We start from the raw sequence: 56,783 nt of genomic DNA, 5'->3' as shown, positions 1-56,783 counted from the left end.
ACCGCATGACGATCCGTGTCCTGCTCGCCGACGACCAGGCTCTGCTGCGCAGCGCGTTCCGGGTGCTGGTCGACTCCGAGCCCGACATGGAGGTGGTGGGGGAGGCCTCCGACGGAGCGGAGGCGGTCCGGCTGGCCCAGGAGCGGGCCGCCGACGTGGTCCTCATGGACATCCGGATGCCCGGGACGGACGGGCTCGCCGCGACCCGGATGATCAGCGAGGAGCCGTCCCTCGCCCAGGTCCGCGTGGTCATCCTGACCACCTTCGAGGTGGACGACTACGTCGTCCAGGCGCTGCGCGCGGGCGCCTCCGGCTTTCTCGGCAAGGGCAGCGAGCCGGAGGAACTGCTGAACGCCATCCGTATCGCGGCGGGTGGCGAGGCCCTGCTGTCGCCGGCCGCCACCAAGGGACTGATCGCCCGTTTCCTCGCCCAGGGCGACGGCGACGACGGCCGCGACCCGGCGCGGTCCGAGCGGCTCGGCGCGCTCACCGGGCGGGAGCGCGAGGTGCTGGTCCAGGTCGCCGGCGGCCACTCCAACGACGAGATCGCCGAGCGGCTCGCGGTCAGCCCGCTGACGGTGAAGACGCACGTCAACCGGGCCATGGCGAAGCTGGGCGCGCGTGACCGGGCACAGCTCGTGGTGATCGCGTACGAGTCGGGGCTGGTACGTCCGAGGACGGAGTGATCTCCACCCGGGCGTACCGCGGGTCTCCACCCCGGCGTACTGCGGGCGGAGTAGGGCCGGGATAAGGAAATGGACCCAGGGCTTACGGATCGGCCGTCCGGGATGGCTCAGGGTGGGAGGGTCTGCCGCTCACAGATTGAGAGACCCTGACCCATGTCCTGGCTGTCGAGATTCAGCCTCCGGCAACGGGCCCTGATCGGCCTGATGTCACTCGTCGCGCTCGTCTTCGGGCTGATTGCGATACCCCAGATCAAGCAGCAGCTGCTGCCCACCATCAACCTGCCCATGGTCTCGGTGATCGCGCCGTACCAGGGTGCCTCGCCCGACGTGGTCGAGAAGCAGGTCGTCGAGCCGATCGAGAACAACCTCCAGGGTGTGAACGGCGTCAAGGGCGTCACCTCCACCGCCAGTGAGGGCAACGCCGTGATCATGGCGTCCTTCGACTACGGCAACGACACCAAGCAGATCGTCTCCGACGTCCAGCAGGCCGTGAACCGGGCCCGCAACCAGCTCCCGGACGACGTGGACCCGCAGGTCGTCTCCGGCTCCACCGACGACATGCCGACCGTGGTCCTCGCGGCCACCTCCGGCCAGGACCAGCAGGCGCTCGCGGACCAGCTGGACAAGACGGTCGTACCGACGCTGAAGGACATCGACGGCGTCGGCCGCGTCCAGGTCACCGGTGTCCGCGACCTCCAGGTCACGGTCACCCCGGACGACGCGAAGCTCGCGCGGGCCGGCCTCACCTCCGCCGCGCTCGGCCAGGCCCTGCAGGCGGGCGGCGCGACCGTCCCGGCCGGCTCCTTCGACGAGAACGGCGCGAACCGCACCGTCCAGGTCGGCGGCGGCTTCACCTCGCGGGGGCAGATCCAGGACCTGATGGTCACCGGCGCGGGCGGCGGCAAGCCCGTACGCCTCGGCGACGTGGCCACCGTCAAGGAGCAGCCGGCCCCGGCCGACTCCCTCACCCGCACCGACGGCCGGCCCAGCCTCGCCGTCAACGTGACGATGGACCACGACGGCAGCGCGGTCACCATCTCGAACGCGGTCAAGGACAAGCTGCCCGACCTGCGCGAGCAGCTCGGCTCCGGCGCGAAGCTCACCGTCGTCAGCGACCAGGGCCCGGCCGTCTCGAAGTCCATCAAGGGCCTGACCACGGAGGGCGCGCTCGGCCTGCTCTTCGCGGTCCTGGTCATCCTGGTCTTCCTCGCGTCGATCCGCTCGACGCTGGTCACGGCCGTCTCCATCCCGCTGTCGGTGGTCCTCGCCCTCATCGTGCTGTGGACGCGCGGCCTGTCCCTGAACATGCTCACGCTCGGCGCGCTGACCATCGCCATCGGCCGGGTCGTCGACGACTCGATCGTGGTGCTGGAGAACATCAAGCGGCACCTCGGCTACGGCGAGGAGCGCAGGGACGCGATCCTGAACGCCGTGCGCGAGGTGGCCGGCGCGGTCACCTCCTCCACCCTCACCACGGTCGCCGTGTTCCTGCCGATCGGCCTGGTCGGCGGCATGGTGGGCGCACTGTTCGGCTCGTTCAGCATCACGGTCACGGCGGCCCTGCTGGCCTCCCTGCTGGTGTCCCTGACGGTCGTCCCGGTCCTGTCGTACTGGTTCCTGCGCGCCCCGAAGGGCACCCCCGAGGACGCGGCGGAGGCCCGCCGCCGGGCCGAGGAGAAGGAGGCGAGCAGCCGCCTCCAGCGCGCCTACGTCCCCGTCCTGCGCTTCGCCACGCGCCGCCGCCTGACCAGCGTGCTCATCGCGATCGTGGTCCTCGTCGTCACGTTCGGCATGGGTGGCCTGCTCAAGACGAACTTCTTCGACCAGGGCGAGCAGGAGGTCCTCACGGTCAAGCAGGAGCTGAAGCCGGGTACGAGCCTCGCCGCCACGGACGCGCAGGCCAAGCGGGTCGAGAAGCTGCTCGCCTCCACCGAGGGCGTCAAGGACTACCAGGTCACCGTCGGCTCCTCCGGCTTCATGGCGGCCTTCGGCGGCGGCACGGACACCAACCAGGCGTCGTACCAGGTGATGCTGAAGGACTCGAAGTCGTACGACGAGGTGCAGCGGCACCTGGAGGACGGCCTGAAGAAGCTCAGGGGCATCGGTACGACCACCGTGTCGGCCGGTGACGGCTTCGGCAACCAGAACCTGAGCGTGGTGGTCAAGGCCTCCGACCCGCAGGCGCTGCGTACGGCGGCGGAGCAGGTCCGCTCCACGGTCGCGGGCCTCGACGGCGTCACGGACGTCACCAGTGACCTGTCCACCAGCGTGCCCCGGATCTCGGTCAGGGCCAATGCCAAGGCGGCCGCGGCCGGTTTCGACGACCAGAAGCTCGGCGCGGCGGTCGCCCAGGCGGTGCGCGGCACGACGGCGGCGAAGGCGGTCCTCGACGACACCGAGCGCGATGTCGTGGTGAGGTCGGCGAAGCCCGCGACCACCCTGGCCCAGCTGAAGAACCTGCGCCTCGGCCCGGTGAAGCTCGGTGACGTCGCCACGGTGAAGCTGGTGGACGGCCCGGTCTCCCTGACCCGGATCGACGGCCGGCGCGCCGCCACCGTCACGGCCAGGCCGACCGGTGACAACACCGGCGCGATCAGCACCAAGCTCCAGTCGAAGATCAAGGCGCTGAAGTTGCCGGCGGGCGCGAAGGCGGAGATCGGGGGTGTGACCTCGGACCAGAACGACGCGTTCAAGAACCTGGGCCTGGCCATGCTGGCGGCGATCGCGATCGTCTTCATGCTGCTGGTGGCGACCTTCCGCTCGCTGGCCCAGCCGCTGATCCTGCTGGTCTCCATCCCGTTCGCCGCGACCGGTGCGATCGGCCTGCTGGTCGCCACCGGCACCCCCATGGGCGTCCCGGCGATGATCGGCATGCTGATGCTGATCGGCATCGTGGTGACCAACGCGATCGTCCTGATCGACCTGATCAACCAGTACCGGAGGCAGGGCTACGGCGTCGTGGAGGCGGTGATCGAGGGCGGCCGGCACCGGCTGCGCCCGATCCTGATGACGGCCCTGGCGACGATCTTCGCCCTGCTCCCGATGGCCCTGGGCGTCACCGGCGAGGGCGGCTTCATCGCCCAGCCGCTGGCCGTGGTCGTGATCGGCGGTCTGATCTCGTCCACGCTGCTCACCCTGCTCCTCGTCCCGACGCTCTACGCCATGCTCGAACTCCGCAAGGAGCGGCGGGCGAAGAAGCGGGCGGCGAAGCGTCAGGCCCCGCAGACGGAGGTGCTGGAACCGGCCGGCGTATAGCCGCCGAACAGGTCCGGCCCGCACGAGCGTGCGGGCCGGACCTGTTCGAGGACGTCAGAGGAGATCTGTGGTCTCCAACTCGAAACCGAAGGGTTCTGGGAGGGCGAGCCGTTTGCCGAACTGGACACTGAGGACCCGACGGTAGTCCTCGTCCCTGGGCTCGCCGAGCAGCGTGACCGAAGAGGCGTCCCGGTCCACGAGCAGGTACAGGGGGATGCCTGCGCGGGCGTAACAGCGGCGTTTGACTTCACGGTCCCTGCGGGGCTTTGTGGAGGTCACTTCCAGGACCATGGAGACGCCCTCGGAGGGCATCCACGGGTCTGCGTCGCGGTAGAGGTCCAGGTGGGCGGGCGCGAAGGTGCCGTCCGGGATCACGTGGTCCCGCGGGCAGCCACCTCCCTTGCCCAGTTTGAGGCCCTTGTTGCCCGAGAAATCCATGTCGATCTGGGACCGCCGGACGACTTGTTTCATCAGCCGGGCGATGTAGTGCTCGTGATCCCCGTCCGGCGGCGGTGTCACAACGATCTCCCCCTCGATCAGCTCGGCCCGGAAACCCTCCGGAGTCTCCAGGGCGAGGAAGCCCTCCAGCAGGACCTCTTCCTGCGTGAGCGGCTCATGGGCCATGGCAGTCATGTCACGCCCCTCCTTCGGTCGCTCGCCAGACTGGGACATCCGAAGATCACCTGTCCAAGAGATCGGGAACCGTTCCCCCGATCGTGGCACGAAAGGGGCGCCCCCCGACAGCGGGAAGCGCCCCTGACCCACGTACAGCCGAAGACCCCTACGGCAGCGCCAGCATCCGCTCCAGCGCCAGCTTCGCGAACGCCTCCGTCTCCTTGTCGACCTCGATCCGGTTGACCAGGTTGCCCTCGGCCAGGGACTCCAGGGCCCAGACCAGGTGGGGCAGGTCGATGCGGTTCATGGTCGAGCAGAAGCAGACCGTCTTGTCCAGGAAGACGATCTCCTTGCCCTCGGGCGCGAAGCGGTTCGCCAGGCGGCGGACCAGGTTCAGCTCGGTGCCGATGGCCCACTTGGAGCCGGCGGGGGCGGCCTCCAGGGCCTTGATGATGTACTCCGTCGAGCCGACGTAGTCCGCCGCGGCCACGACCTCGTGCTTGCACTCGGGGTGCACCAGGACGTTCACGCCCGGGATGCGCTCGCGCACGTCGTTCACCGAGTCGAGGCTGAAGCGGCCGTGGACCGAGCAGTGGCCGCGCCACAGGATCATCTTGGCGGCGCGCAGCTCGTCCGCCGTCAGACCGCCGTTCGGCTTGTGCGGGTTGTAGACCACGCAGTCGTCCAGGGACATGCCCATGTCGCGGACGGCGGTGTTGCGGCCGAGGTGCTGGTCGGGCAGGAACAGCACCTTCTCGCCCTGCTCGAAGGCCCAGTCGAGCGCGCGCTTGGCGTTCGACGAGGTGCAGATCGTGCCGCCGTGCTTGCCGGTGAACGCCTTGATGTCGGCCGAGGAGTTCATGTACGAGACGGGGACGACCTGCTCGGCGATCCCGGCCTCGGTCAGCACGTCCCAGCACTCGGCCACCTGCTCGGCTGTCGCCATGTCGGCCATCGAGCAGCCGGCGGCGAGGTCGGGCAGGACGACCTTCTGGTCGTCGGAGGTGAGGATGTCCGCGGACTCGGCCATGAAGTGCACGCCGCAGAAGACGATGTACTCGGCCTCCGGGCGCGCGGCCGCGTCCCGGGCCAGCTTGAAGGAGTCACCCGTGACGTCGGCGAACTGGATGACCTCGTCGCGCTGGTAGTGGTGACCGAGCACGAAGACCTTGTCGCCGAGCTTCTCCTTGGCCGCGCGGGCGCGCTCGACCAGGTCGGGGTCGGACGGCGAGGGCAGGTCACCGGGGCACTCGACGCCCCGCTCGCTCTTCGGGTCGGCCTCACGGCCGAGCAGCAGCAGGGCGAGCGGAGTCGGCTGCACGTCGAGCTCCGGGGTCTGGGCGGTGGTCACGACACGCACCCTTTCTACTTTTCGTCTAACTGACGCTATCTATCATAACCGGTTCACGTCAGTTTGACGATGGCCATAGCGTCGATGTGACGTGAATCCCGCTCGGGTCCCTCCACAGGCCGCTGTCGACGCCGGGGCGCATGTGCGAGCATGAAGACGGAAGCAAAAAGGCGACAACGTGACTGCCCGGCCCGGAATGAATCCGCCGAAGCGCCGGTTGCACTCGTCGGCAAGCAGTCTCCGTACAACCCGGGAGAGATGTAGATGTCCGTATCGGACGAGACCACCACCGTCACCGACGGCATCATCCTGACCGACGCCGCCGCGGCCAAGGTCAAGGCCCTGCTCGACCAGGAAGGGCGCGACGACCTCGCGCTGCGTGTCGCCGTCCAGCCCGGCGGCTGCTCCGGCCTGCGCTACCAGCTCTTCTTCGACGAGCGCTCGCTCGACGGCGACGTGGTGAAGGACTTCGGCGGGGTCAAGGTCGTCACGGACCGCATGAGCGCTCCGTACCTGGGCGGCGCCACCGTCGACTTCGTGGACACGATCGAGAAGCAGGGCTTCACGATCGACAACCCGAACGCCACCGGCTCCTGCGCCTGCGGCGACTCCTTCAGCTGAGCCGACGGATCCCGTCCGACGGTATGAGAAAGGCGGCGGCCCCCACGGGGGTCGCCGCCTTCGTCGTACGCCGGGAGGCTATCGGGCCTGGGCCCGCGGTGACGCGTCCGGCCGCAGCGCGCCCGGCTTGCCCCGCGGCACACGGTCGCCGTCGGCACCGACCACCGTCCGCCCGTCCAGCGGCGCGGCCAGCCGTACGGTCTTCACGTACTCCTTGGCGATCAGCACGCACACCTTGCCCGGCCAGGCGTGCTCGGTGACGCTCACGGTCACCCGCTCGCCGCTCTCCTTCGCCGCCACTGTGTAGTCAGCGCACACCCCGCCGTAGAAGCTCACGGTCAGGTCGCGGCCCTCGGCCGTGTAACCGGTGACCTTCACGGTGTGCGGAGCCGGCGTGGTGCTCGGCCCGCCGGAAGGAGTCCTCGCCGACGCCACGTACCGGGGATCGACCGCCGGGTACGCCACCGTCGAGGCGCCTTGGCCCACCGGTCCCCGTACCTCGAACAGCCAGGACGGCACCAGTGTCTGCCGCCCGGCGACGGAGCGCGCGGCCAGCCCGAACACCGCCTTCTGCACGGTCACCGTGTCCCGCCCCGCGTCCGCCCCCTGCTCCGGCGTCCCCGTGGACGCGCCGCACGGCTGCTCCAGCCGGTCCTTCAGCGGCACCGGACCGGCACAGCCGCCGATACCCATCCGGTGGTCGCCCTTCGGTGCCGTGTTCATCAGCTTCAGCGTCCTCGCGGCGCTGAGCATGGGGTACGAGTCGCCCTTCGCGGTCGTCCCGAGCAACCCGTGCCCGCCGACCACCTCACCCTGCCGGTCCACGGTCAGGCCGGTGGTCCAGCCGTACGTCGGCAGCCCGCCGACCACCGGGTCGGCGTCGACCACCCGCTCGGCGCCCATGACCTGGCTCGCGTCGATCCTCGCCCCGCCCAGCCCGGCCGCCTTCAGCACCGGTGCGGCGGCCTCGGTCGCCTTCCGCACGCTCACCGGGGCGCCGGTGGGGCCCATCGGGTCGTGCGCGCACAGGACGCCCTTCCGGCAGTCGTCGGTGCCCGGTGCGTACCGGCTGTAGGTCCAGCTGCCCGGCGCGTCCCGGTTCACCGTCAGGCTCGGCCCGGAGCCGTCCTTGCCGCCGACCCGCCAGATCCGCCCCTGCGTCACCGGCGTGCCGTCGACGCCCAGCGCCTTGGCCAGCCGGGCCACCGCATCCCGGCCGACCTCGCCCTTCGGTGCGTACACCGGCGCCGAACCCGGGCCGGCCGGCAGCTCGCCCCGGGCGGCGTACGTGGCGCCGTACGGATCGGGCTCGCCCGGAGCGATGCCGCCCGTGCCGCTCCAGCTGTCCAGGGCGAGCGGCGGGGGAGTGGCTCCGGAACCGGCCGTACCGGGCGCGCCCGTACGACCGCCCGCGTCACCGCTCGCCGCGAGATAGGCGCCACCGCCGCCGACCAGCAGCACCGCGGCGGCGACGGAGACCACGGCGAGACGCGACCGCCGCCGGCCGGCCGGCCCACCCTCCACAACCCCCTGGCTCCCGGCGCTCCCGGCGGTGTCGCTGTGCTCGGAGCCCTCGGGGTGCTCGCGGTCCTCGGGTCGCTCGGTGTTCACCGCATCGCTCCTCGCTGGTCGTATCGCGCATCCCCCGCGTGGGGGACGGCGATGGGACGCGGGAGGGGAGCGTGCGGTTCCCTGCGAATGCGCCCGCGCGTCAGTCGCCGTAGTCCGACATCGCCTCCAGCAGCCGCGCGTACCGCGGCGGCACCGTCACGCCGTGGATCAGCGACAACGGCACCGGCCGGGACTCGGCGTGCTCGGGCGCCGACCAGCGCGGAGCCATCAGGGCGCAGTCGTCCCGCAGCGTGGCGAGGTCGCTGTCCACGTCGTCCGGACCCATGGAACGGAACTCGGGGTTCGTCATAGTCGCACCGTAGGCCTGCTCGGGCCCGCGGAGAAAGAGCTACTATCGGGTAGTTTCGCCAGCTACAGCGCCGACGACCGAACCGGTAGCGTGAACTGTCAACCCCGCCTTCCGCAGGAGATTCCCCGTCGTGCGCATCGCAGTCACCGGCTCCATCGCCACCGACCACCTCATGACCTTCCCCGGCCGTTTCGCCGACCAGTTCGTCGCGGACCAGCTGCACACGGTTTCGCTCTCCTTCCTGGTCGACAACCTGGACGTCCGGCGCGGCGGCGTCGGCGCCAACATCGCCTTCGGCATGGGCCAGCTCGGCACGCATCCGATCCTGGTCGGCGCGGCCGGCTTCGACTTCGACGAGTACCGGTCCTGGCTCGACCGGCACGGCGTGGACACCGAGTCGGTCCGGATCTCCGAGACCCTGCACACCGCACGCTTCGTGTGCACCACCGACGCCGACCACAACCAGATCGGCTCGTTCTACACCGGCGCGATGAGCGAGGCCCGCCTCATCGAGCTGAAGACCGTCTCCGACCGCGTCGGCGGCCTCGACCTGGTCCTCATCGGCGCCGACGACCCCGAGGCGATGCTCCGCCACACGGAGGAGTGCCGCACCCGCGCGATCCCGTTCGCGGCCGACTTCTCCCAGCAGATCGCCCGGATGGACGGCGACGAGATCCGGGTGCTGCTGGACGGGGCGACGTACCTGTTCTCCAACGAGTACGAGAAGGGCCTCATCGAGTCCAAGACCGGCTGGAGCGACGCCGAGATCCTCGCCAAGGTCGGCCACCGCGTCACCACGCTCGGCTCGCGCGGGGTGCGCATCGAGCGGGTCGGCGAGGACCCGATCGAGGTCGGCTGCCCCGAGGAGGAGCGCAAGGCCGACCCCACGGGTGTCGGCGACGCCTTCCGCGCGGGCTTCCTGTCGGGACTGGCGTGGGGCGTCTCGCTGGAGCGGGCGGCCCAGGTGGGCTGCATGCTCGCCACGCTGGTCATCGAGACGGTCGGCACGCAGGAGTACCGCCTGCGCCGGGCGCACTTCATGGAGCGGTTCGTGAAGGCGTACGGGGACGACGCCGGGGAGGAAGTGCGGGGCCACCTCCGCTGAGACCGGCGCCCGGCCACCCGTCCGCCCGGGCAGCGCCCCTCACGGGGTGCTGCCCCGCGGCCCGCTCTCAGGAGACCCTGCGGACCACGTACGCCGTGCCCCGCTCCGCCGGCTCCTCCCCCACGTACTCCTGCCCGCGCATCTCGCACCACGCCGGGATGTCCAGCCGGGCCGCCTCGTCGTCGGACAGGACCCGTACGGTCCCTCCGACCGGCACCTGACCGAACACCTTGGCCAGTTCGATGACCGGGACCGGGCAGCGCTTGCCGAGCGAGTCGACGACCAGTTCCTCGGCCCGTACGGCCGTCTCGGGCGCAGGGGCGCCCAGTTTCTCCCGGACCCCCGCCACCGACTCCGGCAGCACCGCCAGGAACCGTTCGACGTCCTCCTCGGCCGCCCCCATCGGCAGGGACACCCGTACGTTCCCCTCGCTCAGCACGCCCATCGCCTTCAGCACATGGCTGGGCGTCAGCGTGCTGCTCGTGCAGGACGAACCGGAGGAGACCGAGAAGTCCTCCCGGTCCAGCTCGTGCAACAGGGCCTCGCCGTCGACGTAGAGGCAGGAGAAGGTGACGATCCCGGGCAGCCGCCGCTCGGCGTCCCCGACGACCTCCACATCCGGCACCAGGTCCGGTACCCGCGTCCGGATCCGCTCCGTCAGCTCCCGCAGCCGTACCGCCTCCTGGGCCGCCTCGGCCCGCACCGCGCGCAGCGAGGCCACCGCCGCCACGATCGCCGGGATGTTCTCGAACCCGGGCGCCCGCCCCGACTCCCGCTCGTCCACGGGCCCTTGGGCGGCGAACCGCACCCCCTTGCGCACGACGAGCAGCCCGACCCCGGACGGCCCGCCCCACTTGTGCGCGCTGCCCGTCAGCAGCGACCACGGGCCCTCCACCGGCCCCCACCCCAGTGACTGTGCCGCGTCCACCAGCAGCGGCACCCCGGCGGCCCGGCACACCTCGGCGACCTCGGCGACCGGCTGCACGGTCCCCACCTCGTGGTTGGCCGACTGCAGGACGGCGAGCGCGGTGTCCTCGCGCAGCGCTGCCGCGTACCCCGACGGATCCACGGCACCGGCCCGGTCCACCGGCACACGGGTCACCGTCCCTCCGTCCGCCTCGAACACCTCCGCCGAATGGAGTACGGAGGAGTGTTCGACCGCGGACACGATCAGGTGGCGTCCCACCCGCCGCCTTCCGGCCAACGCCCCCCCGACACCCGTGTGTACGGCCCGCGTACCGGACGACGTGAACACCACCTCGTCCGCCCGGCAGCCGACGGCCTCAGCAGCCGCCTCCCGCGCCGCGTCCAGCAGCATCCGGGCCTTGCGTCCCTCCCGGTACAGCCGTGCCGGATCGGCCCATCCCTCATTCAAAGAGGCCAACCACGCCTGACGGGCCACGGGATGGAGGGGAGCGGCGGAAGCAGCATCGAAGTAGGCCATACGGCAACGCTAAACCGCCGGTCCGGGCAGCGTCCCGAAGGGGCGCGGGGCGTCGGTATCAGCGGCTCCGCCGCGGGGTGCGACCAGCCACAACGGACCCGCAGCCGCCAATTCAGCGAACCACTCGAGTCAGTAGGCACCCCTCCCCGCGAACCCCCGGAGAGCGTCGGCTAGGGTTTGGTCCGCATAAACATCCAAACCCCTGCCCGACGCAGGGCGGCGACCGACCAGCGAGAAGGCCGCAGCCGACCGCGCGGGCGAGACTCTCGGGAAGGCGCTACGTGAGTCCCAACGGCTCCGACCGCTCGCCGCGGCGCCCGATGCGGCGGAAGCTGCTGCAGGCACTGACCGCGGGCCTGGTCCTGGCGACCGCAACCGGTTGCACATACAAGGACTTCCCCCGCCTTGGCATGCCCACCCCGACCACGGAAGAGGCTCCGCGGATCCTCTCCCTGTGGCAGGGCTCCTGGGCTGCCGCGCTCGCCGTCGGCGTGCTGGTGTGGGGCCTGATCCTGTGGAGCGCCATGTTCCACCGGCGCAGCCGCACCAAGGTCGAGGTACCTCCGCAGACCCGGTACAACATGCCGATCGAGGCCCTGTACACGGTGGTCCCGATCATCATCATCTCGGTGCTCTTCTACTTCACGGCCCGGGACGAGTCGAAGCTGCTCAGCCTCACCGACAAGAAGCCGGACGTCACGGTCAACGTGGTCGGCTTCCAGTGGAGCTGGGGCTTCAACTACGTCGAGAACGTCCCCGGTGTCTCCGGCGACGCCAAGACCGACAAGAACCTGGACGCCATCCCGGACCGGTTCAAGAAGGACTTCCCGGCGAACGCCGGCGGTGTCTACGACGTCGGTACCCCCGGCACGCGGAACCCGCAGACGAACAACCCCGGTCCGACCCTCTGGCTCCCCAAGGGCGAGACGGTCCGCTTCGTCCTGACCTCCCGTGACGTCATCCACTCCTTCTGGGTGGTGCCGTTCCTGATGAAGATGGACGTCATCCCGGGCCACACCAATGCCTTCCAGGTGACCCCCAACAGGGAGGGCACCTTCCTCGGCAAGTGCGCCGAGCTCTGCGGTGTCGACCACTCACGGATGCTGTTCAACGTGAAGGTCGTGTCCCCGGCGGCGTACCAGAAGCACCTCCAGGACCTCGCCAAGAAGGGGCAGACCGGTTACGTTCCCGCCGGCATCGCGCAGACGAGCCACGAGAAGAACCGGGAGACGAACAACCTGTGAGCATCCTCAACGAACCCCAGGGTGCCGCGGCAGCTGAAGGCTCGTACGCGGACGAGATCCCGGTCAGGCGGAAGCAACCCGGCAATGTCGTGGTGAAGTGGCTGACGACCACCGACCACAAGACAATCGGAACGATGTACCTCGCTACGTCGTTCGCGTTCTTCCTGATCGGCGGCGTGATGGCGCTGCTCATGCGCGCCGAGCTGGCCCGGCCGGGCCTGCAGATCATGTCGAACGAGCAGTTCAACCAGGCGTTCACGATGCACGGCACCGTGATGCTGCTGATGTTCGCGACGCCGCTGTTCGCCGGTTTCGCGAACTGGATCATGCCGCTGCAGATCGGCGCGCCCGACGTGGCGTTCCCGCGGCTGAACATGTTCGCCTACTGGCTGTACCTGTTCGGCTCGCTCATCGCGGTGGGCGGCTTCCTCACTCCGCAGGGTGCGGCCGACTTCGGCTGGTTCGCCTACTCCCCGCTGTCGGACGCGGTCCGCAGCCCGGGCGTCGGCGCCGACATGTGGATCATGGGTCTGGCCTTCTCCGGCTTCGGCACCATCCTCGGCTCGGTCAACTTCATCACCACGATCATCTGCATGCGCGCACCGGGCATGACCATGTTCCGCATGCCGATCTTCGTGTGGAACGTGCTGCTGACCGGTGTCCTGGTCCTGCTGGCCTTCCCCGTCCTCGCGGCCGCGCTGTTCGCCCTGGAGGTGGACCGCAAGTTCGGCGCCCACGTCTTCGACGCCGCGAACGGCGGCGCACTACTGTGGCAACACCTCTTCTGGTTCTTCGGCCATCCAGAGGTGTACATCATCGCGCTACCGTTCTTCGGGATCATCTCCGAAGTGATCCCGGTGTTCTCCCGCAAGCCGATGTTCGGCTACATGGGCCTGATCGCCGCGACCATCGGTATCGCCGGTCTGTCCGTGACCGTGTGGGCCCACCACATGTACGTCACCGGTGGTGTGCTGCTGCCGTTCTTCTCCTTCATGACGTTCCTGATCGCCGTACCGACCGGTGTGAAGTTCTTCAACTGGATCGGCACGATGTGGAAGGGCAGTCTCTCCTTCGAGACACCGATGCTCTGGGCGACCGGCTTCCTGATCACCTTCACGTTCGGTGGTCTGACCGGTGTCATCCTGGCCTCGCCGCCGATGGACTTCCACGTCTCCGACTCGTACTTCGTGGTGGCCCACTTCCACTACGTGGTCTTCGGCACGGTCGTGTTCGCGATGTTCTCCGGGTTCCACTTCTGGTGGCCGAAGTGGACCGGCAAGATGCTCGACGAGCGCCTCGGCAAGATCACCTTCTGGACGCTGTTCATCGGCTTCCACGGCACCTTCCTGGTCCAGCACTGGCTGGGCGCGGAGGGCATGCCGCGGCGGTACGCCGACTACCTGGCGGCCGACGGCTTCACCACCCTGAACACGATCTCCACCATCAGCTCCTTCCTGCTCGGCCTGTCGATCCTGCCGTTCCTCTACAACGTGTGGAAGACGGCCAAGTACGGCAAGCCGGTCGGCGTGGACGACCCGTGGGGCTACGGCCGCTCCCTGGAGTGGGCGACGTCCTGCCCGCCCCCGCGCCACAACTTCGTCACCCTGCCGCGGATCCGCAGCGAATCCCCGGCGTTCGACCTGCACCACCCTGAGATCGCCGCGCTCGAGCAGCTCGAGCACGCCGGTCACGGCACCGCCGTCGCGGGCAGCAAGGAGGCCGGCAAGTGAAGATCCAGGGTCGGATGTTCATCTGGCTGAGCGTCTTCATCCTGATCATGGCCATCGTGTATGGCGTGTGGTCGAAGGAGCCGGCCGGTACCACCGCACTGTTCCTGGCCTTCGGCCTGAGCGTCATGATCGGCTTCTACCTGGGCTTCACCGCCCGGCGGGTCGACGCGGGCGCCCAGGACGACAAGGAGGCCGACGTCGCGGACGACGCGGGTGAGCTGGGCTTCTTCAGCCCGCACAGCTGGCAGCCGCTCATGCTGGGCTTCGGCGGTGCGATCGCCTTCCTCAGCATCGCGGTCGGCTGGTGGCTGATCTACTTCTCCGCCCCGTTCATCGTGATCGGCCTGTTCGGCTGGGTGTTCGAGTACTACCACGGTGAGAACCGCACCCAGTAGCACGGGAACACGACCCGGGAGCCCGGATCCTCCACCAGGAGGGCCCGGGCTCCCGGCTTTTCCCCGGCGTGTCGTTCATACGCCGTAGTGTCGTTCGCTCGTACGGGCTACCTGGCGCGCCAATGGGCTCAGCGCCTCATAGCGTGATCGTATGAACCACACTCCGCGGACCCGCACCGTCGTCAGCTGCATCGTGCTGGTGACCGCCCTCGGAGCGGGCGTCACCGCCTGCGGTTCGGACGGCAATCCCCTGGCGGACAGGCCGTACGACGCGGCGGACGTGATCACCTTCAACGGCGACATCGGTGAGGGAAAGCCGGTGGACCCGGACAAGCCCCTGGAGATCACGGCCGATGGCGACGACCGCATCACCGACGTCACCGCCCAGGACTCCGCAGGGCGCTATGTGCCGGGCGAACTCGCCGCCGACGGCAGTCGGTGGCACAGCACCGCTCCACTGGCCGCCAACGCCCACTACACGGTCACGGTGAGCACCGAGGACGACAACGGCGCGCCCGGCCGCAAGGTCCTCGCGTTCGACACCAGCAAACCCGCCAGCAGGAAGCGGCTGACCGTCACCTTCGGGCCGCACACCGGCACGTACGGCGTCGGACAGCCCATCACCGCCCAACTCGACCAGGAAGTCAAGGACAAGGCGCAGCGTGCCATCGTGGAGCGCGCCCTGCGGGTGGACTCCACGCCGGCCGTGCAGGGCTCCTGGTACTGGGTGAGCAGCAAGGAACTCCACTACCGGCCCCAGGAGTACTGGCCCGCCCACACCACCATCACGGTGCACAGCAACCTGGAGGGCATCAGGATCAGCGACCGCCTGTGGGGCGGCCCGTCCAAACCGGTGAAGATCACCACCGGTGACCGGATCGAGGCCGTCACGGACGCGGCGGCACACCAGCTGACGTACTACCAGGACGGCAAGGCGGTCAAGCGGATCCCCGTCACCACGGGCAGGCCCGGCTACGACACCCGCAACGGCGTCAAAGTCGTCCTGGAGAAGGCCTACGTCGTACGCATGCGCGGCAGCACGATCGGCATCGCCGCGGGCAGCTCCGACTCCTACGACCTGTCGGTCTACTACGCCGCCCGGGTGACCTGGTCCGGCGAGTACGTCCACGCCGCGCCCTGGTCCGTGGGCTCACAGGGCTACGCGAACGTCAGCCACGGCTGCACCGGCATGAGTACGGCGAACGCCCAGTGGTTCTTCAACAACATCCACCCGGGCGACATCGTCAAGGTCGTCAACTCCAGGGGCCACGCGATGGAGGACTTCGGCAACGGCTTCGGCGACTGGAACGTCGACTGGAACAAGTGGGGCCAGGGCAGCGCCCTGACCAAGGCCAGGACGGACGGCCCGTCGCAGGCGGACACGGTACGCCTGCAGCCGGCGGCGCTGTAACGGCCCGAAGGGGCGCGTGGCTGTGTCCGGCACGCCGCTACCGACGCGTGGGCGCCAGGTGGGACCACCGGTCCGCACCCGCGCACGCTCCAGGCGCCCCTGCCCGCTACGCGCTCAGCAACTTCTTCCGGCGGAGCAGGGAGGCCAGCGCCGAGGCGAACTCCACGGGATCCACCGGCAGGGTGACCGCGGCGTCGGCCCGGCTCCACGTGGCCAGCCACGCGTCCTGCGGCCGCCCCATCAGCAGCAGCACCGGCGGGCAGTTGAAGACCTCGTCCTTGATCTGGCGGCACACCCCCATGCCCCCCATCGGCACGGCCTCGCCGTCCAGCACGCACACATCGATACCGCCCTTGTCCAGCTCGCGCAGCACCGCGCCGGGAGTCGCACACTCCACGAACTCGACATAGGGGACGTCGGGAGCGGGCCTGCGGCCGGAGGCCAGCCGTACCTGCTCGCGGGTGTTGGAGTCGTCGCTGTAGACCAGCACCGTGGCGGTCGGCTGCATTGTTCCTCCGGGACGTCAGCGTCGTACGGACGGGACGGACAGGGCCGTTCGGGGCGGAGCTTACTCCCGTGGCAGTCCCCATGAACACCACGTCAACACCGGTTCGGCGGGGGGCAACACTCCGAACGGCACCCCCCGGAGTGAGGGCGGGATAAGCGACCGACATAATGTCGGTCGTGGCGACAGCAACGACAGTAGAAACCGGGCACGCGCACCCGTCGGTCAATCGGCCGAACCTCACCAGCGTCGGAACCATCATCTGGCTGAGTTCCGAGCTGATGTTCTTCGCGGCCCTCTTCGCGATGTACTTCACCCTGCGATCGGTGACGGGTCCGGCGCACTGGAAGCACATGGCCGACGCGCTCAATGTGCCCTTCTCCGCGACGAACACCACGATCCTGGTGCTCTCCTCGCTCACCTGCCAGCTCGGCGTCTTCGCGGCCGAGCGCGGCGACGTGAAGAAGCTCAGAGGGTGGTTCATCCTCACCTTCATCATGGGCGCGATCTTCATCGGCGGTCAGATCTACGAGTACACGAGCCTGGTGAAGGAGGACGGCATCTCGCTGTCCTCCGACCCGTACGGCTCGGTGTTCTACCTGACCACCGGCTTCCACGGCCTGCACGTGACGGGCGGTCTCATCGCCTTCCTGCTGGTCCTCGGCCGCACCTACATGGCCAAGAGGTTCACCCATGAGCAGGCGACCGCCGCCATCGTCGTGTCCTACTACTGGCACTTCGTCGATGTGGTCTGGATCGGCCTCTTCGCCACGATCTACCTGATCAAGTAGCGGGACCGGCTCCCGCACATCCAGAAGCACCGACGCAGAAGATCCTGACACCGGGGTAATCCGTGAAAAAGCTCTCCGCACGACGACGCCATCCGCTGGCGGCGGTCGTCGTCCTACTCCTCGCGCTGGCGGCCACTGGGGGGCTGTACGCCGCGTTCGCACCCGCGGGCAAGGCGCAGGCCGATGATTCCGCCCAGTCCCTGACCATCAAGGAGGGCAAGAAGCTCTACGAGGTCGGCTGCGCCAGCTGCCACGGCACCGGTGGCCAGGGCTCCTCCGACGGGCCGAGCCTGGTCGGCGTGGGCGCCGCGGCCGTCGACTTCCAGGTCGGCACCGGCCGCATGCCGGCCGCCACCTCGCAGGGCGCCCAGGTCCCGAGCAAGAAGGTCGTCTACACGCAGGCGCAGATCGACCAGCTCGCCGCGTACATCGCCTCGCTGGGCGCCGGCCCGAACGTGCCCACCAAGGACCAGTACGGTCCGGACGGCGCGGACATCGCCAAGGGCGGCGAGCTGTTCCGCACCAACTGCGCCCAGTGCCACAACTTCACCGGCAAGGGTGGTGCCCTGACCAAGGGCAAGTACGCGCCCACGCTGGAGGGTGTCGCCCCGAGGCACATCTACGAGGCCATGCAGACCGGCCCGCAGAACATGCCGTCCTTCCCCGACACCACGCTGTCCTCGAAGAACAAGAAGGACATCATCGCGTACCTGCACGCGGTCGACAGCAGCGAGACGACGAACCCCGGCGGTCTGGAACTGGGCGGCCTCGGGCCGGTCAGTGAGGGTCTGTTCGCCTGGATCTTCGGTCTCGGCGCGCTGATCGCCGTCGCCGTCTGGGTCGCCGCTCGGACCGCAAAGGCCAAGAAGTCATGAGTAGCCAAGACATTCCAGAAGAGAACCTGCCCGCAGAGCAGGACCACGCCCCCGGCGCGGTAACGGTCGCGGACGAGGAGAACCCGTTCGCGGACCCGGGGCTGCCGCCTCACGAGCATCGGATCCAGGACATCGACGAGCGGGCCGCCAGGCGGTCCGAGCGCGCGGTCGCCCTGCTGTTCACGGTGTCGATGCTGGCCACCCTCGGCTTCATCGCCTCGTACGTGACGATCCCGCGCGACAAGAACATCTTCGTCTTCCCGATCGGTCACCTCAGCGCGCTGAACTTCGCGCTGGGCCTGACCCTCGGTACGGCGCTGTTCTGCATCGGCGCGGGCGCGGTCCACTGGGCCCGCACCCTGATGTCCGACGTGGAGGTCGCCGACGACCGGCACGCCATCGCGGCCCCGGAGGACGTCCGTGCGAAGGTCCACGCGGACTTCCGCCAGGGCGCCAAGGAGTCCGCGCTCGGCCGCCGCAAGCTGCTGCGCAACACGATGTTCGGCGCGCTGGCCCTGTTCCCGCTCTCCGGCGTCATGCTGCTGCGCGACCTCGGCCCGCTGCCCGGCACCTCGCTGCGTCACACGCTGTGGGCCAAGGGCAAGCGCCTGGTCAACATGAACACCAACCAGCCGCTGCGTCCCGAGGACGTCGCCGTCGGCTCCCTCACCTTCGCCAAGCCCGACGGCCTGGAGGAGACCGACGAGGAGTTCCAGGACGAGATGGCCAAGGCGGCCCTGATGATCGTCCGGCTGCAGCCGGACAACATCAGGGACAAGCGCGAGCTCGACTGGTCGCACGAGGGCATCGTCGCGTTCTCCAAGATCTGCACCCACGTCGGCTGCCCGATCTCGCTGTACGAGCAGCAGACGCACCACGTGCTGTGCCCGTGCCACCAGTCCACCTTCGACCTCTCCGACGGTGCCCGAGTGATCTTCGGCCCCGCCGGCCACGCCCTGCCGCAGCTGCGCATCGGTGTGGACAGTGAGGGTTACCTCCAGGCGCTCGGCGACTTCGAGGAGCCCGTCGGTCCTGCATTCTGGGAGCGCGGATGAGTACTGCAGCGAACGAGACGCCCCGCTCTCGCGGGAAGGCACCGGCCGGCGAGCGCGTCGCCGACTGGGCCGACGGACGGCTCGGGATCTACTCCCTGGCCAAGTCCAACATGCGCAAGATCTTCCCCGACCACTGGTCGTTCATGTTGGGCGAAGTGTGCATGTACAGCTTCATCATCATCATCCTGACGGGTGTCTATCTGACGCTGTTCTTCCACCCGTCGATGAACGAGGTGCAGTACCACGGCAGCTACGTCCCGCTGCAGGGACAGCTGATGTCCGAGGCGTTCAACTCGACCCTGCACATCTCCTTCGACGTGCGCGGTGGTCTGCTCGTCCGGCAGATCCACCACTGGGCCGCGCTGATCTTCCTCGCCGGCATGTTCGTGCACATGATGCGCGTGTTCTTCACCGGCGCGTTCCGCAAGCCGCGTGAGATCAACTGGCTGTTCGGCTTCCTGCTGTTCGTCCTCGGCATGTTCACCGGCTTCACCGGTTACTCGCTCCCGGACGACCTGCTCTCCGGCACCGGTGTCCGCTTCACCGAGGGCGCGATCCTGTCGACGCCGATCGTCGGCACGTACATCTCGATGTTCCTCTTCGGCGGGCAGTTCCCCGGCCACGACTTCGTCGCCCGGTTCTACTCGATCCACATCCTGCTGCTGCCGGGCATCATGCTCGGCCTGATGGTGGCGCACCTGATCCTGGTCTTCTACCACAAGCACACGCAGTTCGCGGGTCCCGGAAAGACCGAGAAGAACGTCGTCGGCATGCCGCTGCTGCCGGTGTACATGGCCAAGGCCGGAGGCTTCTTCTTCCTGGTCTTCGGTGTCATCGCGGCCATCGCGGCGGTCGCCCAGATCAACCCGATCTGGGCCATGGGCCCCTACCGTCCGGACCAGGTGTCCACCGGCGCCCAGCCCGACTGGTACATGGGCTTCGCCGAGGGTCTGATCCGCTTCATGCCGGGCTGGGAGATCAACTTCTGGGGTCACACGCTGGTCCTCGGCGTGTTCATCCCGCTGGTGCTCTTCGGTGTGGTCCTGGCGGCGATGGCGCTCTACCCGTTCATCGAGTCCTGGATCACCGGCGACAAGCGCGAGCACCACATCCTGGACCGCCCGCGCAACGCCCCGACGCGTACCGGTCTGGGTGTCGCCTGGGTCACGATGTACATGATCACGCTGGTCGGCGGTGGCAACGACCTGTGGGCCACCCACTTCCACCTGTCGATCAACGCCGTGACCTGGTTCGTCCGGATCGGGTTCTTCGTCGGCCCGGTCGTCGCGTTCCTCGTCACCAAGCGGATCTGCCTGGGTCTGCAGCGCCGCGACCGCGAGAAGGTGCTGCACGGTCGCGAGACCGGCATCATCAAGCGGCTGCCGCACGGTGAGTTCATCGAGGTGCACGAGCCGCTCAGCCAGGAGCAGCTGCACACCCTCACGGCCCACCACCAGTACGCGCCGGCCGAGATCGGCCCGACGGTCGACGAGAACGGTGTCGAGCGCAAGGTGGGAGCCGGCGAGAAGCTCCGGGCGAAGCTGTCCAACGCCTACTACGGCGAGGACAACCAGATCCCGAAGCCGACCGTCGAGGAGTACAAGGAGATCACGAGCGGCCACGGCCACCACTGATCCCAGCGTCGCCACGCCACGCTGAAGGGCCCCGTCCGGGTTACGGACGGGGCCCTTCGCCGTGCCCGGGGCTCGATAGGGTGGGATCAACCACTGATTTCGTGTGTACGACACCCAGGAGCGGCATATGAGCGCTGTGACCCCCGCTGGAGGCGACACCGCGGCGGGCCGCTCCTGGCCCGCCCTGCTGAACGGCCTGCTTGAGGGCCAGGACCTGTCCGCCGACGACACCGCGTGGGCGATGGACCTGATCATGCGCGGCGAGGCCACCGACGCCCAGATCGCCGGGTTCATGGTGGCGCTGCGGGCCAAGGGCGAGACCGTCGAGGAGATCACCGGGCTCGTCCGCACGATGTACGAGCACGCCAACGTGATCGAGGTGCCCGGTCCCGCCGTCGACATCGTCGGCACCGGCGGCGACGGCGCCAAGACGGTGAACATCTCCACGATGGCGTCGATCGTCGTCGCGGGCACCGGCGCCAAGGTCGTCAAGCACGGCAACCGCGCCGCGTCCTCCGCCTCCGGCTCCTCCGACGTCCTGGAGAAGCTCGGGATCAATCTCAACCTGACCCCGCAGCGGGTCGCCGAGGTCGCCGAAGAGGCCGGCATCACCATCTGCTTCGCGGTGAAGTTCCACCCGTCCCTGCGCCATGTCGCCCCGGCCCGTGGCCAGTTGGGCATCCGGACCACGTTCAACGTGCTGGGCCCGCTGACCAACCCGGCCCGTGTGCGTGCCCAGGCCGTCGGCGTGGCCGACCCCCGGATGGCGCCGATCGTGGCCGGCGTCCTCGCCGAGCGGGGCAACTCCGCGCTGGTCTTCCGCGGCGACGACGGCCTGGACGAGCTGACGACGACGGCCACCTCCCGGGTGTGGGTGGTCCGTGACGGCAAGGTCAGGGAGGAGAGCTTCGACCCGCGGGACGTCGGCATCGACCTCGTCCCGGTGGAGGCCCTGCGCGGCGCCGACGCCGCGTACAACGCGGAGGTGGCCCGGCGCGTGCTGGACGGCGAGCAGGGCGCGGTGCGCGACGCGGTGCTGCTGAACGCGGCGGCGGCCGTGGTGGCCCTGCAGCCGACGGACGCCTCGCTCGCCGACCAGCTGCGGGCCGGCATGGCCAGGGCCGCCGAGTCCGTCGACTCGGGCGCCGCGAAGCGGACGCTGGAGAACTGGGTGGCGGCGAGCAATCGCTGACACCGGCAGCATGTGACGCAATGCGCAGTCCGCATGGCGGACTGCGCCTTGCGCGTCGAAGATCGTGTGGCAGGATACGAACCAGGTCATGAGTGACAGCCATTCGGCCCCGGCCGGCTGTCCGGCAACCCTCCGTCCGTGGCGGGGTGCCCCGGGTGAAGACCAGGTCGTGGGCAGCGAGGTCCACGGCAAGCGCGGACCCCTCACGAGTCCAGGGGTCCTGGTCGTCGAGGAGCCTTCCGTGAGCAAGCGAATGCGATAGGGCCGCAGAGCCCCGCCTCCGCATCCCCTTTTTCTCTTCTTCGCTCGTACGCCGTCCTTCGCGTGCGTTCTCACGGGAGTTCACCCATGTCTGTCTTCACCGCTGCCGCCGACCAGTCCGTTTGTGCCCCTCTGCCCGTTCTGGGCAGCGACGTCACTGTCCCGCTCGTCACCGGTGGCGAGGTCACCTACGCGGCCCTCGACTACGCGGCCAGCGCCCCCGCCCTGCAGCGCGTCTGGGACGACGTGTCCGCCTACGCGCCGTACTACGGCAGCGTCCACCGCGGTGCCGGCTACCTCTCCCAGCTCTCCACCGACCTGTTCGAGAACGCCCGGAAGACCGTCGCCGAGTTCCTCGGCTGCCGCGCCGACGACCAGGTGGTCTTCACCCGCTCGACCACCGACTCCCTGAACCTGCTGGCCCGGGCGATCCCGGCCGACTGCCAGGTCTTCGTCTTCGAGACCGAGCACCACGCCTCCCTGCTGCCCTGGCAGGACGCCAGGGTCACCTACCTCAACGCCCCCCGCACCCCGCAGCAGGCGGTCACGACCCTGGAGCGGGCCCTCGCCGACCGCGATCCTTACGGACCGGCCCTGGTCTGTGTCACCGGCGCCTCCAACGTCACCGGCGAGCTGTGGCCGGTACGCGAACTGGCCGCCGCCGCGCACGCCCACGGCGCCCGGATCGTCCTCGACGCCGCCCAGCTCGCCCCGCACCACCCGGTGGACATCCGCGACCTGGACGTCGACTGGGTCGCCTTCTCGGGCCACAAGCTGTACGCCCCGTTCGGCTCCGGCGTCCTGGCCGGCCGTGCCGACTGGCTGCGCGCGGCCGAGCCGTACCTCGCGGGCGGCGGCGCGAGCCGCAAGGTGACCCGGCGTCAGGACGGCGGTGTGGACGTGGAGTGGCACGAGAGCGCCGCGCGGCACGAAGCGGGTTCGCCGAACGTGATCGGTGCCTACTCCATCGCCTCGGCCTGCAAGGCGCTCACCGGGGCCGGCTGGGAGACCCTGGTCGCCCGCGAGCAGCACCTGATCGACCGGGTCCGCGCGGGCCTCGCCGAGGTCCCGCAGGTGAAGGTGCTGTCCCTCTTCGGCGACGACGCCCCGCGCGTCGGCGTGATCTCCTTCGTCGTCGAGGGCTGGAACAGCTCCCACTTCGCGGCCGCGCTCTCCGCCGAGTACGGCATCGGCGTCCGTGACGGCCTCTTCTGCGCCCATCCCCTGGTCCGCACCCTCCTCGGCAGCGACCCCCAGACCCAGGGCGAATGCGGCGCCCCCGAGACCGCGCCGGGGGAGAAGTCCCTCAACGCCATCCGCGTGAGCTTCGGCGCGGGCACCCCCGACGAGCACGTGGACCGTTTCGTCACGGCGGTCACGGAACTCGTGACCGAGGGCGCCAAGTGGACGTACCGCACGGAGGACGGCCGCTGCGTACCGGCGGTCTGAAGCCGGCGTGGGGGGGTTCCCGGCCCGCCGGCCGGCGGGCCCGGGGCCCTGCCTCGCTCTCCCCGGACGGCTCCGTCGCCCCCGCCGGTGCCTCCGGGGACGTACCGCACACGATCTCCCGCCTCGGCTCCCGGCGCACCGGCACGGCGGGTACGACGGTGCCCTGCCGACGCAGGAGGCGGGGGGCGGGTCGCTGGGTGGCCCCGCACCCCGGGCGAGCACCCAGCCGCCCCGGTCCGGCCCTTCCGCCCCGGTCCGGCCCGGCCTGCCGGTGCCGGACGCGTGGGACTCGTGGGCCGTGGGACCCGTGGGACGCGTGGGACAGGTCACGGAACCTGTTCAGGGGCGACCGCCCCGGCGCAGCGATGGCGCCCGCTGGTTTCAGGGCCTGGGACCACGGCTTCGACGGGTGGGCCCTGGGCCCGGGCGGACAAAAGCGCCGGCTCCGCGCCCCCGGGCCATGGACGTGAGTGTCTAGTTGTCGAGGCCGATCGCGAACGCCGCCTCCAGGTCGTGCTGGGAGTAGGTCCGGAACGCGACGTGCGTGTCGGTGCCCTCCACGCCGGGGATCTTGCTGATGCGGCCGGGGATGACCTCGGCCAGGTCGTCGTGCCGGCGGACCCGGACCATGGCGATCAGGTCGTAGGTGCCGGTGACCGAGAAGACCTCGCTGACGCTCTCCAGCGCGGCGATCTGCTCCGCGATCTCGGGGATCCGGTCCACGCTGGTCTTGATGAGGACGATCGCGGTGATCACGGCTGGTTCTCTCCCTCGGGTACCGGAGCTGGGGCGCACTTCACTCTAGTCGTACGGCCGTAGCGCACCCATGCGTAGCCGAAGCCCAGACCGAAGCCGACGAGGTGGGCGAGGTACGCCACCCCGGGACCGCCCGAGCTCTGCTCCGCCGCCGCCCACTGCAGGGCCGCCCAGAACGGCAGCACCACCCAGGCGGGGAACCGCAGCGGGAGGAAGAACAGGAAGGGGAGAAGACTGGTCACACGGGCACGGGGGAACAGGTAGAGGAACGCTCCGAGGACCGCCGAGATCGCCCCGGAGGCGCCGACCAGCGACTGCGCGGAGGAGGCGTTGGCGGCCGCGTAGCCCAGCAGGGCCAGGTATCCGCAGCCGACGTAGAAGAGGGTGAACTCGACCCGGCCCATCCGTTCCTCGGTCATCGTGCCGAAGACGAAGAGGAAGAGCATGTTGCCGAGCAGATGCACCCAGCTGCCGTGCACGAACAGGGCCGTGGCGGGGGTCAGGGCCGCGCGCACGGGCCTGGCGAACAGCTCGGCCGGGACCACGCCCCAGCGCCGGAAGTACGCCCGCTGCGCGGCGAGCAGCGCGTCCCCGGTGCCGTACCCCGGGACGAGACCGGAGGCCGGGCCCAGGACGAAGAGCAGACAGCACAGGGCGATGAGGCCGTACGTCATCGGTGCTGGTGCGCTCCGGACCGCTCTGAACGCCCTGCCGACCGCCGTGCTCCACTCGCTGATCATGAACACAGAGCATGACGTAACGGGACGCAAGCTGACAGACCGCCTCGCCGCCATGGACGGACCAGCGGGGGGTCCCCGCCAGGCCGTAGGGTTACGGCCACACGCGTCGGCCGGCGGCGCGAAAAGCGAGCATGAGCGAGAGAAGGAACGGACAGCCACGATGACGGTTCCCCTGCCGACCGCGACCACCCGGTGGCGCTGCACCCTGTGCGGCAACCTCACCCGGTTCGACGTGACCCGTTCCTCGAAGGTCGTCGAGTACGTCCACCTCGATCTGGCCGGTGAGCCGAGCGTGGAGGAGCGCGAGGTGGTCAGTGAGACCATCGAGTCGGTGCGCTGCCGCTGGTGCAACGCGGTGGACCAGGTGGAACTCGTGGACAGGCCGGGTGCCGGCTCCTGAGCGGAGCGGCCCCGAAGAAGTGACGTAGTGGGGTGTGACGGATGGTGGAGACCGCAGGCGGGGGGCCGGGCGACGGCACCGCCGAGGTGCTTGACCGTCCGCTGCCCGACGGGGTGCGCCGCAGGGTCGTACAGATCGTCTCGGACGGTTTCGGTGGCCTGACCGTGTCGGAACTGCCCGCCCAGCTCAGGCAGTACGCCCGGTTCGCCCCCAATCGCCGGGCGAAGTTCGCCGGGAACGCGATGGCGGCGGCGCTGGAGACCGATGCGCTGTTCCGGCAGCGGATCGGGGAGAAGTTCAGAGAGGTGCAGCCGGAACTCGCCGGCGCCCTCGACTCCGGCTCGCCGCTCCCGGCCGCGGACCCGCTCGACGTGGCGGCCGCGGCCTACGTACTGCGCCCGGCGGGCTGGGTGAAGCTGGTCACGGCGGCCGGCGAGGAGGTCCAGCGCGCTGACGCCGAGCGCGCCGACGAGGAGAGCCGGGCCGAACTGGAGCGGCTGCGCGCCGAGCTGGCCCAGGCCCGCGACCACACGCGCGCCGAGACCGAGCGGCTGCGCACGGAGCTGGAGTCGGCCAAGAAGGAAGCGGAATCGCTTCACCGCAAGCTCCGGGCCGCCCTCAGCGACGTCAAGCGCGGCGAGGCCGCCCTGCGCAAGGCCCAGGGCGAGATGGACGCCGTGCGCGCGGAGGCGCACCGGCAGGTGTCGGCCACCGAGAGCGAGTCCCGGCGGCTCAAGGCCCGGCTGGGTGAGGCCGAGGCCGCGCTGGAGGCCACCCGCCGGGCGGCCCGCGAGGGGCGCAGCGTGGAGGATATGCGGGTGCGGCTGCTGCTCGACACCCTGCTGGACGCGACCCAGGGGCTGAGGCGCGAACTCGCCCTGCCGCCGGTGTCCGTGCGGCCCGCGGAGACCGTGGACGCGGTCGAACCGGGACGAATGACGCCGAAGGACATCGCGGCGCGTGCCCTGTCGGAGCACGATCCGGCCATTCTCGACCAGTTGCTCGCCCTGCCGCAGGCGCATCTGGTGGTCGACGGCTACAACGTCACCAAGACCGGCTATCCGCAGATGCCGCTGGAGAAGCAGCGGCTGAGGCTGCTCGGTCAGCTCTCCGCGCTCGCCGCGCAGACCGGCGCCGAGGTGACCTGTGTCTTCGACGGCGCCGAACTGGCCGCGCCGGTGCTGCTGGCGCCGCCGCGCGGGGTGCGGGTGCTGTTCTCTAAGCCGGGCGTCACGGCCGACGAGCTGATCCGCCAGCTCGTGCGCGCGGAACCGCCGGGCCGTCCCGTCATCGTCGCCTCCACCGACCGGGAGGTGGCCGACGGGGTCGCGAAGGCGGGCGCCCGTCCGGTCGCCTCTGCGGTGCTTCTCAAGCGCCTGTCCTGAAGGTCCAACGGGCGTAGGCAATGCCCGAATTAGCCGTATCGTCACGCAACGTAGTGTCAATCGCGCATCACAGCATGTGAGTTGTGTGCAAAGAATGCATTGTGTGACGGGGTTTTTTGGTGTGAGGATTTGATCTGATCACAAGAGGGTCACTAGGGTCTGGGCTCGAACCTCCGAACGGGTGATCGCTCACTCACTCACGAGAAGGAGTTCGTCCTCCGTGGCGTCCCACCGTCGACCCAAGCAGCAGAGTCGCGCCCGCGTGACCGTGCTGACCACCACCGCCGCCGCCGCTGCCGTCGTGCTGAGCGCGAACGCCGCCAACGCCGCGCCGAGCCAGAAGCTCAGCAAGGACCAGGTCAAGGCCAAGGTCGACAAGCTGTACCAGGAGGCCGAGCAGGCCACCGAGAAGTACAACGGCGCGAAGGAGAAGCAGCAGAAGCTGCAGAAGGAAATATCCACCATCCAGGACAACGTCGCCCGGGGTCAGCAGGACCTCAACAAGCTGCGCGACGGCCTGGGTTCGCTGGCCACCTCGCAGTACCGCTCCGGCGGCATCGACCCCTCGGTCCAGCTCTTCCTGTCCTCCAACCCGGACGACTTCCTCGACAAGGCCTCCACGCTCGACCAGTTGAGCGCCCAGCAGGTCGACGCGCTGAAGAAGATCCAGGACAAACAGCGCGAACTCGCCCAGGAGCGGGCGGAAGCCGCCGAGAAGCTCAAGGACCTCTCCTCCACGCGCACCGAGCTGGAGCAGAAGAAGAAGGAAGTCCAGGGCAAGCTCGCCGACGCGCAGAAGGTCCTCAACACCCTGACCGCCAAGGAGAAGCAGGAGCTGGCCGCCCAGCAGGCGCGCGCCGACCGCTCCTCCAGCGAGCGCGTGAACCTGGGTGACGCCCCGCCCGCCTCCGGCCGTGCCGCCGCCGCCTTCTCCGCCGCCCAGGCCCAGCTCGGCAAGCCGTACGTCTACGGCGCCACCGGTCCGTCCTCCTTCGACTGCTCGGGCCTGACCTCCTACGCCTACGCCCAGGCCGGTGTCTCCATACCGCGCACCTCCGAGTCGCAGGCCACCATCGGCACCCGGATCTACGACCAGAGCCAGCTCAAGGTCGGCGACCTGGTGTTCTTCTACGGCGACATCCACCACGTCGGCCTGTACGCCGGCAACGGCCAGGTGCTGCACGCCCCACACACCGGTGCCGTGGTCCGCTACGAGGCGATGTCCGACATGCCGTTCCAGTTCGGCGTCCGGGTCTGACACCCCCCCGAAACCGGGTCTGATACCCCCGCGACGGCGGGAGAAACGCTGACCCGGCGGCGCCCGAACGGGCGAATCCCCTGGACCGGAACTGACTCCACGCCCCGCCACTGACCTGGGTCAGCGGCGGGGCGTCACTGTGTGTTGCCGCCACGGTCGTCGGCCGGGGTCCTTCCGCACGGCTACTGTCTGCCGCGTTTCCCCGGTGCCGGGGTCTCCCCGTCCCCAGGCGCCGGGGGATCAGTCTCTGTCCGCCAGCAGAAGGACTGCCGTGGGGTCTCACCGCCGCCTTGCCTCCTCCGGATTCGACCGGGGCGCCGTCGCCCTGTGCCTGCTGTCCGCCGCGACCGCCGCGCTCGGCGCCGTACCCGCGCACGCGGCTCCGCACGGCGACACCCGTGCCGAGGTGGACCGGCTCTACCAGGACGCGGAGCAGGCGACCCAGGCCTTCGACAAGGCCCAGGAGCGGGCGGGCGCGCTGCGCCGCGAGGTGCGCGACGCCCAGGACCACATCGCCCGGCAGCAGCAGCGCGTCAACACCCTGCGCGAACAGCTCGGTTCGCTGGCCGGCGCCCAGTACCGCGCGGGCGGCATCGACCCGTCCGTCGCGCTGCTCTTCTCCGACGACCCCGCCGACTACCTCGACAGGGCGTCCACCCTCGACCGCATCGGCGCCCACCAGGCGGGCCAGCTACGGGAGTTGCAGTCGGCGATGCGGGAGCTCGCGCAGGAACGCGCGCAGGCGGCCGGGAAGCTCGCCGCGCTGGAGGTCAGCCGCAAGGCCGTGGCCGCGCACAAGCGGACCGTCGGGGAGAAGCTCGCCAGGGCCCGGAAGCTGCTCAACGCGCTCCCGGCCGCCGAACGCGCCGCCTTCGACCGGACCTCGCGCTCCGACGACTCCGGCCGTGTCGACCTGACCGACCTGACCGACCTGACCGACCTGACCGGCGGCGCCGCCACCGACGCCCGCGCCGCCGCCGCGGTGGCCGCCGCCCGCACCGCCCTGGGCCGCCCGTACGTGTGGGGCGCCAACGGCCCCTCCGGCTTCGACTGCTCGGGCCTGATGCAGTGGGCGTACGCGCACGCCGGGATCCAGCTGCCGCGCACCTCGCAGGAGCAGCGCTCCGCCGGCCGGCGGATCCCGCTCTCCCAGGCCCGCCCCGGCGACCTGGTCGTCTACCGCTCCGACGCCAGCCATGTGGGGATGTACGTCGGCAACGGCCAGGTCATCCACGCCCCCTATCCGGGCGCGGCGGTGCGCTACGACCCGGTCGGGATGATGCCGATCTCCTCGGTCACCCGGCCCTGACCGCACCGCTCGCCGTTACGATCGGGAAATGGCTGGTCGCAGAGGGGTGTGGAGCATCGGGGCGGTGGGGCTGGGTCTGCTGCTCCCCCTGGCCGGGTGCGGCGGCCCGCCGGCCGACTCCGCCCGCACCGAGGTGCAGCATCTGCTCGACCGGCGCTCCGCCGCCCTCCTCGGCCACGACGAGACGGCGTACGAGGCGACGGGCACGGCGGCGCAGTACACCCGGCTGCGCGCCCTCCCGCTGGCCGGCTGGTCCTACCGGGTCACCGACGTGCGCCGCACCGCCTCCGGTGCCACCGCCGACGCCGACCTCAGCTACCGCGTCGCCGGGTACGACCGGGCCCCCGTGGACGCCCGCCGCACCCTCACCCTCGGCCGCACCGCCGACGGGAAGTGGTACGTCACCGCCGACAAGCCCGCCGGGCAGGCCGGGCAGCAGCTGTGGGACCAGGGCCCGGTGACGGCCGTCAAGGGCACCCACAGCCTCGTGCTGGGCACCGGCCGGACGGCCGCCGCCCTGCGTGCGTACGCCAGGCTGGCCGACCGCGCCGTCCCGGCCGTCTCCCGGGCCTGGGGCACCGACTGGAGCCGCCATGTCGTCGTCCTCGTCCCGCGGTCCCTTCAGGGCATGGCGGGGCTGCTGGGCTCGCCCGCCTCGAACTACCGGGGCATCGCCGCCGTCACCACCGGCGAGGCGGGCGGCTCCGGCCGGGCGCCCGCGGACCGGGTGGTCGTCAACCCGGAGGCGTACGCCATCCTCGGCGACCTGGGCAAGCAGGTGGTGCTCACCCACGAGACCACCCATGTGGCCACCCGCGCGCACACCACCGCCGCGACCCCGCTGTGGCTGTCCGAGGGCTACGCGGACTGGATCGGCTACCTCGGCACCGGCCGCACCCCCACCGAGGCGGCCCCGGAGCTCACCCGTGCCGTCCAGGACGGCCGTCCGCCCAGCGCGCTCCCGGCCGACAAGGACTTCGGCTTCACCAGCGAACCGGCCGAGCTCGCCCAGGCCTACGAGGGCGGCTGGCTGGCCTGCCGGATGATCGCCGACCACTGGGGCACGGCCCGGCTCGACGCCTTCTACCGTGCCGTCGGCGCCCACGACAGGCGGGCGGGCGCGGTCGAGGACGCCCTGCGGAAGGTGCTCGGCACCACGCCCGAGGCCTTCACCGGGCAGTGGCGCGCGTATCTGCGCGCCCAGCTGTCCCGGACCGAGTGACCTCGTCCCCGCACCGTGCAGAGCGCTCGGCCGGCCCCGGCGAGCATCTCGACGGCCTCGCACCGCCAGGCCCGCTCGCCTTCCCGGTGGCCCGGGCGACCCGCAGCGGTGCGTGCCGGCTGAGTCAGGGGGAGACCGGGGCCTTGCGCGGCCGGGTCGGCTGGGGCGGCAGCGGCGCGGAGGGGGCCGGCGGCACGGTCGAGCGCCACAGCCGGCGGCCCGCCATGACCGAGGCCGCGACCAGCAGGCCGTTGCGCAGCGCCAGCAGCAGGACGCCGTACCGGTCGCTGACCACCACGTGCCCGAAGCCGATCGGGAACTCCAGGACCGTCACGAACGACGCGGCCACCACCATCAGCGCGGGCGCCCCCATCCGGCTCGCCCGGTACGACACACAGACCGCGGCCAGGCCGATCAGCCACACCAGGTACTGCGGGCTGATCACCCGGCTGGTGACCGTGAACAGCAGGACGGCGGTGAAGGCCGCCTCCGCGAGCGTGTGCGGCGCCATCCGGGCCGCCCGCAGCCGCCACAGCAGCAGCCAGCCGAAGGCCGCCCCCGTCAGCGTCATCGCCGCCGCACTGACCTGGTCCACGTGCGGGCCGAGGAATTCGATCGACCCGTAGTTCAGCAGCACCTGTCCGTGCCAGCCGAAGTGCCGGGCCACATGGAAGACCAGCGCGCCCAGCGACTCCACCTCGGTGCCCCGCTCCCGCTGGAAGGCCAGGAAGGCGAAGGCACCCGGCATGGACACCGCGAACAGCGCCGCGAGCCCGGACGCGGTGACCGCCGCCGACCACCACGCCCGGCGCCGTACCGCACCGGCCAGCAGCAGCGCCGGCCACACCTTCAGCATGGCCCCGAACGCGGTCAGCGCGCCCATCAGCCGCGGATGCCGGGCCCCGGCCAGCAGCGCCGCCACGGCCACCGCGGTCACCATCACGTCGTAGCGGGCGTAGACCGTCGGGCCGAGCAGCGGCACGCCCGCCACCCAGACCCAGGCGCCGTACGACGACCGGTCCGGGCGCCGGGCCGGAAACAGCAGCAGCGCCAGGACGACCGCGTCGGCGAGGAGGGCCAGCACGAAGAAGGCGTGCGTGTAGGACAGGAAGGGCAGCGCGGCGGGGGCGAGCACCGGCAGGGCGGCGGCCGGCGGGTACTGCCAGGTCACGTCGTCGAGCGGAAACGTTCCGTGCCGCAGCACCTCGTACCAGCCCCGGTAGGTCACCGAGACGTCGGAGGTGACGTCCAGGTCCGAGAAGGCGAACACCCCGTAGACGAACAACAGCAGCAGCACACGGGTGACCACCCAGGTCGCGAGCAGCCATGCCAGGGACCGCCCGGCGCCCTTCGTCTCCACGTGCTCCCCTGACGTTCGATGTCCGCCGCGATCTCCGCGTCGCGGGACCATGATGGCAAGCGTGGCTGTGCCCATGCCACGAACCCCGCCGCGTCCGGCCCGGGACGGCCCATTCGGTCCCGGCCGGGTACGGCCGATTCGGTAGGGTCGGCGGCGATGCACAAGACCCTGATCGTGACCAACGACTTTCCGCCCCGGCCGGGCGGCATCCAGGCCTTCCTGCACAACATGGCCCTCCGCCTGGACCCCGGCCGGCTGGTCGTCTACGCCTCCACCTGGAAGCGCGGCCGGGAGGGCGCCCGGGCCACCGCCGACTTCGACGCCGAGCAGCCCTTCACCGTCGTCCGCGATCGTACGACCATGCTGCTGCCCACCCCGCGGGCGACCCGGCGGGCGGTCGGACTGCTGCGCGAGCACGGGTGCACCTCGGTGTGGTTCGGCGCGGCGGCCCCGCTCGGCCTGATGGCCCCCGCCCTCCGCAAGGCGGGCGCCGAGCGGCTGGTGGCCACCACGCACGGCCACGAGGCGGGCTGGGCCCAGCTGCCCGCCGCCCGGCACCTGCTGCGGCGGATCGGTGACACGACGGACACGCTCACGTACCTGGGCGAGTACACACGGTCGCGCATCGCCACCGCGCTCACTCCGGCCGCCGCCGCCCGCATGGTCCAGCTGCCGCCGGGCGTCGACGAGAAGACGTTCCACCCCGGATCCGGCGGCGACGAGGTCCGCGCCCGGCTCGGCCTCACGGACCGCCCGGTCGTGGTCTGCGTCTCCCGGCTGGTCCCGCGCAAGGGTCAGGACACCCTCATCCGGGCCATGCCCCGCATCCTGGCCGCCGAGCCGGACACCGTCCTGCTCGTCGTCGGCGGCGGCCCCTACGAGCGGGACCTGCGGCGGATGGCCGCCGAGACCGGCGTCGGCGACTCCGTCCGCTTCACCGGCGCCGTCCCCTGGTCCGAACTGCCCGCCCACTACGGCGCCGGCGACGTCTTCGCCATGCCCTGCCGCACCCGCCGCGGCGGCCTGGACGTGGAGGGCCTCGGCATCGTCTACCTGGAGGCGTCGGCCACGGGCCTGCCGGTGGTCGCGGGCGACTCGGGCGGCGCGCCGGACGCGGTGCTCGACGGGGAGACGGGGTGGGTGGTCAGGGGCGGTGACCCGGTCGGGACGGCAGACCGCATCGTGCCCCTGCTGCAAGACCCCGCGCTGCGGCGCACGATGGGGGAGCGCGGCAGACGGTGGGTCGAGGAGAAGTGGCGCTGGGACCTGCTCGCCGAGAAACTTGAGGACTTGCTCTAGGGGAGGCGCCCCGAAGGGGCGCGGGGAACGGCGCGACGAGCCACGATGGGCCCGCAGTCGCCCGCCACGAGTGCCCGGCACCCGGATGGCACCCCCGCTCTCCGGCGGAGCCCTTGGCGGAACCCCGTAATCCGCCCATGCTGCGCACATGACAGCAAACCTGATGAGACGTCAGCTGACGCGACGTCACCTACTCGGTATGGCAGCGCTGCAGACAGCAGCTGCCCTCGGCTTCACCCGCATCGGTCTCCAGTCGGCCCGAGCGGTGCAGCCGGACGCGGTCGAGTCCGCCCCGGCGATGGTCGTCGGCTCCGGGTACGGCGGGGCGGTCGCCGCCCTCCGCCTCGGCCAGGCCGGCATCCGCACCCTCGTGCTCGAGATGGGGGAGCTCTGGAACACCGCCGGCGCCGACGGCAAGGTGTTCTGCTCCACCAGCGCCCCCGACCAGCGCTCCATGTGGTTCCGCACCCGCACCGAGGCCCCGCTCGCCACCTTCCTCTGGCTGGACGTGGTCAACAAGGGCATCAGCCCCTATCCCGGCGTCCTGGACCGCGTGCACTACGACCACATGTCCGTCTACGTCGGCCGCGGCGTCGGCGGCGGCTCCCTCGTCAACGGCGGCATGGCGGTCACGCCCCTGAAGTCGTACTTCACCGAGCAGTTCCCGACCGTGGACGCCGACGAGATGTACGGCACCTACTACCCCCGCGCCCGCGCCATGCTCGGTGTCAACACGATCGACCCGGCGTGGTTCGAGTCCACCGAGTGGTACCGGTTCACCCGCACCTCCCGGAAGGCCGCCGGCAACGCGGGCCTGAAGACCACCTTCGTGCCCAACGTCTACGACTTCGGCTACATGCAGCAGGAGGCGGCCGGCACGGCCACGAGGTCCGCGCTCGCCGGCGAGGTCATCTACGGCAACAACCACGGCAAGCGCAGCCTCGACAAGACCTATCTGGCCGCCGCTCTCGGCACCGGCAACGTCACCATCCACACCCTGGAGAAGGTGCGGTCCGTCAGCCGGGCCGGCGACGGGTCGTACGTGCTGACCGCCGACCGCATCGACACCACCGGCGCGGTCGTCGAGACCAAGCAGTACAGCTGCACCTCCCTCTTCCTCGGCGGCGGCAGCCTCGGCACCACCGAACTCCTCGTCCGCGCCCGGGACACCGGCACCCTGCCCGACCTGAACTCCGCCGTGGGCGCGGGCTGGGGCCCCAACGGCAACACCATGCTGGGCCGGGCCAACCACATCTGGGACACCGTCGGCGCCGACGAGGCGACCATGCCCGTGATGGGCATCGACGACTGGGCCAACACCGACAACCCGGTCTTCGCCGAGATCGCCCCGCTGCCCATGGGGTTCGAGCACTGGATCAGCCTGTACCTCGCGATCACCAAGAACCCCGAGCGGGCCTCGTTCACGTACGACTCCGCCTCCGGCGCGGTGCGGCTCGGCTGGACGGCCGCCCAGAGCGCGGTGTCGGTGGGCATGGCCAAGAAGCTGTTCGACCGGATCAACCTGGCCAACGCGACCATCTACCGCTACGACCTGTTCGGCTCCGCCGGGAAGGTCTTCGCCGACGACTTCACCTACCACCCGCTCGGCGGCTGCGTCCTCGGCAGGGCCACCGACGACTACGGCCGGGTGAAGGGCTACGACCGGCTGTACGTCACCGACGGCTCGCTCGTGCCCGGCAACATCGGCGTGAACCCCTTCGTCACCATCACCGCGCTCGCCGAACGCACGATGGCGCGGGTCCTCGCCGAGGACACCGCGCCATGAGGCTCTTCCAAAGAGCCGGCTACTTGGCGTAGATCGCCTCGATCTCGTCCGCGTAGTCCTTCGCCACCACGTTCCGCTTGAGCTTCAGCGACGGGGTGAGGTGGCCCGACTCCTCCGTGAACTGGGAGGACAGAATGCGGAACTTCCGCACCGATTCCGCCTTCGACACCGCGGCGTTGCCGTCGTCGACGGCCGCCTGGATCGCCGCGTTCAGATCCGGGTCGTCCTTCAGCGACGCCGCGGTGGCACCCGCCGGCTTGCCGTGCTCCTCGGCCCAACGGCCCAGGAACTCCTCGTCGATGGTGACCAGCGCGCCCACGAACGGCCGCCCGTCGCCCACCACCATGCACTCCGCGACCAGCGCGTGCGCCCGGATCCGGTCCTCGATCACCGCCGGCGCCACGTTCTTGCCGCCCGCGGTGACGATGATCTCCTTCTTCCGGCCGGTGATCCTGAGGTAGCCGTCCTCGTCCAGGGTGCCGATGTCACCGGTGTGGAACCAGCCGTCGGCCAGCGCCTCGGCGGTCGCGCCCGGGTTGTTCCAGTACTCCTTGAACAGGTGCTCGCCGTGCAGCAGCACCTCGCCGTCGTCCGCTATCCGCACCACCGAGCCCGGCAGCGGCTGACCGACCGTGCCGATCTTCTGCCGGTCCCACGGGTTGAACGCGGTCGCCGCACAGGACTCGGTCAGGCCGTAGCCCTCCAGCACCGTGAAGCCGATGCCCCGGAAGAAGTGGCCGAGCCGCTCGCCCAGCGGGGCACCGCCGGAGATGGCGTACTCGCCCCGGCCGCCGAGCACCGCGCGCAGCTTGCTGTAGACCAGCCGGTCGAAGACCTTGTGCTTGACCTTCAGGCCGAACGACGGGCCGGAGGCGCTGTCCAGCGCCTTGCTGTAGGCGATCGCGGTGTCCGCCGCCTTGTCGAAGACCGCGCCCTTGCCGTCCGCCTGCGCCTTCGCGCGCGCGGAGTTGTAGACCTTCTCGAAGACGCGCGGGACGCCGAGGACCAGCGTCGGCCGGAAGGCGGCCAGCTCGTCGGTGAGGTGCTTGATGTCGGGGACGCAGCCGAGCTTGATCGGCGCCATCATCGGCGCGATCTGCACGAGCCGGCCGAAGACGTGCGCGAGCGGCAGGAAGAGCAGGACCGAGCACTCGCCGGTACGGAACAGCGGGCGCAGCCGCTCCACGATGTTGCCGCACTCGGCGAAGAAGTTGCGGTGGGTGAGCACACAGCCCTTGGGGCGGCCGGTCGTGCCGCTCGTGTACACGATGGTCGCCGGGTCGTCGGCCTTGGCGAGCGAGCCGCGCTCCTCGACCGTCTCGTCCGACACGTCCTGTCCGAGCCGCGCGAGCTCCTCGACGCCGCCGGCCTCGATCTGCCAGACGTGCTTGAGGGCGGGCAGCGACTCGCGCACCGCCTCCACGGCCGCCGCGTGGGTGTCCAGTTCCACGACGCAGGCGGTCGCGCCCGAGTCGGACAGGATCCACTGCACCTGCTCCGGGGAGCTGGTCTCGTACACCGGCACGGTGACCGCGCCCGCGCTCCAGATCGCGAAGTCCAGGAGCGTCCACTCGTAGCGGGTGCGGGACATCAGGCCCACCCGGTCGCCCGGCTGGACGCCGGCGGCGATGAGGCCCTTGGCGGCGGTGTGCACCTCGGCCAGGAACTGCCGGGCCGTCACGTCCTGCCAGACTCCGCCGACCTTGCGGGCGATGACGGCGACGTCGGGATGCTGCGCGGCGTTTCTGCGGACGATGTCGGTCAGGTTGCCGTCCGCAGGGACCTCGTACAAAGCCGGAAGGCTGAACTCGCGCAAGACTGCTGCTCCTCATAGGGCGCCGGCGCCACGACTCTGTGTGATGCGACGGTGCGGTCCAAGGCTCGGGCAAGTGCTCGGGAATTCAGCTGTTGAAAACCAGAGCACGACTGGACTGCCCGGACGTTACCCGCCGGTATGGCGTTCCCGACAGGGGTTCCCGGTGAGATGTTCGCTGCGTCACACATGTTGGCGTTCCTTCGCGCACAGTAGTCCACGGCTGAACCGACCGGCGAGTAACCGCAGGCCGGACCGACACTGTTCACGCACACCGCACAGGCCTACCCTTGATCACCATGGCTCCCACACCCTCCGGCAACCGAAGGACGCGCGTCCATGTGGTCAGTGACGTGCACGGCAACGCCCGGGACCTGGCCCGGGCCGGCGAGGGTGCCGACGCCCTGATATGCCTGGGCGACCTCGTGCTCTTCCTCGACTACGCCGACCACTCGCGCGGCATCTTCCCGGACCTGTTCGGCAGGGAGAACGCCGACCGCATCGTCGAGCTGCGCACCGCCCGCCGCTTCGAGGAGGCCCGGGAGTTCGGCGCCCGGCTGTGGGCCGGCATCGGCGGGGACCGGGCCGGGGCCATCGAGAAGGCGGTGCGCAAGCAGTACGCCGAGCTGTTCGCCGCGTTCCCCACGCCGACGTACGCCACCTACGGCAACGTCGACATGCCCCCGCTGTGGCGGGAGTACGCCCGCCCCGGCACCACCGTGCTCGACGGCCAGCGGGTGGAGATCGGCGGCTGGACCTTCGGCTTCGTCGGCGGCGGCCTGCGCACCCCGATGCGCACGCCGTACGAGATCGGCGACGAGGAGTACGCGGCGAAGATCGAGGCGGTCGGGGAGGTCGACGTGCTGTGCACGCACATACCGCCGGAGGTCCCCGAGCTGGTCTACGACACCGTCGCCCGCCGCTTCGAACGCGGCAGCCGCGCCCTGCTGGACGCCATCCGCCGTACCAGGCCCCGCTATTCGCTCTTCGGGCACGTGCACCAGCCGCTCGTTCCGCGGATGCGGATCGGGGCGACGGAGTGCGTGAACGTCGGCCACTTCGCGGGCTCGGGCCGGCCCTGGGCGCTCGAATGGTGACCGGCGGGACACGGGGTGAAGGCGGCAGGTCGGCGGCGCGGTAGCCTTCACGCTGCACACACGTGCGCACGACGACCTCTGTACCGGCCCGCATCTGGAGGAGCCACGGCGATGGCGGAACACACCAGCTCGAGCATCACGATCGAGGCGGCACCGGCCGACGTCATGGGGGTGATCGCCGACTTCGCCCGCTACCCGGACTGGACGGGCGAGGTGAAGGAGGCGGAGGTCCTCGAAACCGACGACCAGGGCCGCGCCGAGCAGGTCCGCCTCGTCATGGACGCGGGGGCGATCAAGGACGACCAGACGCTGGCCTACACGTGGACCGGTGAGAACGAGGTCTCCTGGACCCTGGTCAAGTCCCAGATGCTGCGCTCCCTGGACGGCTCTTACGTCCTCAAGCCCACCGGCCCCGGCACCACGGAGGTCACCTACCTCCTGACCGTCGACGTCAAGATCCCCATGCTCGGCATGATCAAGCGCAAGGCGGAGAAGGTCATCATCGACCGCGCGCTGGCCGGTCTGAAGAAGAGGGTGGAGTCGGGGGAGAAGTAACAGGCCCCCTGCGGACACCGCGCGCGACGATACCGTTCAGCCTCATGCGCACCATCCTGATCACAGGCCCGGGCGGCAGCGGCCGTACCACCATCGCTGCCGCCACCGCACAGCGCGCCGCGGGCGAAGGCGCCCGCACCCTCCTGCTCGGTGCCGACCGCACCGACACCCTCGGCGCCGCGCTGGGCTCCGCGACAGGACCGGCCCCCGGGCGGGCCGCGGCGAACCTCACCACCTGGCGCCCCGACGCCGTCGCCCGCTTCCGCGAGGACCTCACCGCCTTCCAGACCCGCGCCACGAACGTCCTCGACCTGCTCGGCGCCGCCCGCCTGGACGCCGAGGAGGTCACCCCGCTGCCCGGCGCCGAGGAGCTGTCCTTCCTGCGCGCCCTCAGGGACGCCGCCCTGTCCGAGCGCTTCGACCTGCTCGTCGTCGACCTCCCGGCCCTCCCACAGGCCCTCGCCCTGCTCGCCCTCCCCGAGGAGCTGCGTCGCTATCTGCGCCGTCTGCTCCCGCCCGAGCGGCAGGCGGCCCGCGCCCTGCGCCCGGTCCTCGGCCGGCTGGCCGGGGTGCCCATGCCCGCCGACTGGCTGTACGAGACGGCGGCCCGCTGGGACGTCGAACTGGCCGCCGTCGAGAGCGTCCTCACCGACCGGAACACCGCCGTCCGCCTGGTCGCCGAACCCGGTCCGGCGGGCGCCGACGCCGTACGCGCCGCCCGCCTCGGCCTCGCCCTGCGCGGCCTGCGCACCGAGGCACTGATCGCCAACCGCGCCCTGCCCGAGACCGAGCCGGACAGCCTGTTCGCCGGGCTCCTCGCCCAGCAGCGCAAGACGCTCGCCGACTGGCAGGACCAGCCGTACGCCGTCCACCCCGTCCCCCACCTCGGCCACGACCCGCGCGGCCAGGACGACCTCACCGCCCTGGCCGTACCCGCCGTCAACCCGGCTCCCGCCCTGGTCGAGTGGCCCGTCGCCGACCGGATCGCCGAGGACGGCGTGCTGGTCTGGCACATCCCGCTGCCCGGCGCGATACGGGAGGAGGTGGACCTGGTCCGGCGCGGCGACGAACTCGTGATCACCGTCGGCCCGTTCCGGCGGATCGTCCCGCTGCCGTCCGCCCTGCGCCGCTGCACCGTCGCCGGGGCCGGTCTGCGCGAGGGGGAGCTGCGGGTCCGGTTCGCCCCCGACCCGGACCTCTGGCCGGCCGGCGGACGGTGAACCGGGCACGCCCGTTCGGGTAACGTCGTAAAGGCGAACCGTCGTCAGGAGTCCGCCATGAGCGAAGAGCGTCCCGCATCCGGCCCGGCCGAGGAGCACGAGGAACAGGGCCGGGCGACCGACGCCGACGCCTGGGCCACGGCCTGCGCCGAGGACCTCGCCGCCGAGAAGGCCCGCCGCCGCGCCGAGCACGGTCCGCAGCCGGGCTCGGCCGCGGAGGAACTGAAGAAACTCGTGGACACGGTGGCCGACAAGCTGTCCGGCCTGCCGTCACCGCTCCTCGGCAGCCTCGCCGGCCCGGCCGCCCAGCAGGTGGTGCGCCAGGTGGTCCAGCAGGCGAAAGCCGCCGTCGAGCCGGTCGTGGAGCGCAATCCGGACGTCTTCGACCACCTGGCCGCGGCCGGCAGCGAACTGCTCGCCGCCTACCGTTCCGCCGTCCAGGCGCAGGAGCGCCGCTGGACCGCCCGCACCGCCGACGACCTGACCCGCGAGCAGCGGGACGACCGGCGCGACGGCGGCGAGGGCACCGGTCCGGGGGAGCGGATCGACCTGGACTGAAGCGCTTTCCCGGCAGGGCCTCGGGTACGGTTGGCCGTAGCGGGGCTCGACCGAAACTGAGGGATTCATGGGACTCACCATCGGCGTCGACATCGGCGGCACCAAGATCGCGGCCGGCGTGGTCGACGAGGAAGGCAACATCCTCTCGACCTTCAAGGTGCCGACCCCCACCACGCCCGAGGCCATCGTGGACGCCATCGCCTCGGCGGTGGAGGGCGCGCGCGCCGGGCACGAGATCGTCGGCGTGGGCATCGGTGCGGCCGGTTACGTCAACCGGCAGCGCTCGACGGTGTACTTCGCGCCGAACATCGACTGGCGCCAGGAGCCGCTGAAGGAGAAGGTCGAGGCCCGCGTGGGCCTCCCGGTCGTGGTCGAGAACGACGCCAACGCCGCCGCCTGGGGCGAGTACAAGTTCGGCGCCGGCAAGGGCCACCGCAACGTCATCTGCATCACGCTCGGCACCGGTCTCGGCGGCGGCATCATCATCGGCAACAAGCTGCGCCGCGGTCACTTCGGCGTGGCCGCGGAGTTCGGCCACATCCGGATGGTCCCGGACGGCCTGCTGTGCGGCTGCGGCTCGCAGGGCTGCTGGGAGCAGTACGCCTCCGGCCGCGCCCTGGTCCGCTACGCCAAGCAGCGCGCCAACGCCACCCCCGAGAGCGCGGAGGTGCTGCTCTCGCTCGGCGACGGCACCCCCGACGGCATCGAGGGCAAGCACATCTCCATGGCCGCCCGTCAGGGCGACCCGGTCGCCGTCGACTCCTACCGCGAGCTGGCCCGCTGGGCCGGCGCGGGCCTGGCCGACCTGGCCTCCCTCTTCGACCCCTCCGCCTTCATCGTGGGCGGCGGCCTCTCCGACGAGGGCGAGCTGGTCCTCGACCCGATCCGCAAGTCCTACAAGCGCTGGCTGGTCGGCGGCAACTGGCGCCCGGTCGCCGACGTGATCGCGGCCCAGCTCGGCAACAAGGCGGGCCTGGTGGGAGCGGCCGACCTGGCCCGGGAGCCCGACCCGATCATGTAGTGGGTCCCACGACAGTGCCCGCCGCGTCCGGTCCCGGGACGGGCGGGCATCGTCGTATGTTGATCGGCATGGCGACCAGCACGCTGCTTCCCAACTCCCGTACCGAATCCGACGGTTCCGCGGTCATCCGCGTCCTGAGCTACAACATCCGCTCGATGCGCGACGACACGGACGCCCTGGCCAGGATCATCACCGCCTGCGCCCCCGACCTGGTCCTCGTCCAGGAAGCCCCCCGCTTCTTCCGCTGGCGCAAGAAGCTCGCCCGGCTGGCGGCGGCCTCTGGCCAGGTGATCCTCACCGGTGGCGCCACCGCCGCGGGACCGGCGATCCTGTGCTCGCTGCGGGCCACCGTGGAGCGCACGGAGGACGTCCTGCTGCCCCTGACCCCCGGCCTCCACCGGCGCGGCTTCGCCACGGCGGTGGTGCGTTTCGGCGCCGCTCGCATCGGCGTGCTCAGCTGCCACCTGAGCCTGCGGGGGGACGAGCGCCGTGAGCAGGCCGGCATGCTCCTGGACCGCCTCGCCGGTATGGGCGTGGAGCACGCCATCGCCGGCGGCGACCTCAACGAGGGCCCCGACGGGCCCGCCTTCCGCCTGCTCGCCGGGGCCCTCCAGGACTGCCGGGCGGTGGCGCCCTGGGGCGGAGCTGAGACCTGGCGGTACAGCGAACCACACCGGCGCATCGACGCCGTCTTCGCCACGAAGGGCGTCGAGGTGCTCGGCTGCGGGGTGCCGCTGGAGCAGCCGGGCGTCACCGGGGCCGACCTGATCGCGGCCACGGACCACCTCCCGGTCCTCGCCGCCCTGCGCGTACCGGTGGCCTGAGCCGCACTGTACGAGGTTCAGACCACCGCGCCCCGGCCCGGGTCGTCGTCCCCCTCGTCGTCCGTGCGCATCCGCATCACCAGCGCGGCGAAACCGCCGAGGAAGCCGCCGATGCCGAGGGTCGTCAGCCACCAGGTCATCTCCCAGCCGAGCACCACCGCCAGCAGGAGCAGGACCGGGCCGCCCACGACACCCAGCCAGGCGAACTTCGCGGTGGTGTCGGCGGCCGGCAGCGGCGGCGGCTCCGGCGGGACGAAGTGACCCTCGTCGTCCTCGTCGAAGTCCTCCTCGGACGGCTCGGGCGGGCTGTAGTCGCGCGGGCCGACACCGGGCGCGAAGGACACCGAGCTGCCCAGCGGCCGGACCGGGGCCTTGTCGGTGTCGCTCTCGGCATCCGGCTCCGGCAGCGGCAGGTCCTCCACCCGTTTGAAGGGCCTGCTGCCCGGCGGGTCCGGCGGCTCCTCGCCGTACCCCGCGACGATCGCCTGCCAGGCGGCGTCCTCGTCGAAGGGCGGGCTCTGCTCCTCCGGCTCGCGGTCCCCGCGGTCCTCGCGGTCGGACTCGTGCTCAGCCACCTGTGGCCGTCCCTTCCTTGCCGAGACTGGGTGCGAGCCGGCCCATGAAGGCGAGGCTCTCCTCGAAGATCCGGTCCGCATCCTGGTCCAACGTCGCCACGTGGTAGCTCTGTTCCAGCACGATCTCCGTCACGTCCGTGGACGACACCCGGCTGAGCACCCGGGCCGAGTCGGCGGCCGGGACGACATGGTCCTGGGCGCTGCGCAGCAGCAGCAACGGCTGGGTGACCTGGGGCAGCTCGCCGTCCAGCCGGCGCAGGAACACCCGCAGCGAGTGCGCCGCGTGCAGCGGCACCCGGTCGTAGCCCAGCTCGGCCGCGCCCTCCTTGGCGATGTCGCTGGCGATGCCCTTCGTCGTCCGTACGAGATGCCGGGCCACCGGAAGGGCGTACGCCGACAGGCCGTGCACCTTGTTGGCCGGGTTGACGACCACCGCGCCGGTGACCCGCTCGCCGTGCCGCGCGGCGAGGCGGAGCGCCAGCGCGCCGCCCATCGACAGGCCCGCGACGAACACCTGGGAGCAGCGCTCGGACAGCACGCGCAGCTCCCGGTCCACCTCCGCGTACCAGTCCTGCCAGCCGGTGACCTGCATGTCCTCCCAGCGGGTGCCGTGGCCGGGCAGCAGCGGCAGCGACACGGTCAGGCCGTGGGCCGCGTGGTGCTCCGCCCAGGGGCGCAGCGACTGGGGCGAGCCGGTGAAGCCGTGGCAGAGGAGAACCCCCACCTCCCCGCCCTCGTGGCGGTACGGCTCGGCTCCGGGGAGGACCGGCACCTTCGACGCTCCTGTTCCTGAAGGGGCCCCACCGGTGGCCGGTGAAGGCGTGCGGGAAACGCGCGGATGTGCTTCACCGTACGCGACCGCACCGACACCGACCAGGGTCGTCGGGGCCTTTGACAGTCCTGAAGGGTTAAGGTCTGTTCGACGGAAACGGGAGGCAAGCGGGTGTTGTACGGCACGATGAAGGTCGCCATCGGGGGGCCGTTGAAGGTCGCCTTCAGACCCTGGGTGGAAGGCCTGGAGAACATACCGGCCGAGGGCGCCGCCATCCTGGCGAGCAATCACCTGTCCTTCTCGGACTCGTTCTTCCTGCCGGCGGTCCTGGACCGCAAGGTCACCTTCATCGCGAAGGCCGAGTACTTCACCACGCCCGGGGTCAAGGGCCGGCTCACGGCGGCCTTCTTCAAGGGCGTCGGACAGCTCCCGGTCGACCGCTCCGGGGCGCGCGGCGCCGGCGAGGCCGCGATCAAGAGCGGCATAGAGGTGCTGGAGCGCGGCGAGCTGTTCGGCATCTACCCCGAGGGCACCCGCTCGCCCGACGGCCGGCTCTACCGGGGCAAGCCCGGCGGCCTCGCGCGCGTGGCGCTCGCCACCGGCGCGCCGGTCATCCCGGTCGCGATGATCGACACCGAGAAGATCCAGCCGCCGGGCAAGGTGGTGCCGAAGCTGATGCGGCCCGGCATCCGCATCGGCAAGCCGCTCGACTTCAGCCGCTACCTCGGCATGGAGCACGACCGTTTCGTCCTGCGCGCCCTGACCGACGAGGTCATGTACGAGATCATGAAGCTCTCCGGCCAGGAGTACGTCGACATGTACGCGACGGCGGCCAAGCGGCAGATCGCGGAGGCGGCGAAGGCGGCCAGGGAAGCGGAGAAGGCCAGGGAAGCGGAGAAGAAGACAGACGCCTGAGGCCTGACCAGGGGGCCGGGGGACGGGGGGACATGCCGAAGCGCGAGCGCGTGACGCGGATGTCGGTCGAGCTGCCGCTGTGGCGCGCGCTCGCCGGCTACCGCGTGCTGACCATGCTGTACGCCATCGGCCTGGGCGTCACGAGGCACGGCCTCTTCGTACGCCCCTGGATCGCCGTCTGCTACTTCGCCGTCCTGTTCGTCTGGACCCTCGCCACCCTGCCCCGGGTGCGCAACGCGGCGAGCTGCACCAAGCCCTTCCTGGCCGCCGACCTGGCCATCGCCCTCACCGGCGTCCTGATCACCCCGCTCGCCGACAGCCACCAGCGGATCGCGGGCGGCCCCACGCTGCCGTCCATATGGACCGCCGGTGCGGTGCTCGCCTTCGCGATCAAGGGCGGCTGGCGCTGGGCCGCCACCGCCTCCACACCGGTCGCGCTGGCCAACCTGGTCGAGCGCGGCCACCCCGCACGGGACACCGTGAACAGCCTGATCCTGGTCTGGGTCGCCTCGATCGCCATCGGCTACGTCGTGGAGGTCGCCCGCGCCTCCGAGCGCACCCTCGCCCGCGCCCTGGAGATCGAGGCCGCGACCCGGGAGCGGGAGCGGCTGGCCCGGGACATCCACGACGGTGTGCTCCAGGTGCTGGCGATGGTGCAGCGGCGCGGCGCGGTGATCGGCGGCGAGGCGGCGGAGCTGGGGCGGCTCGCGGGGGAGCAGGAGGTGGCGCTGCGCACGCTGGTCTCGGCCGGTCTGGTGCCGGTCTCCCGGGTGTCGGAGGACGCCGCGGCCGGGGCCGTCGTACGCGCCGTGGAGGAACCGGACGACGACGGGCCGGTCGATCTGCGCTCCCTGCTCGCCGCCTGCGCGGGTGCCCGGGTGAGCCTGGCCGAGCCCGGCGCGCCGGTCCGGCTGCCCCGGCCGGCCGCGCGGGAGCTGGCCGCCGCGGTCGGCGCCGCCCTGGACAACGTCCGCAGGCACGCGGGGGAGCAGGCCCGGGCCTGGATCCTGGTCGAGGACGAGCCGGACGAGGTCGTCGTCACCGTCCGCGACGACGGCCCCGGCATCCCCGAGGGCCGGCTCGCGCAGGCCGAGGGCGAGGGCCGGCTCGGCGTGGCCCAGTCGATCCGGGGCCGGCTGCGCGACCTGGGCGGCAGCGCCGAGCTGATCTCCGTCCCCGGGCAGGGCACGGAAGTGGAACTGAAGGTACCGAAGAAGGCGGAGGCGCGACGTCGATGAGCGAGCAGCAGGACCCGATCAGGGTCATGGTGGTGGACGACCACCCCATGTGGCGCGACGCGGTCGCCCGGGACCTGGCCGAGTCCGGCTTCGAGGTGGTCGCCACCGCCGGCGACGGCGAACAGGCGGTCCGCCGTGCCAGGGCCGCCGCCCCGGACGTCCTCGTGCTGGACCTCAACCTGCCGGCCAAGCCGGGTGTCCAGGTGTGCAGGGAACTGGTCGGCCACAACCCGGCGTTGCGCGTCCTCGTGCTGTCCGCGAGCGGTGAGCACGCCGATGTGCTGGAGGCCGTCAAGTCCGGCGCGACCGGCTATCTGCTGAAGTCGGCGTCCACCGGGGAACTGCTGGACGCCGTGCGCCGTACCGCCGTCGGCGACCCGGTGTTCACGCCGGGCCTGGCCGGACTGGTCCTCGGTGAGTACCGTCGGCTGGCCTCCGAACCGGCCCCCGCCCCCGACGCCGACGAACCGGGCGCGCCCCGGCTCACCGACCGGGAGACGGAGGTGCTGCGGCTGGTCGCCAAGGGCCTGAGCTACAAGCAGATCGCCGAACGCCTCGTCATCTCCCACCGCACGGTGCAGAACCACGTGCAGAACACCCTCGGCAAGCTCCAACTGCACAACAGGGTGGAGCTGGTGCGGTACGCCATAGAGCGCGGCCTCGACGACGAGTAGAGCCGCCGCGCCGGCTTCCGGCAATGCGCCGAAATCACCCGTCCCGCCCCTCCCGGTGTGACCTGGGTCACCGTTAGCGTGACTGACTGTCAGGGCATCGTGGCGAAGGGACATTTCATGCGGGTCGGAGTACTGACCGGAGGCGGCGACTGCCCCGGGCTCAACGCCGTCATCCGGGCCATCGTCCGCAAGGGCGTGCAGGAGTACGGCCATGACTTCGTCGGCTTCCGGGACGGCTGGCGCGGTCCCCTCGAAGGCGACACCGTCCGTCTCGACATCCCCGCCGTGCGCGGCATCCTGCCCCGCGGCGGCACCATCCTCGGCTCCTCGCGCACCAACCCCCTCAAGTCGGAGAACGGCATCCGCCGGATCAAGGACAACCTGGCCAAGCTGGACGTCCAGGCGCTCGTCGCGATCGGCGGCGAGGACACCCTGGGCGTCGCCGCCCGGCTGTCCGACGAGTACGGGGTGCCCTGCGTCGGGGTGCCCAAGACGATCGACAACGACCTGTCGGCCACCGACTACACCTTCGGTTTCGACACCGCCGTCAACATCGCCACCGAGGCCATCGACCGGCTGCACACCACAGCCGAGTCCCACATGCGGGTCCTGGTCGTGGAGGTGATGGGCCGGCACGCCGGGTGGATCGCCCTGCACTCCGGCCTGGCGGGCGGTGCCAACGTCATCCTCATCCCGGAGCAGCGCTTCGACGTCGACCAGGTCTGCGCCTGGGTGACCTCCCGCTTCCGGGCGTCGTACGCGCCGATCGTGGTCGTCGCCGAGGGCGCCATGCCCAAGGACGGCGACATGGTGCTCAAGGACGGGTCGCTGGACTCCTTCGGGCACGTCCGGCTGTCCGGGGTCGGCGAGTGGCTGGCCAAGGAGATCGAGAGCCGCACCGGCAAGGAGGCACGCACCACGGTCCTCGGCCACGTCCAGCGCGGCGGCACGCCGAGCGCCTTCGACCGCTGGCTCGCCACCCGCTTCGGGCTGCACGCCATCGACTGCGTCCACGAGGGCGACTTCGGCAAGATGGTCGCCCTGCGCGCCACCGACGTCGTCCGCGTCCCCCTCGCCGAGGCCACGGCCAGGCTGAAGACCGTGGACCCGGAGCTGTACACCGAGGTGGGGGTCTTCTTCGGCTGAGGCCGGTCACGTACGCGGTGCCGGGCCGGTCCTCGCGGCCCGGCACCCCGCGCGACTCCCCCGGCTACACGGAGGTCTGCTCGGAGAACGTGCTCGTCCCGCGCAGCCGGCCGGTCAACTCCCGTACGATCGCTGCCCCGTTCAGGCTGAGGACCGACTCCGGGTGGAACTGCACACCCGCGAACCCGGGGCCCCGCAGGGCATGCACCTCGCCGTTCGCCGCCCGGCTGACCTCGATCCCGTGCGCGGCCAGCTCCCGGGCCGCCCCGTCGTCGCAGCGCGCCACGAAGCTGTTGTAGAAGCCGACGGTCTCGGCCCGCCCGAACAGGTCGATCGTGGTCTGTGCCCCCTGGTACGGCACCTCCTTGCGGATGATGTCCAGCCCGAGCTCCGCCGCGATCAGCTCATGGCCCAGGCAGACGCCCAGCACCCCGTGCCGGTGCTCCCGGACGACCGTGGCGGTCAGCTCCCGCAGGAACCGCATCTTCGGGTCGGCGAGGTCGGCCGGGTCGCCGGGTCCGGGGCCGAGCACCACCGGGCCCTCGTGCGCGAGCACGGCGGCCCGCAGCCCCGGCTCGTCGTACCGCCGTACGCGGACCTCCAGGCCGCCCGAGCGCAGCACGTGCGCCAGCATCGCGGTGAAGGTGTCCTCGCCGTCCACGACGAGGGCTTGGCCGGCCAGTTCCTGCGCGGGCTCCTGCATCCGCAGCCAGAAGGGGGCGAGCGCGGCCCGCCGGCCGTCCAGTGCCGCCCGCACCCGCGGGTCGTCGGCCAGCCGCGGCCGCTCCCGCTCCGCGCGCGGCCGGGACGGCCGTACCCCGAGGGCCGCCAGCACGCCCGCCGCCTTCGCGTGCGTCTCCGCGACCTCGCCCGCCGGGTCCGAGCCGCGCACCAGCGTCGCCCCGACGGGGACGCGCAGACGTCCGTCGCCGGAGATGTCGGCGGTGCGGATCAGGATGGGGGAGTCCAGGGTCTGCGCGCCCCCGGAGTCCCGCCCGAGCAGCGCCAGCGCGCCCGCGTAGTAGCCCCGGCCGCCGACCTCGTGCCGCTCGATCACCCGGCACGCGTTCTGCACCGGCGACCCCGTCACCGTCGCCGCGAACATGGTCTCCTTCAGCACCTCCCGCGCATCCAGGGAGGACCTGCCGCGCAGCTCGTACTCGGTGTGCGCGAGGTGCGCCATCTCCTTCAGCCGCGGTCCGACGACCACCCCGCCCATGTCGCCGACGGTGCACATCATCTTGAGTTCCTCGTCGACCACCATCGACAGCTCCTCGATCTCCTTGCCGTCGGCGAGGAAGGAGAGGAGGCGCTCCGGGGTCGGACCCTCGGCGGGATAGCGGTACGTCCCGCTGATCGGGTTCATCACGACCGTGCCGCCGGACATCCGCACATGCACCTCGGGGCTGGCCCCGACCAGCGTGCGGTCCCCGGTGTGCACGACGAACGTCCAGTACGCGCCCCGCTCGCCCTCCAGGAGCCGCCGGAACAGTGCCAGCGCGTCGGCCCGGCCGAACCCCGGGATCTCACCCTCGTAGGTGCGCCGGATCACGAAGTTCGCGCCCTCGCCCCGGCCGATCTCCTCGGCCAGCACCCGCCCGACGATCTCGCCGTACGCCTCGTCGCCGACGTCGAAGCCGTCGCCCTCGACGCGCACCTCGTGCGCCGGGAGCCGGGCCAGCGCCACGTCGAGCGGGATGTCGTACGTCTCCTCGGGCGTCAGCACCAGCAGCGGGGTGCCGTCGTCGCGGACGTCGAAGCCGCGCTCGCGGATCTGCCGGAACGGCACCAGGGCGAGGCCCTCGTCGGGCAGGTCGGCGAGCCGGTCGCGGCCGGTCACCGGGCCGATCAGCAGTTCCACCGTCCGCTCGTCACGGCCGGGGGCGCGGCGGCGGAGCAGGGCGAAGGGGCGGTCGTCGAGCAGCAGCTGTGCCAGGTCCATGGGTCCTCTTCCGTCGATGTCGGTGAGGAACGACCCCGGAGACGCCGAAGGCCGCCCCTCGGGCGGCCTTCGCGAAGTCTTGAGTACGCGCGATCAGCGGGCCGCCGGAGAAGCGGTCCACCACCAGTTCTGCATGCAGTTCCGGATCGAAGGCGCGAACATGGCACGAACCCTACCGCACCCGTACCGCCGTCCACAGGACAACCGTCGCGTCTCACCCTTCGAGCCAGAAGATGGGGCATGCGACACGACCCCGTAATGTTTACGAGGTGACCGTGAACGCTAAGACCAGCGCGAGCGCTGGCAACACCTGGCGAGACCTGCCCGCGGCGCAGCAGCCCGAGTACCCCGACCCCGAGGCTCTGCGCGCAGTGATCGCGGACCTCGAGTCGTATCCGCCGCTCGTCTTCGCGGGCGAGTGCGACCAGCTGCGCGCCCGGATGGCGGCCGTCGCCAAGGGAGAGGCGTTCCTCCTCCAGGGCGGCGACTGCGCCGAGGCCTTCGACGCCGTGTCCGCCGACCACATCCGCAACAAGCTGAAGACGCTGCTCCAGATGGGCGCCGTCCTGACCTACGCGGCCTCCGTGCCCGTGGTCAAGGTCGGCCGTATCGCCGGGCAGTACTCCAAGCCGCGCTCCAAGCCGACCGAGACCCGCGACGGCGTGACGCTCCCGGTGTACCGGGGCGACTCCGTCAACGGCTTCGACTTCACCGAGGCGTCCCGCATCCCGGACCCCGAGCGGCTGAAGCGCATGTACCACGCCTCGGCGTCCACGCTGAACCTGGTTCGCGCCTTCACCACCGGCGGTTACGCGGACCTGCGCCAGGTGCACGCCTGGAACCAGGACTTTGTGCGGACCTCGCCGTCGGGTCAGCGCTACGAGCAGCTCGCGCGCGAGATCGACAACGCGCTGAACTTCATGCGGGCCTGCGGCGCCGAGCCGGAGGAGTTCAAGACCGTCGAGTTCTTCTCCTCCCACGAGGCGCTGCTGCTGGACTACGAGTCCGCCCTGACCCGGGTCGACTCGCGCACCGGCAGGCTGTACGACGTCTCCGCGCACATGGTGTGGATCGGTGAGCGCACCCGGCAGCTGGACGGGGCGCACATCGAGTTCGCCTCGCAGATCCGCAACCCGCTCGGCATCAAGCTCGGCCCGACGACCACGGCCGAGGAGGCGCTGCAGTACATCGACCGCCTCGACCCCGAGCGGGAGCCGGGCCGGCTGACCTTCGTCGTCCGGATGGGCGCCGACAAGATCCGCGACCGGCTCCCCGAGCTGGTGGAGAAGGTCACGGCGTCCGGCGCGACGGTGGCCTGGGTGACCGACCCGATGCACGGCAACACCTTCGAGGCGGCCTCCGGGCACAAGACCCGCCGCTTCGACGACGTGCTCGACGAGGTCAAGGGCTTCTTCGAGGTCCACAAGGCGCTCGGCACCCACCCGGGCGGCATCCACGTGGAGCTGACCGGCGACGACGTCACCGAGTGCGTCGGCGGCGGCGACGAGATCTTCGTCGACGACCTGCACCAGCGCTACGAGACGGCCTGCGACCCCCGGCTGAACCGCAGCCAGTCGCTGGACCTCGCGTTCCTGGTCGCGGAGATGTACCGGGACCAGTAGGCGCGCCGGTGAGCACGGAAGGGGCGCGGATCACACAGGATCCGCGCCCCACCCACTTTTGCGGCCGCCGGGTGATGGGTAAGGTTAGGTTTGCCTCACCGGGAAACGGGGTGGCAGTAGGACAGCGACCCCGTCGGGAGGTGTGACCGCGTGTACGTCTGCAGCTGCTTCGGCATCACCGAGAACCAGGTCGAGCAGCACGCGCGGGACGGCGCCTGCACTCCCCGCCAGATCGCCTCCGCCTGCAAGGCCGGCACGGACTGCGGTTCGTGCGTCCGCCGGATCCAGGCCCTCCTCGGCCGCGGCGCGTGCCCCCGCCGTGAGCTGGCCGACCAGGGCAGGCCGGTACTGACGGAGATCCCGGCGGGCACCCCCGCGGACCTCCCCGAGGCGGCCTAGGGATCAGCTGCTCGACGGCTGCTCGATGACCTGCGCGAGGTAGAGCGCCTCGCCGAGCTTCTCCACCAGCTCCAGCTGGGTGTCGAGGTAGTCGATGTGGTGCTCCTCGTCGGCGAGGATGTCCTCGAAGATGTTGGCGGACGTGATGTCGCCCTTCTCGCGCATCACCTTGATCCCCCGCTTCAGCCGGTCGATGGCCTCCACCTCGATCTGCCGGTCCGCCTCGAACATCTCCCTGACGGTCTGCCCGACGCGGACGTGGAAGAGCCGCTGGTAGTTGGGCAGGCCCTCCAGGAACAGGATCCGGTCGGTCAACACCTCCGCGTGCTTCATCTCGTCGAAGGACTCGTGCCGCGTGTACTTGGCGAGCTTGTACCAACCGAAGTTCTCCTGCATCTTCGCGTGCAGGAAGTACTGGTTGATCGCGGTCAGCTCACCGGTGAGCTGCTCGTTGAGGAACTCGATGACCTCGGGGTCGCCCTGCATCGCAGCGGCTCCTTCCACAGGGGAATCGGGGGAGGTGTGCGGCGGCATGATCGCACCGGGGGCGAAGATCGTCCAGTAAGTGCGTACTTAGTAAGTAAATGCTTGCTTGATGTGAGTTGTCCGGTTAGCGGACCCGTGGTCAAGGGCACTGCCCGAGGTCTGTCAGGATGGATACATGGGTCATCCGGTGGAGCGAGAGTCTGGAGCGACGGCAGGGTCCGAGCTTCCGCCGGGTCAGCGGCTCCAGCGTGGCTGGCCGGTCACGCACTACGGTCCCGTTCCGAAGTTCCGGCCCGAGCGCTGGGAGTTCCGGGTCTTCGGCGCCACCGCCGACGGTGACAAGCACACGTGGGGCCACGAGGAGTTCACGGCCCTGCCGTACACCACCGTGGTGGCCGACCTGCACTGTGTGACGAAGTTCAGCATGACCGGCGCGGAGTGGGGCGGCATCCCCGCCCGCACCATCCTCGACCTGGCCCCGCCGGCGCCGGACGTCACCCATGTGATGGTCTGGGCCGAGTACGGCTTCAGCTCGAACCTCCGCCTGTCCGACTTCGCCTCCGAGCGCACCATCTTCGCCACCCACAAGGACGGCGAACTCCTCACCGCCGAGCACGGCTTCCCGGTCCGGCTGATCGTGCCCCACCTGTACGCCTGGAAGGGCCCCAAGTGGGTCCGCGGTGTGGAGTACATGACCGCCGACCGCCGCGGCTTCTGGGAGGAACGCGGCTACCACAACATCGGCGACCCGTGGAAGGAACAGCGCTACTCCTACCAGGAGGAACCGGGACAGGGCCCCGAGCTCTGACCGGGCCGGCAGGCTCATCGCCGGTTACGGCGACAACCGTGCGACCGGTGACGAGAACACGCGGTCCCTCGCCCTCACCCGCACCCTGGCCATCGAGTACGTGATCAGCGACGGCCTCCTGGTGGTGCTCGTGGTGCACCTGGTCGACACGTCACACGTGCTCTTCGAGGACGAGGGCTGACCGGCGGGCTCAGCCGTCCCTGAGCTTCTTCAGCCGCTCCACGTCCGCCGCGTGCCCCAGCTTGCCGCCGGGCGTCTCGATGACCAGCGGTACGCCCTCGGTCGCCGGGTGCGTCATGAGCGCCCGGAACGGGTCCTCGCCGATATGGCCGGCGCCGATGTTCTCGTGCCGGTCCTTGTGCGCGCCGACCACGTCCTTGGAGTCGTTGGCGTGGATCAGTTTCAGCCGGCCCGCGCCGACCGTGTCCACCAGCAGGTCCAGCGTCTGGTGCATCCCGCTCGGGCCGGTCAGATCGTGCCCGGCGGCGAAGACGTGACAGGTGTCCAGGCACACGCCCAGCTTCGGATGGGCGTCCAGCGCCTCGAAGTACGGCCCGAAGTCCCAGGTGCGCGAGCACAGCGAGGCGCCCTGCCCCGCGGTGGATTCCAGGAGCAGATACGGGTCGTCGTCGTGGGTGAGCTCGTCCAGCAGCGGCAGCATGCGCTCGCGCACCTGCCGCAGCGCCACCGACCGCTCCCGCCCGCCGGTCGCGCTCCCGGTGTGCACGACCACACCCCGCGCGCCGATCTCCCGCCCGCGCCGCAGGGAGTGCCGCAGCGACTCCACCGACCGCTCCACGGTCGCCTCGGTGTGCGAGCCGAAGTTGATCAGGTAGGGAGCGTGCACGTACGCGGGGATCGACTCCTCCGCGCACGCCGCGCGGAACGCCTCGTCCTGCCGCGGGTTCCCGGCGGGCGTGGCCCAGCCGCGCGGGTTGGCCACGAAGACCTGCACGGTCTCCGCCTTCAGGTCGCGGGCGTACGACACCCCCACGGAGTGCAGGCCTCCGGCCACGGGGACATGACCGCCGACGGGGTTGCGCGGACCGGAGGGCAGGTCCGGTGACTGGGACGCCGGGGCGGGTGACGAGGGGGACGACGACTGATCGGGACTCACCCGTTCAGGGTGTCATGCCCCTACCGGCCGCCGGACCGCCCTCCCCGTGACGCCGGTCACCGGATGGTGATCGTGATCGTCGACCCCTTGGGCGCCGTGTCGCCGCCCTTCACCGACTGCTTCTTCACGGTGTCGCCGAACAGCCCGAGCAGCCCGCGGTCCTCCTCCACCTTGAAGCCGGCGCCCTCCAGCGCCTTGTGGGCGTCGTCGACGCTGTCGCCGACCACGTCCGGCACCTCGATCATCTGCGGGCCCTTGGACAGCGTCAGCGTCACCGTGTCGCCCTCGGCTGCCTGACTGCCGTCGCCCGGGCTCTGCCGGGCCACCTTGCCCGCGTCGTACTCGGAGTTGACCCGCGCGGGGGCGATGACCACCTTCAGCCCGGCGTCCGTCAACTGCTGCCTGGCGTCCTGCGGATCGTCACCGGTGACGTCGGGCACGTCGACCGGGCTGCCCTTGCTGACGATCAGCGCGATCGCCGAACCGGCGTGCCGCTCGGTGCCGGCCTGCGGTGTCGTGTCGATCACCGAGCCCTTGGTGACGTCCTCGCTGAACTGGCGGGTGACCATGCCCGGCTCCAGCCCGTCCGCCTTCAGCCGCGCCCGCGCCGCGGCGAGCGTCCGGCCGCGGACATCCGGCACGTTCACCGTCTCCGGGCCCAGCGAGACGGTCAGCGTGACCGAGTCGTGGTCGCGGATCCGGGCGCCGGGCGCGGGATCGGTGCCGATGACCGTGCCCCGCTGGACGGTGTCGTTGTACTCGCGCTTGACCTGCCCGACGTTGAGCCCGGCCGACTCCAGCCGGTCCCGGGCCTGCGCCTCGGTCTTCGACAGCAGCGGGGGGACCTTCGTGAACTGGCCCGAGTTGATGTACCAGACCCCGGCGCCCAGGCCGAACACCACCAGCACGGCGGCGACGACCGTCAGCACCAGGCGCCCGGAGCGGCGCGGGGGCACCGGGGGCGCCTGCAGCCGGCTGGTGTGCTGGACGGCGGCCACGGCCGGCTCGTCCTCGTTGACCGGCAGCGGCCGGTACGGGGGTCCCCCCGCGGGGGCGAAGCCGGGCGCGGGGGAGGTCGGTGAGCGCGGGATCACGCTCGTCCGGTCGCCGGCGTTGTCGTGCTCCGCGGACAGCGCCTGCGGCGGTATCGCGTCCAACTGCTCGTCGGTCAGCCCCTGGCGTGCCCCCCGCACCTGGCCGAGCAGCGCCACGGCGTCCTGCGGCCGGAGGTCGGGGGTGCGCGCGGTCGCGGAGGCCACCACCTCGTCCAGCTCGTACGGCAGCCCCGGCACCAGCGCCGAGGGCGGCGGTACGTCCTCGTGTATGTGCTTGTAGAGCACCTGCGCGGGGGAGTCGCCGGAGTGCGGTTTCCCACCGGTCAGCATCTCGTAGAGCACGACACCACAGGCGTAGACGTCGACGCGCGGATCAGTGGTGCCCTGCTCCATCTGCTCGGGCGCCAGGTACGACACGGTCCCGAGGACGGCGCCGGTCGTGCTGGTCACCGTGTCCACGGACCGCACGAGCCCGAAGTCGGCGACCTTGACCCGCCCGTCGTCCCCTATCAGCACGTTCTCGGGCTTCATGTCCCGGTGCACGAACCCGGCCCGGTGCGCGGCGCCGAGCGCGGCGAGGACGGGTTCGAGGATGTCGAGGGCCGCGCGGGGCTGCAGCGCCCCCCGCTCGCGCAGCACGTCCCGCAGGGTGCACCCGGCGACGTACTCCATCGCCAGGTACACGTAGGACCCGTCGGTGCCCTGGTCGAAGACCTGCACCACGTTCGGGTGGGCCAGCCGGGCGACCGACTTCGCCTCCCGGATGAACCGCTCCACGAAGGAGCCGTCGGCCGCGAGCGTCGGGTGCATCACCTTCAGCGCGAGCACACGGTCCAGGCGGGTGTCCAGGGCCCGGTAGACCGTGGCCATCCCGCCGACCGCGATCCGCGCGTCGACGCGATACCGGCCGTCGAGCACCTGCCCGACGAGGGGGTCCTGAAGGGTCGTATCCACGCAGGCGAGTCTACGAGGGACGACCGACAGTCCCGCACGATGTGCTGATCCGGGGACGGAATGCAGCACACCTGTGACTCCCCTGCGATCAGAAGGCCGGGCGCTCGGGGTCCAGGCGGGCGCGCCCCTCGGTGGGGGAGGAGGCCTCCGCGAAGTGCCTGCGCGGAATCCGCCCGGCCAGCCGGGCCAGCCGCCCCCCTTCCACCGCGTGCCTCATCGCCGCCGCCATGAGTTCCGGCTCCTGCGCCCGGGTCACCGCGGAGGCGAGCATCACCCCGGCACACCCCAGCTCCATGGCCAGCGCGACGTCGGACGCCGTACCGGCCCCCGCGTCAAGGATCACCGGCACACGCGCGTGCTCGACGATCAGCTGGAAGTTGTGGGGGTTGCGGATCCCGAGCCCGGACCCGATCGGCGACCCCAGCGGCATCACCGCCGCACACCCCACGTCCTCCAGCTTCCGCGCCAGCACGGGATCGTCGTTGGTGTACGGCAGCACCGTGAACCCGTCGTCGACCAGCGTCTCCGCCGCCTCCAGCAGCTCCACCGGATCCGGCAGCAGCGTCCGCTCGTCGGCGATGACCTCCAGCTTGATCAGGTCCGTGCCGAGCGCCTCCCGCGCCAGCCGCGCGGTCAGCACCGCCTCCCCGGCCGTGAAACAGCCCGCCGTGTTCGGCAGCACCCGGATGCCCAGCTTCTCCAGCACGGACAGCACCGAGCCGTGCACGGACGGGTCCACCCGCCGCATCGCGACCGTCGTCAGCTCCGTACCGGAGGCGACCAGCGCACGCTGGAGCACCTCCAGGCTGGGCGCGCCGCCCGTACCCATGATCAGCCGGGAGGAGAAGGTCGTACCCCCGAGAACCAGAGGATCGTCGGCCATGGCTCAGCCCCCCTGGACAGCGGTGAGGACCTCGACCCGGTCGCCCTCGGCCAG

General features: G+C 71.0%; 54 protein-coding genes and 1 riboswitch (2 of these 55 cut by a window edge). Of the genes, 35 read left to right on the top strand and 19 right to left on the bottom strand.

The window, feature by feature from the left end; genetic code table 11:
- The 3 genes from AB0D93_RS05100 to AB0D93_RS05090 all read left to right on the top strand — a co-directional run.
- Positions 1–9 carry the final stretch of a histidine kinase gene (locus AB0D93_RS05100; RefSeq protein ID WP_362113117.1) on the top strand. It extends 1,212 nt beyond the left edge of the window, so the window shows 9 of its 1,221 coding nt (coding positions 1,213–1,221); the start codon falls outside the window, past its left edge; its stop codon occupies positions 7–9.
- The gene (locus tag AB0D93_RS05095; protein ID WP_362113114.1) at positions 6–686 is read left to right on the top strand and encodes a response regulator transcription factor; all 681 of its coding nucleotides are present in this window, start codon (positions 6–8) and stop codon (positions 684–686) included. Before AB0D93_RS05100 ends, AB0D93_RS05095 begins: the two co-directional genes overlap by 4 nt.
- Before the next feature lie 153 nt (positions 687–839).
- Entirely contained in the window at positions 840–3,941 is a 3,102-nt protein-coding gene (locus tag AB0D93_RS05090) for an efflux RND transporter permease subunit (RefSeq protein ID WP_362113111.1), read from the top strand.
- Between the two features lie 54 nt (positions 3,942–3,995).
- On the opposite strand, the gene AB0D93_RS05085 is transcribed toward AB0D93_RS05090, so the two are convergent.
- Both AB0D93_RS05085 and nadA read right to left on the bottom strand, forming a co-directional pair.
- A complete protein-coding gene (locus tag AB0D93_RS05085; RefSeq protein ID WP_362113108.1) occupies positions 3,996–4,574 on the bottom strand; it encodes a Uma2 family endonuclease in 579 nt (192 codons plus the stop codon).
- Positions 4,575–4,722: 148 nt separating this feature from the next.
- Positions 4,723–5,907 carry a quinolinate synthase NadA gene (gene nadA, locus AB0D93_RS05080; RefSeq protein WP_356162440.1) on the bottom strand — a complete coding sequence of 395 codons (1,185 nt, stop codon included), beginning with the start codon at positions 5,905–5,907 and terminating at the stop codon, positions 4,723–4,725.
- Positions 5,908–6,171: 264 nt separating this feature from the next.
- Between nadA and AB0D93_RS05075 the strand changes: the two genes are divergently transcribed.
- The gene (locus tag AB0D93_RS05075) at positions 6,172–6,528 is read left to right on the top strand and encodes an iron-sulfur cluster assembly accessory protein (protein ID WP_030340884.1); all 357 of its coding nucleotides are present in this window, start codon (positions 6,172–6,174) and stop codon (positions 6,526–6,528) included.
- 78 nt (positions 6,529–6,606) lie between these two features.
- Here the strand turns inward: AB0D93_RS05075 and AB0D93_RS05070 are convergent, their stop codons facing one another.
- Together AB0D93_RS05070 and AB0D93_RS05065 are read right to left on the bottom strand one after the other, a co-directional pair.
- Positions 6,607–8,139 carry a hypothetical protein gene (locus AB0D93_RS05070; RefSeq protein WP_362113104.1) on the bottom strand — a complete coding sequence of 511 codons (1,533 nt, stop codon included), beginning with the start codon at positions 8,137–8,139 and terminating at the stop codon, positions 6,607–6,609.
- A 100-nt stretch (positions 8,140–8,239) separates the two neighbouring features.
- Positions 8,240–8,449 (bottom strand): hypothetical protein, encoded by a 210-nt coding sequence (locus AB0D93_RS05065; RefSeq protein WP_362113101.1) that lies wholly within the window; start codon positions 8,447–8,449, stop codon positions 8,240–8,242.
- 130 nt (positions 8,450–8,579) lie between these two features.
- Here AB0D93_RS05065 and AB0D93_RS05060 point away from each other — a divergent pair, with 130 nt between their 5' ends.
- The gene (locus AB0D93_RS05060; protein ID WP_362113098.1) at positions 8,580–9,554 is read left to right on the top strand and encodes a carbohydrate kinase family protein; all 975 of its coding nucleotides are present in this window, start codon (positions 8,580–8,582) and stop codon (positions 9,552–9,554) included.
- Between the two features lie 67 nt (positions 9,555–9,621).
- On the opposite strand, the gene AB0D93_RS05055 is transcribed toward AB0D93_RS05060, so the two are convergent.
- Positions 9,622–10,998, bottom strand: coding sequence for an aminotransferase class V-fold PLP-dependent enzyme (locus tag AB0D93_RS05055; RefSeq protein ID WP_362113095.1), 1,377 nt, complete (start codon positions 10,996–10,998; stop codon positions 9,622–9,624).
- A gap of 281 nt (positions 10,999–11,279) precedes the next feature.
- On the opposite strand from AB0D93_RS05055, the gene coxB reads away from it, so the two are divergent.
- From coxB to AB0D93_RS05035, 4 genes are all read left to right on the top strand, one after another.
- A complete protein-coding gene (gene coxB / locus AB0D93_RS05050) occupies positions 11,280–12,242 on the top strand; it encodes a cytochrome c oxidase subunit II (protein WP_362113092.1) in 963 nt (320 codons plus the stop codon).
- A complete protein-coding gene (gene ctaD, locus AB0D93_RS05045; RefSeq protein WP_362113089.1) occupies positions 12,239–13,972 on the top strand; it encodes a cytochrome c oxidase subunit I in 1,734 nt (577 codons plus the stop codon). The genes coxB and ctaD overlap by 4 nt, the downstream gene beginning before the upstream one ends.
- Positions 13,969–14,367 carry a cytochrome c oxidase subunit 4 gene (locus AB0D93_RS05040; protein ID WP_031166647.1) on the top strand — a complete coding sequence of 133 codons (399 nt, stop codon included), beginning with the start codon at positions 13,969–13,971 and terminating at the stop codon, positions 14,365–14,367. The genes ctaD and AB0D93_RS05040 overlap by 4 nt, the downstream gene beginning before the upstream one ends.
- Before the next feature lie 151 nt (positions 14,368–14,518).
- Positions 14,519–15,778: an Ig-like domain-containing protein gene (locus AB0D93_RS05035; protein ID WP_362113085.1), complete on the top strand. Its 1,260-nt coding sequence runs from the start codon at positions 14,519–14,521 to the stop codon at positions 15,776–15,778.
- A gap of 106 nt (positions 15,779–15,884) precedes the next feature.
- Here AB0D93_RS05035 and AB0D93_RS05030 read toward each other — a convergent pair whose 3' ends face one another.
- Positions 15,885–16,286, bottom strand: coding sequence for a hypothetical protein (locus AB0D93_RS05030; protein ID WP_362113082.1), 402 nt, complete (start codon positions 16,284–16,286; stop codon positions 15,885–15,887).
- A 167-nt stretch (positions 16,287–16,453) separates the two neighbouring features.
- On the opposite strand from AB0D93_RS05030, the gene AB0D93_RS05025 reads away from it, so the two are divergent.
- From AB0D93_RS05025 to AB0D93_RS05000, 6 genes are all read left to right on the top strand, one after another.
- Positions 16,454–17,074, top strand: coding sequence for a heme-copper oxidase subunit III (locus AB0D93_RS05025; protein WP_362113079.1), 621 nt, complete (start codon positions 16,454–16,456; stop codon positions 17,072–17,074).
- A gap of 62 nt (positions 17,075–17,136) precedes the next feature.
- On the top strand, positions 17,137–17,949 hold the full coding sequence (locus AB0D93_RS05020) for a c-type cytochrome (RefSeq protein WP_362113076.1): 813 nt from the start codon (positions 17,137–17,139) through the stop codon (positions 17,947–17,949).
- Positions 17,946–19,004, top strand: coding sequence for a Rieske 2Fe-2S domain-containing protein (locus AB0D93_RS05015; protein ID WP_362113073.1), 1,059 nt, complete (start codon positions 17,946–17,948; stop codon positions 19,002–19,004). The genes AB0D93_RS05020 and AB0D93_RS05015 overlap by 4 nt, the downstream gene beginning before the upstream one ends.
- Positions 19,001–20,638 (top strand): cytochrome bc complex cytochrome b subunit, encoded by a 1,638-nt coding sequence (locus tag AB0D93_RS05010; RefSeq protein WP_362113070.1) that lies wholly within the window; start codon positions 19,001–19,003, stop codon positions 20,636–20,638. The genes AB0D93_RS05015 and AB0D93_RS05010 overlap by 4 nt, the downstream gene beginning before the upstream one ends.
- 127 nt (positions 20,639–20,765) lie before the next feature.
- Positions 20,766–21,830, top strand: coding sequence for an anthranilate phosphoribosyltransferase (gene trpD / locus AB0D93_RS05005; protein WP_362113067.1), 1,065 nt, complete (start codon positions 20,766–20,768; stop codon positions 21,828–21,830).
- A gap of 84 nt (positions 21,831–21,914) precedes the next feature.
- Positions 21,915–22,031, top strand: a riboswitch (SAM riboswitch).
- A gap of 147 nt (positions 22,032–22,178) precedes the next feature.
- Positions 22,179–23,540 (top strand): aminotransferase class V-fold PLP-dependent enzyme, encoded by a 1,362-nt coding sequence (locus AB0D93_RS05000; protein WP_362113064.1) that lies wholly within the window; start codon positions 22,179–22,181, stop codon positions 23,538–23,540.
- 474 nt (positions 23,541–24,014) lie between these two features.
- Here AB0D93_RS05000 and AB0D93_RS04995 read toward each other — a convergent pair whose 3' ends face one another.
- Together AB0D93_RS04995 and AB0D93_RS04990 are read right to left on the bottom strand one after the other, a co-directional pair.
- Positions 24,015–24,296, bottom strand: coding sequence for an Lrp/AsnC ligand binding domain-containing protein (locus AB0D93_RS04995; RefSeq protein ID WP_362113061.1), 282 nt, complete (start codon positions 24,294–24,296; stop codon positions 24,015–24,017).
- The gene (locus AB0D93_RS04990; RefSeq protein ID WP_362113058.1) at positions 24,293–25,036 is read right to left on the bottom strand and encodes a rhomboid family intramembrane serine protease; all 744 of its coding nucleotides are present in this window, start codon (positions 25,034–25,036) and stop codon (positions 24,293–24,295) included. Before AB0D93_RS04990 ends, AB0D93_RS04995 begins: the two co-directional genes overlap by 4 nt.
- A gap of 160 nt (positions 25,037–25,196) precedes the next feature.
- On the opposite strand from AB0D93_RS04990, the gene AB0D93_RS04985 reads away from it, so the two are divergent.
- From AB0D93_RS04985 to AB0D93_RS04965, 5 genes are all read left to right on the top strand, one after another.
- Positions 25,197–25,436 (top strand): hypothetical protein, encoded by a 240-nt coding sequence (locus tag AB0D93_RS04985; protein WP_352348351.1) that lies wholly within the window; start codon positions 25,197–25,199, stop codon positions 25,434–25,436.
- 41 nt (positions 25,437–25,477) lie between these two features.
- Positions 25,478–26,821 carry an NYN domain-containing protein gene (locus AB0D93_RS04980; RefSeq protein ID WP_362113054.1) on the top strand — a complete coding sequence of 448 codons (1,344 nt, stop codon included), beginning with the start codon at positions 25,478–25,480 and terminating at the stop codon, positions 26,819–26,821.
- Between the two features lie 220 nt (positions 26,822–27,041).
- Complete coding sequence (locus tag AB0D93_RS04975; RefSeq protein WP_362113051.1) at positions 27,042–28,079, top strand: NlpC/P60 family protein; 1,038 nt, start codon at positions 27,042–27,044, stop codon at positions 28,077–28,079.
- A 271-nt stretch (positions 28,080–28,350) separates the two neighbouring features.
- On the top strand, positions 28,351–29,388 hold the full coding sequence (locus tag AB0D93_RS04970) for an NlpC/P60 family protein (protein ID WP_362113048.1): 1,038 nt from the start codon (positions 28,351–28,353) through the stop codon (positions 29,386–29,388).
- 28 nt (positions 29,389–29,416) lie between these two features.
- Positions 29,417–30,610, top strand: coding sequence for a hypothetical protein (locus tag AB0D93_RS04965; protein ID WP_362113045.1), 1,194 nt, complete (start codon positions 29,417–29,419; stop codon positions 30,608–30,610).
- Positions 30,611–30,734: 124 nt separating this feature from the next.
- Here the strand turns inward: AB0D93_RS04965 and AB0D93_RS04960 are convergent, their stop codons facing one another.
- Complete coding sequence (locus tag AB0D93_RS04960; RefSeq protein ID WP_362113042.1) at positions 30,735–31,970, bottom strand: glycosyltransferase family 87 protein; 1,236 nt, start codon at positions 31,968–31,970, stop codon at positions 30,735–30,737.
- 156 nt (positions 31,971–32,126) lie between these two features.
- On the opposite strand from AB0D93_RS04960, the gene AB0D93_RS04955 reads away from it, so the two are divergent.
- Together AB0D93_RS04955 and AB0D93_RS04950 are read left to right on the top strand one after the other, a co-directional pair.
- The gene (locus AB0D93_RS04955) at positions 32,127–33,269 is read left to right on the top strand and encodes a glycosyltransferase family 4 protein (RefSeq protein ID WP_362113039.1); all 1,143 of its coding nucleotides are present in this window, start codon (positions 32,127–32,129) and stop codon (positions 33,267–33,269) included.
- Positions 33,270–33,468: 199 nt separating this feature from the next.
- Complete coding sequence (locus AB0D93_RS04950) at positions 33,469–35,055, top strand: GMC oxidoreductase (protein WP_362113036.1); 1,587 nt, start codon at positions 33,469–33,471, stop codon at positions 35,053–35,055.
- Positions 35,056–35,074: 19 nt separating this feature from the next.
- Here AB0D93_RS04950 and AB0D93_RS04945 read toward each other — a convergent pair whose 3' ends face one another.
- On the bottom strand, positions 35,075–36,871 hold the full coding sequence (locus tag AB0D93_RS04945) for an AMP-dependent synthetase/ligase (protein ID WP_362113033.1): 1,797 nt from the start codon (positions 36,869–36,871) through the stop codon (positions 35,075–35,077).
- 296 nt (positions 36,872–37,167) lie between these two features.
- Here AB0D93_RS04945 and AB0D93_RS04940 point away from each other — a divergent pair, with 296 nt between their 5' ends.
- From AB0D93_RS04940 to AB0D93_RS04915, 6 genes are all read left to right on the top strand, one after another.
- Positions 37,168–37,965, top strand: a complete 798-nt coding sequence (locus tag AB0D93_RS04940; protein ID WP_362113030.1) for a metallophosphoesterase — start codon at positions 37,168–37,170, stop codon at positions 37,963–37,965.
- 111 nt (positions 37,966–38,076) lie between these two features.
- Positions 38,077–38,520, top strand: coding sequence for an SRPBCC family protein (locus AB0D93_RS04935; protein ID WP_362113027.1), 444 nt, complete (start codon positions 38,077–38,079; stop codon positions 38,518–38,520).
- Between the two features lie 44 nt (positions 38,521–38,564).
- Positions 38,565–39,740 carry an ArsA-related P-loop ATPase gene (locus tag AB0D93_RS04930; protein WP_362113024.1) on the top strand — a complete coding sequence of 392 codons (1,176 nt, stop codon included), beginning with the start codon at positions 38,565–38,567 and terminating at the stop codon, positions 39,738–39,740.
- A gap of 57 nt (positions 39,741–39,797) precedes the next feature.
- Positions 39,798–40,298 carry a DUF5304 domain-containing protein gene (locus AB0D93_RS04925; RefSeq protein ID WP_362113021.1) on the top strand — a complete coding sequence of 167 codons (501 nt, stop codon included), beginning with the start codon at positions 39,798–39,800 and terminating at the stop codon, positions 40,296–40,298.
- Between the two features lie 67 nt (positions 40,299–40,365).
- The gene (locus AB0D93_RS04920; protein ID WP_362113018.1) at positions 40,366–41,319 is read left to right on the top strand and encodes an ROK family glucokinase; all 954 of its coding nucleotides are present in this window, start codon (positions 40,366–40,368) and stop codon (positions 41,317–41,319) included.
- Between the two features lie 68 nt (positions 41,320–41,387).
- The gene (locus AB0D93_RS04915; protein ID WP_362113015.1) at positions 41,388–42,143 is read left to right on the top strand and encodes an endonuclease/exonuclease/phosphatase family protein; all 756 of its coding nucleotides are present in this window, start codon (positions 41,388–41,390) and stop codon (positions 42,141–42,143) included.
- A 17-nt stretch (positions 42,144–42,160) separates the two neighbouring features.
- Here AB0D93_RS04915 and AB0D93_RS04910 read toward each other — a convergent pair whose 3' ends face one another.
- Together AB0D93_RS04910 and AB0D93_RS04905 are read right to left on the bottom strand one after the other, a co-directional pair.
- Positions 42,161–42,718: a hypothetical protein gene (locus AB0D93_RS04910; protein ID WP_362113012.1), complete on the bottom strand. Its 558-nt coding sequence runs from the start codon at positions 42,716–42,718 to the stop codon at positions 42,161–42,163.
- On the bottom strand, positions 42,711–43,490 hold the full coding sequence (locus AB0D93_RS04905; protein ID WP_362113009.1) for an alpha/beta fold hydrolase: 780 nt from the start codon (positions 43,488–43,490) through the stop codon (positions 42,711–42,713). The genes AB0D93_RS04910 and AB0D93_RS04905 overlap by 8 nt, the downstream gene beginning before the upstream one ends.
- Before the next feature lie 174 nt (positions 43,491–43,664).
- Here AB0D93_RS04905 and AB0D93_RS04900 point away from each other — a divergent pair, with 174 nt between their 5' ends.
- The 4 genes from AB0D93_RS04900 to AB0D93_RS04885 all read left to right on the top strand — a co-directional run bounded on the left by AB0D93_RS04900 (position 43,665) and on the right by AB0D93_RS04885 (position 47,463).
- Positions 43,665–44,405 carry a lysophospholipid acyltransferase family protein gene (locus AB0D93_RS04900; RefSeq protein WP_362113520.1) on the top strand — a complete coding sequence of 247 codons (741 nt, stop codon included), beginning with the start codon at positions 43,665–43,667 and terminating at the stop codon, positions 44,403–44,405.
- Between the two features lie 32 nt (positions 44,406–44,437).
- Positions 44,438–45,643 (top strand): DUF5931 domain-containing protein, encoded by a 1,206-nt coding sequence (locus AB0D93_RS04895; RefSeq protein WP_362113006.1) that lies wholly within the window; start codon positions 44,438–44,440, stop codon positions 45,641–45,643.
- Positions 45,640–46,317: a response regulator transcription factor gene (locus tag AB0D93_RS04890; RefSeq protein WP_362113003.1), complete on the top strand. Its 678-nt coding sequence runs from the start codon at positions 45,640–45,642 to the stop codon at positions 46,315–46,317. The genes AB0D93_RS04895 and AB0D93_RS04890 overlap by 4 nt, the downstream gene beginning before the upstream one ends.
- A 117-nt stretch (positions 46,318–46,434) precedes the next feature.
- A complete protein-coding gene (locus AB0D93_RS04885) occupies positions 46,435–47,463 on the top strand; it encodes a 6-phosphofructokinase (protein ID WP_362113000.1) in 1,029 nt (342 codons plus the stop codon).
- A 64-nt stretch (positions 47,464–47,527) separates the two neighbouring features.
- Here the strand turns inward: AB0D93_RS04885 and AB0D93_RS04880 are convergent, their stop codons facing one another.
- Both AB0D93_RS04880 and AB0D93_RS04875 read right to left on the bottom strand, forming a co-directional pair.
- On the bottom strand, positions 47,528–49,405 hold the full coding sequence (locus AB0D93_RS04880; protein ID WP_362112997.1) for an anthranilate synthase family protein: 1,878 nt from the start codon (positions 49,403–49,405) through the stop codon (positions 47,528–47,530).
- Between the two features lie 93 nt (positions 49,406–49,498).
- Complete coding sequence (locus AB0D93_RS04875; RefSeq protein ID WP_362113517.1) at positions 49,499–49,567, bottom strand: trp operon leader peptide; 69 nt, start codon at positions 49,565–49,567, stop codon at positions 49,499–49,501.
- Positions 49,568–49,674: 107 nt separating this feature from the next.
- Between AB0D93_RS04875 and AB0D93_RS04870 the strand changes: the two genes are divergently transcribed.
- Positions 49,675–51,027: a class II 3-deoxy-7-phosphoheptulonate synthase gene (locus AB0D93_RS04870; RefSeq protein ID WP_362112994.1), complete on the top strand. Its 1,353-nt coding sequence runs from the start codon at positions 49,675–49,677 to the stop codon at positions 51,025–51,027.
- 150 nt (positions 51,028–51,177) lie between these two features.
- Positions 51,178–51,426: a (2Fe-2S)-binding protein gene (locus AB0D93_RS04865; protein ID WP_362112991.1), complete on the top strand. Its 249-nt coding sequence runs from the start codon at positions 51,178–51,180 to the stop codon at positions 51,424–51,426.
- A gap of 3 nt (positions 51,427–51,429) precedes the next feature.
- Here the strand turns inward: AB0D93_RS04865 and bfr are convergent, their stop codons facing one another.
- Positions 51,430–51,912: a bacterioferritin gene (bfr, locus tag AB0D93_RS04860; protein ID WP_362112988.1), complete on the bottom strand. Its 483-nt coding sequence runs from the start codon at positions 51,910–51,912 to the stop codon at positions 51,430–51,432.
- Positions 51,913–52,087: 175 nt separating this feature from the next.
- Between bfr and AB0D93_RS04855 the strand changes: the two genes are divergently transcribed.
- A complete protein-coding gene (locus AB0D93_RS04855) occupies positions 52,088–52,720 on the top strand; it encodes a sulfite oxidase-like oxidoreductase (RefSeq protein WP_362112985.1) in 633 nt (210 codons plus the stop codon).
- Positions 52,721–52,910: 190 nt separating this feature from the next.
- Here AB0D93_RS04855 and AB0D93_RS04850 read toward each other — a convergent pair whose 3' ends face one another.
- From AB0D93_RS04850 to thiS, 4 genes are all read right to left on the bottom strand, one after another.
- The gene (locus tag AB0D93_RS04850; protein ID WP_362113514.1) at positions 52,911–53,777 is read right to left on the bottom strand and encodes a deoxyribonuclease IV; all 867 of its coding nucleotides are present in this window, start codon (positions 53,775–53,777) and stop codon (positions 52,911–52,913) included.
- 116 nt (positions 53,778–53,893) lie between these two features.
- On the bottom strand, positions 53,894–55,846 hold the full coding sequence (gene pknB, locus AB0D93_RS04845; protein WP_362112982.1) for a Stk1 family PASTA domain-containing Ser/Thr kinase: 1,953 nt from the start codon (positions 55,844–55,846) through the stop codon (positions 53,894–53,896).
- Between the two features lie 88 nt (positions 55,847–55,934).
- Positions 55,935–56,729: a thiazole synthase gene (locus tag AB0D93_RS04840; RefSeq protein WP_362112979.1), complete on the bottom strand. Its 795-nt coding sequence runs from the start codon at positions 56,727–56,729 to the stop codon at positions 55,935–55,937.
- A gap of 3 nt (positions 56,730–56,732) precedes the next feature.
- A protein-coding gene (gene thiS / locus AB0D93_RS04835; protein ID WP_362112976.1) for a sulfur carrier protein ThiS crosses the window boundary here: on the bottom strand, positions 56,733–56,783 show its 3' portion. The gene runs 168 nt beyond the window's last position; only the last 51 of its 219 coding nucleotides appear in the window; the start codon falls outside the window, past its right edge; the stop codon is at positions 56,733–56,735.

Source organism: Streptomyces sp. NPDC048191 (assembly GCF_040652655.1).
Taxonomy (GTDB): domain Bacteria; phylum Actinomycetota; class Actinomycetes; order Streptomycetales; family Streptomycetaceae; genus Streptomyces.
Note: the sequence above shows the minus strand (reverse complement) of the source record. Positions and strands in the feature narration are given on the sequence as shown.

Coding starts and splice junctions, on each gene's coding strand:
- AB0D93_RS05095 (WP_362113114.1), top strand. CDS start 6: ATGACGATCCGTGTCCTGCTCGCCGACGACCAGGCTCTGCTGCGCAGC.
- AB0D93_RS05090 (WP_362113111.1), top strand. CDS start 840: ATGTCCTGGCTGTCGAGATTCAGCCTCCGGCAACGGGCCCTGATCGGC.
- AB0D93_RS05085 (WP_362113108.1), bottom strand. CDS start 4,574: ATGACTGCCATGGCCCATGAGCCGCTCACGCAGGAAGAGGTCCTGCTG.
- AB0D93_RS05075 (WP_030340884.1), top strand. CDS start 6,172: ATGTCCGTATCGGACGAGACCACCACCGTCACCGACGGCATCATCCTG.
- AB0D93_RS05065 (WP_362113101.1), bottom strand. CDS start 8,449: ATGACGAACCCCGAGTTCCGTTCCATGGGTCCGGACGACGTGGACAGC.
- AB0D93_RS05055 (WP_362113095.1), bottom strand. CDS start 10,998: ATGGCCTACTTCGATGCTGCTTCCGCCGCTCCCCTCCATCCCGTGGCC.
- AB0D93_RS05035 (WP_362113085.1), top strand. CDS start 14,519: ATGAACCACACTCCGCGGACCCGCACCGTCGTCAGCTGCATCGTGCTG.
- AB0D93_RS05030 (WP_362113082.1), bottom strand. CDS start 16,286: ATGCAGCCGACCGCCACGGTGCTGGTCTACAGCGACGACTCCAACACC.
- AB0D93_RS05025 (WP_362113079.1), top strand. CDS start 16,454: ATGTCGGTCGTGGCGACAGCAACGACAGTAGAAACCGGGCACGCGCAC.
- AB0D93_RS05015 (WP_362113073.1), top strand. CDS start 17,946: ATGAGTAGCCAAGACATTCCAGAAGAGAACCTGCCCGCAGAGCAGGAC.
- AB0D93_RS05010 (WP_362113070.1), top strand. CDS start 19,001: ATGAGTACTGCAGCGAACGAGACGCCCCGCTCTCGCGGGAAGGCACCG.
- trpD (WP_362113067.1), top strand. CDS start 20,766: ATGAGCGCTGTGACCCCCGCTGGAGGCGACACCGCGGCGGGCCGCTCC.
- AB0D93_RS05000 (WP_362113064.1), top strand. CDS start 22,179: ATGTCTGTCTTCACCGCTGCCGCCGACCAGTCCGTTTGTGCCCCTCTG.
- AB0D93_RS04990 (WP_362113058.1), bottom strand. CDS start 25,036: ATGATCAGCGAGTGGAGCACGGCGGTCGGCAGGGCGTTCAGAGCGGTC.
- AB0D93_RS04985 (WP_352348351.1), top strand. CDS start 25,197: ATGACGGTTCCCCTGCCGACCGCGACCACCCGGTGGCGCTGCACCCTG.
- AB0D93_RS04980 (WP_362113054.1), top strand. CDS start 25,478: ATGGTGGAGACCGCAGGCGGGGGGCCGGGCGACGGCACCGCCGAGGTG.
- AB0D93_RS04965 (WP_362113045.1), top strand. CDS start 29,417: ATGGCTGGTCGCAGAGGGGTGTGGAGCATCGGGGCGGTGGGGCTGGGT.
- AB0D93_RS04955 (WP_362113039.1), top strand. CDS start 32,127: ATGCACAAGACCCTGATCGTGACCAACGACTTTCCGCCCCGGCCGGGC.
- AB0D93_RS04950 (WP_362113036.1), top strand. CDS start 33,469: ATGGCAGCGCTGCAGACAGCAGCTGCCCTCGGCTTCACCCGCATCGGT.
- AB0D93_RS04940 (WP_362113030.1), top strand. CDS start 37,168: ATGGCTCCCACACCCTCCGGCAACCGAAGGACGCGCGTCCATGTGGTC.
- AB0D93_RS04935 (WP_362113027.1), top strand. CDS start 38,077: ATGGCGGAACACACCAGCTCGAGCATCACGATCGAGGCGGCACCGGCC.
- AB0D93_RS04930 (WP_362113024.1), top strand. CDS start 38,565: ATGCGCACCATCCTGATCACAGGCCCGGGCGGCAGCGGCCGTACCACC.
- AB0D93_RS04925 (WP_362113021.1), top strand. CDS start 39,798: ATGAGCGAAGAGCGTCCCGCATCCGGCCCGGCCGAGGAGCACGAGGAA.
- AB0D93_RS04920 (WP_362113018.1), top strand. CDS start 40,366: ATGGGACTCACCATCGGCGTCGACATCGGCGGCACCAAGATCGCGGCC.
- AB0D93_RS04915 (WP_362113015.1), top strand. CDS start 41,388: ATGGCGACCAGCACGCTGCTTCCCAACTCCCGTACCGAATCCGACGGT.
- AB0D93_RS04895 (WP_362113006.1), top strand. CDS start 44,438: ATGCCGAAGCGCGAGCGCGTGACGCGGATGTCGGTCGAGCTGCCGCTG.
- AB0D93_RS04890 (WP_362113003.1), top strand. CDS start 45,640: ATGAGCGAGCAGCAGGACCCGATCAGGGTCATGGTGGTGGACGACCAC.
- AB0D93_RS04885 (WP_362113000.1), top strand. CDS start 46,435: ATGCGGGTCGGAGTACTGACCGGAGGCGGCGACTGCCCCGGGCTCAAC.
- AB0D93_RS04880 (WP_362112997.1), bottom strand. CDS start 49,405: ATGGACCTGGCACAGCTGCTGCTCGACGACCGCCCCTTCGCCCTGCTC.
- bfr (WP_362112988.1), bottom strand. CDS start 51,912: ATGCAGGGCGACCCCGAGGTCATCGAGTTCCTCAACGAGCAGCTCACC.
- AB0D93_RS04855 (WP_362112985.1), top strand. CDS start 52,088: ATGGGTCATCCGGTGGAGCGAGAGTCTGGAGCGACGGCAGGGTCCGAG.
- AB0D93_RS04840 (WP_362112979.1), bottom strand. CDS start 56,729: ATGGCCGACGATCCTCTGGTTCTCGGGGGTACGACCTTCTCCTCCCGG.